48 protein-coding genes, 1 pseudogene and 1 riboswitch (2 of these 50 cut by a window edge) are annotated in these 57671 nt (G+C 43.6%); of the genes and pseudogenes, 18 read left to right on the forward strand and 31 right to left on the reverse strand.

Translation table 11 applies throughout. The features are described 5' to 3' along the window. Nucleotides 1-265 carry the final stretch of a substrate-binding periplasmic protein gene (locus EGC80_RS22040; RefSeq protein ID WP_267898651.1) on the forward strand. Its footprint begins 389 nt before the window's first position, so only the last 265 of its 654 coding nucleotides appear in the window; its start codon lies beyond the left edge, outside the window; its stop codon occupies nucleotides 263-265. A gap of 64 nt (nucleotides 266-329) precedes the next feature. Here EGC80_RS22040 and cobO read toward each other — a convergent pair whose 3' ends face one another. The 11 genes and pseudogenes from cobO to EGC80_RS22095 form a co-directional block, all read right to left on the reverse strand. Next, on the reverse strand, nucleotides 330-968 hold the full coding sequence (cobO, locus tag EGC80_RS22045; RefSeq protein WP_124013691.1) for a cob(I)yrinic acid a,c-diamide adenosyltransferase: 639 nt from the start codon (nucleotides 966-968) through the stop codon (nucleotides 330-332). Then, nucleotides 965-2536: a cobyric acid synthase gene (locus EGC80_RS22050; protein ID WP_124013690.1), complete on the reverse strand. Its 1572-nt coding sequence runs from the start codon at nucleotides 2534-2536 to the stop codon at nucleotides 965-967. Before EGC80_RS22050 ends, cobO begins: the two co-directional genes overlap by 4 nt. Next, nucleotides 2536-3066 (reverse strand): bifunctional adenosylcobinamide kinase/adenosylcobinamide-phosphate guanylyltransferase, encoded by a 531-nt coding sequence (cobU, locus tag EGC80_RS22055; RefSeq protein WP_124013689.1) that lies wholly within the window; start codon nucleotides 3064-3066, stop codon nucleotides 2536-2538. Before cobU ends, EGC80_RS22050 begins: the two co-directional genes overlap by 1 nt. After that, complete coding sequence (locus EGC80_RS22060) at nucleotides 3066-3851, reverse strand: adenosylcobinamide-GDP ribazoletransferase (RefSeq protein WP_101032618.1); 786 nt, start codon at nucleotides 3849-3851, stop codon at nucleotides 3066-3068. Before EGC80_RS22060 ends, cobU begins: the two co-directional genes overlap by 1 nt. 9 nt (nucleotides 3852-3860) lie before the next feature. Then, nucleotides 3861-4195: pseudogene (locus EGC80_RS22065) on the reverse strand (nicotinate-nucleotide--dimethylbenzimidazole phosphoribosyltransferase); the annotation flags it as partial. Between the two features lie 293 nt (nucleotides 4196-4488). After that, on the reverse strand, nucleotides 4489-4557 hold the full coding sequence (locus EGC80_RS22940) for a hypothetical protein (RefSeq protein WP_233768685.1): 69 nt from the start codon (nucleotides 4555-4557) through the stop codon (nucleotides 4489-4491). A 241-nt stretch (nucleotides 4558-4798) separates the two neighbouring features. Beyond that, entirely contained in the window at nucleotides 4799-5905 is a 1107-nt protein-coding gene (locus EGC80_RS22075) for a FecCD family ABC transporter permease (protein ID WP_124013688.1), read from the reverse strand. Then, the gene (locus EGC80_RS22080; protein WP_124013687.1) at nucleotides 5898-6707 is read right to left on the reverse strand and encodes an ABC transporter ATP-binding protein; all 810 of its coding nucleotides are present in this window, start codon (nucleotides 6705-6707) and stop codon (nucleotides 5898-5900) included. Before EGC80_RS22080 ends, EGC80_RS22075 begins: the two co-directional genes overlap by 8 nt. A gap of 79 nt (nucleotides 6708-6786) precedes the next feature. After that, a riboswitch (cobalamin riboswitch) is annotated at nucleotides 6787-6907 on the reverse strand. Between the two features lie 697 nt (nucleotides 6908-7604). Continuing rightward, a complete protein-coding gene (locus EGC80_RS22085) occupies nucleotides 7605-10712 on the reverse strand; it encodes an efflux RND transporter permease subunit (protein ID WP_124013686.1) in 3108 nt (1035 codons plus the stop codon). Next, nucleotides 10709-12058, reverse strand: coding sequence for an efflux RND transporter periplasmic adaptor subunit (locus tag EGC80_RS22090; protein WP_124013685.1), 1350 nt, complete (start codon nucleotides 12056-12058; stop codon nucleotides 10709-10711). Before EGC80_RS22090 ends, EGC80_RS22085 begins: the two co-directional genes overlap by 4 nt. Continuing rightward, on the reverse strand, nucleotides 12048-12704 hold the full coding sequence (locus EGC80_RS22095) for a TetR/AcrR family transcriptional regulator (protein WP_124013684.1): 657 nt from the start codon (nucleotides 12702-12704) through the stop codon (nucleotides 12048-12050). Before EGC80_RS22095 ends, EGC80_RS22090 begins: the two co-directional genes overlap by 11 nt. Nucleotides 12705-13565: 861 nt before the next feature. Here EGC80_RS22095 and metH point away from each other — a divergent pair. After that, entirely contained in the window at nucleotides 13566-17282 is a 3717-nt protein-coding gene (gene metH, locus EGC80_RS22100) for a methionine synthase (protein WP_124013683.1), read from the forward strand. Between the two features lie 121 nt (nucleotides 17283-17403). On the opposite strand, the gene EGC80_RS22105 is transcribed toward metH, so the two are convergent. The 4 genes from EGC80_RS22105 to EGC80_RS22120 all read right to left on the reverse strand — a co-directional run bounded on the left by EGC80_RS22105 (nucleotide 17404) and on the right by EGC80_RS22120 (nucleotide 19842). Continuing rightward, nucleotides 17404-17676 (reverse strand): lipase family protein, encoded by a 273-nt coding sequence (locus tag EGC80_RS22105; protein ID WP_164839520.1) that lies wholly within the window; start codon nucleotides 17674-17676, stop codon nucleotides 17404-17406. Between the two features lie 263 nt (nucleotides 17677-17939). Beyond that, nucleotides 17940-18320: a hypothetical protein gene (locus EGC80_RS22110; protein ID WP_124013681.1), complete on the reverse strand. Its 381-nt coding sequence runs from the start codon at nucleotides 18318-18320 to the stop codon at nucleotides 17940-17942. After that, nucleotides 18313-19422 carry an ISAs1 family transposase gene (locus tag EGC80_RS22115; RefSeq protein WP_124012320.1) on the reverse strand — a complete coding sequence of 370 codons (1110 nt, stop codon included), beginning with the start codon at nucleotides 19420-19422 and terminating at the stop codon, nucleotides 18313-18315. Before EGC80_RS22115 ends, EGC80_RS22110 begins: the two co-directional genes overlap by 8 nt. Before the next feature lie 81 nt (nucleotides 19423-19503). Beyond that, complete coding sequence (locus EGC80_RS22120) at nucleotides 19504-19842, reverse strand: DUF6795 domain-containing protein (protein WP_124013680.1); 339 nt, start codon at nucleotides 19840-19842, stop codon at nucleotides 19504-19506. 334 nt (nucleotides 19843-20176) lie between these two features. On the opposite strand from EGC80_RS22120, the gene EGC80_RS22125 reads away from it, so the two are divergent. From EGC80_RS22125 to EGC80_RS22140, 4 genes are all read left to right on the forward strand, one after another. Further along, the gene (locus tag EGC80_RS22125) at nucleotides 20177-20833 is read left to right on the forward strand and encodes a DUF6795 domain-containing protein (RefSeq protein ID WP_124013679.1); all 657 of its coding nucleotides are present in this window, start codon (nucleotides 20177-20179) and stop codon (nucleotides 20831-20833) included. A gap of 301 nt (nucleotides 20834-21134) precedes the next feature. Continuing rightward, on the forward strand, nucleotides 21135-21653 hold the full coding sequence (locus EGC80_RS22130) for a DUF6795 domain-containing protein (protein WP_124013678.1): 519 nt from the start codon (nucleotides 21135-21137) through the stop codon (nucleotides 21651-21653). Nucleotides 21654-21903: 250 nt separating this feature from the next. Then, nucleotides 21904-22401: a DUF6795 domain-containing protein gene (locus EGC80_RS22135; RefSeq protein ID WP_124013677.1), complete on the forward strand. Its 498-nt coding sequence runs from the start codon at nucleotides 21904-21906 to the stop codon at nucleotides 22399-22401. A gap of 25 nt (nucleotides 22402-22426) precedes the next feature. Continuing rightward, complete coding sequence (locus EGC80_RS22140) at nucleotides 22427-23587, forward strand: lipase family protein (protein WP_124013676.1); 1161 nt, start codon at nucleotides 22427-22429, stop codon at nucleotides 23585-23587. A 128-nt stretch (nucleotides 23588-23715) separates the two neighbouring features. On the opposite strand, the gene EGC80_RS22145 is transcribed toward EGC80_RS22140, so the two are convergent. From EGC80_RS22145 to EGC80_RS22160, 4 genes are all read right to left on the reverse strand, one after another. Continuing rightward, entirely contained in the window at nucleotides 23716-24162 is a 447-nt protein-coding gene (locus EGC80_RS22145; RefSeq protein WP_124013675.1) for a DUF3465 domain-containing protein, read from the reverse strand. A gap of 58 nt (nucleotides 24163-24220) precedes the next feature. After that, nucleotides 24221-24952, reverse strand: a complete 732-nt coding sequence (locus EGC80_RS22150) for a Clp protease/crotonase-like domain-containing protein (RefSeq protein WP_124013674.1) — start codon at nucleotides 24950-24952, stop codon at nucleotides 24221-24223. Between the two features lie 327 nt (nucleotides 24953-25279). Next, complete coding sequence (gene trxC, locus EGC80_RS22155; protein WP_124013673.1) at nucleotides 25280-25702, reverse strand: thioredoxin TrxC; 423 nt, start codon at nucleotides 25700-25702, stop codon at nucleotides 25280-25282. A 903-nt stretch (nucleotides 25703-26605) separates the two neighbouring features. After that, nucleotides 26606-27490 carry an IS1595 family transposase gene (locus tag EGC80_RS22160; protein ID WP_124013548.1) on the reverse strand — a complete coding sequence of 295 codons (885 nt, stop codon included), beginning with the start codon at nucleotides 27488-27490 and terminating at the stop codon, nucleotides 26606-26608. Nucleotides 27491-27773: 283 nt separating this feature from the next. On the opposite strand from EGC80_RS22160, the gene EGC80_RS22165 reads away from it, so the two are divergent. Both EGC80_RS22165 and EGC80_RS22170 read left to right on the forward strand, forming a co-directional pair. Then, nucleotides 27774-28784, forward strand: coding sequence for a substrate-binding domain-containing protein (locus EGC80_RS22165; protein WP_124013672.1), 1011 nt, complete (start codon nucleotides 27774-27776; stop codon nucleotides 28782-28784). 545 nt (nucleotides 28785-29329) lie between these two features. Next, complete coding sequence (locus EGC80_RS22170) at nucleotides 29330-29668, forward strand: cytosolic protein (protein ID WP_124013705.1); 339 nt, start codon at nucleotides 29330-29332, stop codon at nucleotides 29666-29668. A 728-nt stretch (nucleotides 29669-30396) separates the two neighbouring features. Here EGC80_RS22170 and EGC80_RS22175 read toward each other — a convergent pair. The 5 genes from EGC80_RS22175 to EGC80_RS22195 form a co-directional block, all read right to left on the reverse strand. Further along, nucleotides 30397-32103, reverse strand: coding sequence for an amidase (locus EGC80_RS22175; RefSeq protein ID WP_124013671.1), 1707 nt, complete (start codon nucleotides 32101-32103; stop codon nucleotides 30397-30399). A gap of 79 nt (nucleotides 32104-32182) precedes the next feature. Then, complete coding sequence (gene aguA / locus EGC80_RS22180; protein ID WP_124013670.1) at nucleotides 32183-33295, reverse strand: agmatine deiminase; 1113 nt, start codon at nucleotides 33293-33295, stop codon at nucleotides 32183-32185. A gap of 956 nt (nucleotides 33296-34251) precedes the next feature. After that, the gene (locus tag EGC80_RS22185) at nucleotides 34252-34791 is read right to left on the reverse strand and encodes a type II secretion system protein (protein WP_124013669.1); all 540 of its coding nucleotides are present in this window, start codon (nucleotides 34789-34791) and stop codon (nucleotides 34252-34254) included. Between the two features lie 359 nt (nucleotides 34792-35150). Continuing rightward, nucleotides 35151-36437 carry an acetyl-CoA hydrolase/transferase family protein gene (locus EGC80_RS22190; protein WP_124013668.1) on the reverse strand — a complete coding sequence of 429 codons (1287 nt, stop codon included), beginning with the start codon at nucleotides 36435-36437 and terminating at the stop codon, nucleotides 35151-35153. 517 nt (nucleotides 36438-36954) lie between these two features. After that, the gene (locus EGC80_RS22195) at nucleotides 36955-37596 is read right to left on the reverse strand and encodes a YitT family protein (RefSeq protein ID WP_101032633.1); all 642 of its coding nucleotides are present in this window, start codon (nucleotides 37594-37596) and stop codon (nucleotides 36955-36957) included. A 1383-nt stretch (nucleotides 37597-38979) separates the two neighbouring features. On the opposite strand from EGC80_RS22195, the gene EGC80_RS22200 reads away from it, so the two are divergent. From EGC80_RS22200 to EGC80_RS22210, 3 genes are read left to right on the forward strand one after another with little or no spacing between them, the layout of a single operon-like run. Beyond that, entirely contained in the window at nucleotides 38980-41853 is a 2874-nt protein-coding gene (locus EGC80_RS22200) for a xanthine dehydrogenase family protein molybdopterin-binding subunit (RefSeq protein WP_124013667.1), read from the forward strand. Then, a complete protein-coding gene (locus EGC80_RS22205; RefSeq protein ID WP_101032635.1) occupies nucleotides 41850-42386 on the forward strand; it encodes a (2Fe-2S)-binding protein in 537 nt (178 codons plus the stop codon). The genes EGC80_RS22200 and EGC80_RS22205 overlap by 4 nt, the downstream gene beginning before the upstream one ends. After that, nucleotides 42383-43654, forward strand: a complete 1272-nt coding sequence (locus tag EGC80_RS22210) for a c-type cytochrome (RefSeq protein ID WP_124013666.1) — start codon at nucleotides 42383-42385, stop codon at nucleotides 43652-43654. The genes EGC80_RS22205 and EGC80_RS22210 overlap by 4 nt, the downstream gene beginning before the upstream one ends. A gap of 230 nt (nucleotides 43655-43884) precedes the next feature. Here the strand turns inward: EGC80_RS22210 and EGC80_RS22215 are convergent, their stop codons facing one another. The 4 genes from EGC80_RS22215 to pbpG form a co-directional block, all read right to left on the reverse strand. Beyond that, a complete protein-coding gene (locus EGC80_RS22215) occupies nucleotides 43885-44361 on the reverse strand; it encodes a hypothetical protein (RefSeq protein WP_124013665.1) in 477 nt (158 codons plus the stop codon). Nucleotides 44362-44936: 575 nt separating this feature from the next. Then, complete coding sequence (locus tag EGC80_RS22220) at nucleotides 44937-46196, reverse strand: MFS transporter (protein ID WP_124013664.1); 1260 nt, start codon at nucleotides 46194-46196, stop codon at nucleotides 44937-44939. Between the two features lie 249 nt (nucleotides 46197-46445). Further along, the gene (locus tag EGC80_RS22225) at nucleotides 46446-47090 is read right to left on the reverse strand and encodes a cupin domain-containing protein (protein ID WP_124013663.1); all 645 of its coding nucleotides are present in this window, start codon (nucleotides 47088-47090) and stop codon (nucleotides 46446-46448) included. A gap of 184 nt (nucleotides 47091-47274) precedes the next feature. Next, complete coding sequence (gene pbpG / locus EGC80_RS22230; protein WP_124013662.1) at nucleotides 47275-48186, reverse strand: D-alanyl-D-alanine endopeptidase; 912 nt, start codon at nucleotides 48184-48186, stop codon at nucleotides 47275-47277. A 473-nt stretch (nucleotides 48187-48659) separates the two neighbouring features. On the opposite strand from pbpG, the gene EGC80_RS22805 reads away from it, so the two are divergent. The 3 genes from EGC80_RS22805 (at nucleotide 48660) to EGC80_RS22245 (ending at nucleotide 50824) form a co-directional block, all read left to right on the forward strand. Further along, a complete protein-coding gene (locus tag EGC80_RS22805; RefSeq protein ID WP_233768566.1) occupies nucleotides 48660-48899 on the forward strand; it encodes a hypothetical protein in 240 nt (79 codons plus the stop codon). 162 nt (nucleotides 48900-49061) lie between these two features. After that, on the forward strand, nucleotides 49062-49724 hold the full coding sequence (gene rpiA, locus EGC80_RS22240) for a ribose-5-phosphate isomerase RpiA (protein ID WP_101032643.1): 663 nt from the start codon (nucleotides 49062-49064) through the stop codon (nucleotides 49722-49724). 530 nt (nucleotides 49725-50254) lie between these two features. Continuing rightward, nucleotides 50255-50824 carry an RNA polymerase sigma factor gene (locus EGC80_RS22245; RefSeq protein WP_164839521.1) on the forward strand — a complete coding sequence of 190 codons (570 nt, stop codon included), beginning with the start codon at nucleotides 50255-50257 and terminating at the stop codon, nucleotides 50822-50824. Between the two features lie 283 nt (nucleotides 50825-51107). Here EGC80_RS22245 and rsuA read toward each other — a convergent pair whose 3' ends face one another. Next, complete coding sequence (rsuA, locus tag EGC80_RS22250) at nucleotides 51108-51797, reverse strand: 16S rRNA pseudouridine(516) synthase RsuA (RefSeq protein WP_101032644.1); 690 nt, start codon at nucleotides 51795-51797, stop codon at nucleotides 51108-51110. Between the two features lie 292 nt (nucleotides 51798-52089). On the opposite strand from rsuA, the gene EGC80_RS22255 reads away from it, so the two are divergent. The 4 genes from EGC80_RS22255 to EGC80_RS22270 all read left to right on the forward strand — a co-directional run bounded on the left by EGC80_RS22255 (nucleotide 52090) and on the right by EGC80_RS22270 (nucleotide 56206). Further along, the gene (locus EGC80_RS22255; RefSeq protein ID WP_124013661.1) at nucleotides 52090-54177 is read left to right on the forward strand and encodes a M13 family metallopeptidase; all 2088 of its coding nucleotides are present in this window, start codon (nucleotides 52090-52092) and stop codon (nucleotides 54175-54177) included. A gap of 147 nt (nucleotides 54178-54324) precedes the next feature. Further along, on the forward strand, nucleotides 54325-55104 hold the full coding sequence (locus EGC80_RS22260) for a nucleotidyltransferase family protein (protein WP_124013660.1): 780 nt from the start codon (nucleotides 54325-54327) through the stop codon (nucleotides 55102-55104). Nucleotides 55105-55219: 115 nt separating this feature from the next. Next, nucleotides 55220-55621 (forward strand): SMI1/KNR4 family protein, encoded by a 402-nt coding sequence (locus tag EGC80_RS22265; protein ID WP_101032647.1) that lies wholly within the window; start codon nucleotides 55220-55222, stop codon nucleotides 55619-55621. An 84-nt stretch (nucleotides 55622-55705) separates the two neighbouring features. After that, nucleotides 55706-56206: a DUF4447 family protein gene (locus EGC80_RS22270; RefSeq protein WP_101032648.1), complete on the forward strand. Its 501-nt coding sequence runs from the start codon at nucleotides 55706-55708 to the stop codon at nucleotides 56204-56206. A 60-nt stretch (nucleotides 56207-56266) separates the two neighbouring features. Here EGC80_RS22270 and EGC80_RS22275 read toward each other — a convergent pair whose 3' ends face one another. After that, complete coding sequence (locus EGC80_RS22275; RefSeq protein ID WP_124013659.1) at nucleotides 56267-56899, reverse strand: glutathione S-transferase family protein; 633 nt, start codon at nucleotides 56897-56899, stop codon at nucleotides 56267-56269. Between the two features lie 96 nt (nucleotides 56900-56995). Continuing rightward, nucleotides 56996-57671 carry the 3' portion of a TonB-dependent receptor gene (locus EGC80_RS22280; protein WP_124013658.1) on the reverse strand. The gene runs 1892 nt beyond the window's last position, so the window shows 676 of its 2568 coding nt (coding positions 1893-2568); its start codon lies beyond the right edge, outside the window; its stop codon occupies nucleotides 56996-56998.

Raw genomic sequence — 57671 nt, forward strand, 5'->3', positions numbered from 1 at the left:
TGGTTTTAATGAAGCAGTAAAAAACTTAGGATTTAATCATGCCGATTTTACTCCGGCATTTATTGTTAGCAAAATTTCATTAGGGCTAGCAACTCACAAAGACACCCGCATTGAGTTATTTAATCAAATGCAACAAGCGTTTGACACCATCAAAGAAAACGGCGAATTTAACCATGTTGTTGCCAAGTGGTTTCCTGGCTCTGATACCAAAAAAGTTAACTCAAGTGCTACAGCAAGTATGGATATCCCGCCCAATCTTAACTAAACGATGAGTGAGCGGCTAAATCAAAAGACTAATTTGAATAGCCATCAACAAACCTACATTGTTGTTAGTAATCAAAACCCAACTGAGCTTTAATCCCATCATTAAACGCGTGTTTTATCGGTTGCACTTCGCTGACGGTGTCGGCTAATTCAATGATGTCACGATGACAAGCGCGGCCAGTAATAATCACATGTTGCATCGCAGGGCGATTTTTTAATGCCGTTAATACCCGCTCAAGCTCGATATAGTGATAACTGACCATGTAAGTCAGCTCATCAAGTAATACCATGTTAATCGATTCATCTTTAAGCAATTTTTCTGCTTCTAGCCAAGCTTCCATTGCCGCTTGGGTGTCTTTTGCTTTGTCTTGGGTGTCCCAGGTGAAACCCGTGCCCATCACATGAAACGGCACCCCTGCGCCTGCTAATAAATTACGTTCGCCACAAGCCCAAGAACCTTTAATAAATTGCACTACCGCCGCTTTATGGCCATGGCCTACAGCACGAGCAACGGAGCCAAAACCTGATGTCGATTTACCTTTTCCGTTACCGGTTAGTACCAGCAAAATACCTTTTTCTTCTTGGGCTGCGGCAATTTTAGCGTCAACACCCACTTTGACTTTCTGTTGGCGGGCTTTATGACGTTCAGCTTTGCTTGCATCAATAGCGCTAGCTTGTTCGTTGTCGTGGTGATCAGTTGTCATGAGATTATTCCTTTCAATGTATTCATATCCAAATGCGCTTCTAATACATCGGCAAGACGATTTAGTTGCTGCTCGCGAATTTGGTTAATATCAATAGCATGGTGACTCGCTAAGCCTGCCCATTGCAAAATAAGTTGGCATGCAGCGGGATGATCGAATAATCCATGCACATAGGTCGCTAAAATTTGTTGGTCATTGCTCACCATGCCATCGAGCTTGGTGATCGGCATTGTCTGCTGTGCATCTTGTTCAATCGATAGCGGCTGCGTTACATCACTTTGAGTGAGTGAAGACTCACCACAATGGATCTCATACCCACTAAACTCTGCCTGCTGGTGTTGTAAGCGTAAGTGACCCCTTACTTGAGTTAAGGTTTTACTAACCGTTAATACGGTAGTAATAGGTAATAAGCCCAATCCTTTGCTGCAACCGGCAATGTCTTCAATGCCTAAAGGGTCATCAATTAGCTCACCGAGCATTTGATAACCGCCACAAATCCCGATGACTTTACCGCCGTAACGTAAATGGGTTTTGAGTTTAATATCCCAACCTTGTTGACGCATAAAAGCCAAATCTGCGCGGACATTTTTACTGCCTGGTAAAATAATGACATCGGCGTTAGGCCATACCGTCGAGCTTGCATCGCTTTGCATAGTCACATAATGAAAATCAATATGCGGGTGTAAACGCAGCGGATCAAAGTCGGTATGATTACTGATCCTTGGATACACTAACACCAATACTGACAAGCGCTGCGTAGTAGGCAATGTTGCCGATAACGGATTTTGGGGACTATCAATTAACGCATCTTCAGCGTCTAAATGTAGGTCGTGTAAATAAGGTAATACGCCTAATACGGGTTTTTGGGTATAGGCTTCAAGCCAATCAATACCCGGTTGCAATAAGCTGATGTCACCGCGAAAACGGTTAATCACAAAGCCTTTTACCCGTGCTTGTTCAGACGGACTTAACAGTGCCAACGTGCCCACCAAATGGGCAAATACGCCGCCTTTATCAATATCGGCAATAATAATCACTGGGCAGTCGGCCACTTCTGCAAAACCCATATTAGCAATATCGCCATCACGTAAATTGATTTCTGCGGGACTGCCCGCCCCTTCTATGACCACCAGCGAGTATTGTTGCTGTAAGCGTCGGTATGATTGCATCACGGCCGCTAAGGCCAAGGTTTTATAACCTCGACTCTCAGGGCCGAAAAAAGCCTTCGCTTCTAATGTGGTTAACGCTTTACCGTGAATAATCACTTGCGCGCCAGTATCAGAGCTGGGTTTTAACAGCACGGGATTAAAATCGGTATGAGGGGGTAATTGACATGCGATGGCTTGCAGTGCTTGAGCGCGACCTATTTCACCCCCATCAATGGTTACCGCACTGTTTAATGCCATATTTTGTGGCTTAAAAGGCGCAACATTGACTCCTTGGCGGGCAAATAAGCGACATAGCCCTGCAACAAGAGTGCTTTTACCGGCATCAGATGTGGTGCCTTGCACCATTAATGCCCCGGACAATAGGTCAGCGGTTGGCAGGGTAAAATGCGGCAATGACATTATGCTTTTAAGGTCAAAGGCAGGCCCGCAACCACCAAAGTGACTTGGTCTGATATTGCCGCTATCGATTGGTTAAGCCAACCGGCTTCATCAACAAAACGGCGATTTAACTCGCCCATGGGAACAATACCCGAGCCCACTTCATTGCTGACTAATACCACTTCACTTTGCAACGCGGGCAGACTGTCGATGAGTAATGATTTTTGAGAAGCCCACGAGGCACCATCATCTAACAATAAATGATTGGTTAATAATAACGTCAAACAATCAAGCAATATCACTTGCTGGGGTTTATCGATTGCCACCAAGGTTTGTGCAATATCGTAAGCTTGTTCATGCAGTGTCCAGCCATGGGCGCTAGACACTCTATATTGCTGATGTTGCTCAATACGCTGCGACATTTCATTGTCTAGCGCCGTTGCCGTGGCTAAATACACGCATTGGTAACCAATAGCAGCGTATTCGGCTACACATTGCTCTGCAAATTGACTCTTACCGCTGCGCGCACCGCCCAACACCAAATGGATCATCAGCTTAATCCCACCGCTAAAATGACAAGATAACAACACACTTCGCTAATTTGCTGTGCTGCGCCTAATGTGTCACCAGTATAGCCTCCAATCTGTTTACGGAAGAATCCGCCTAACAAAATACGCACCAGCCATAAGGTAATAAACAGTACAAATGCCACTAGGCCATTAAGCCATAACAACACAAAAATACCGCTAGCAATTAATATAAGCAAGTCATTGAGCTGCTGATTTTGTGCTACAGGCATTGACTTACTGGTCTGTTCATTTCGGACATATTGTTCACTGAAAATTAAGCTCGCCGACACGACTCGACTTAAGGTGTGACCCACGACAAGTGCGCTGACCGCCGCCAGTGGGCTGTATAAAGCTAACTCTACCAACAATTGCCATTTAAGTAGTAACACCAATCCCAGAGATAATGCCCCATAACTGCCCAAGCGCGAATCTTTCATAATCCGCAGCTTATCTTCAATCGTTCTACCACCACCAAACCCATCGGCGGTGTCGGCTAAACCGTCTTCATGAAATGCGCCAGTGACTAGCACACCCGCCACCATCGCCAGTAAAATAGCGATACTCGCGGGTAAAATGAGTTGTGCTAACCAAAACAACAGCGCACAAATTAAGCCAATCACTAAGCCGACCACACCAAAATATCGGCTGGCCTTGCTCTGCTTATCATTGTCGATAACCACCCAAGGCGGCACCGGGATCCGAGTAAAAAAACTCATTGCCACAAAAAATAGATTCAACTGCCGCAACCACTTTATCTCGCCAGACATCTTGTACCCTTAAACCGCATTATTAACACCAGCACCATAGAAACTGGCCATTTGATTGTAAAAATTCACCGTAGCTTGAATTAACGCCAATGCAGCGCCAGTACCCTCTCCAAGCCTTAATCCCAGCGACAACAATAGTGTAGCTTGTAGCTGTTGTAATAGAAGCTTATTTCCTTGCTCTTGCCACTGATGAGCAAAGACTCAATAATCTCTTGATGGTGGAAATAATGTTACCGCAACTCATGCTGCAGCAGTAGCGATAAAACCATCAATCATCACTCATATTTTTGTTCCCTAGCCACTAAAATCGCCCCAATCATTGACACGATTCTAACGCCAGCTAAAGGGCTAAAATGGCCCATGAACAGACTTACTCATGACGATGTAAGTCTAACGCTTGGTTAATTAATCGGGGGTTAGTGTCCTAGGTTGCATCATCAATTCCCGTGCATCGACCAATACACGGCTCAATACACTGCTCAACACATTACTCAATACATTGCTTAATACACTGCTCAACATATTGCTAATACACTGCTTAACACATTACTCAATACACTGCTTAACACATTACTCAATACACTGCTCAACACATTGCTCAATACACTGCTCAACATATTGTTCAACACACAGCACATTACGCAATAATGATATTCAGCATAGCTGACATTACCGCAGTTGCGGCACAAGTATTGCCTATAACCATTTTACCCAAAGCAATGACATTGCAACCAGCACCAACAAGACGTGCACCCGCTGACGAGTATGCTCTAAGCCTTAGGCGACTTTTTCAAGCCCATTGCGGCCGCTAAATGTATCGCCTGAGCACCTGCGCCTAAACGTTGAACAATAACATTGGCTTAGCCCGTTAGCGGCTATAATATCGGGCAATCAATTATCTCAAGCTCAAAACCGACTTAACGACACTTGTCAGTCAATAAGATCTGTTAACGGCGTTGACGCAAAATAAACAAGAAAAATACACTGCCCAAAGCGGCAGTGATAATACCGACAGGCAATTCTTGGTTCGATAAAATACATCGCGCTATCACGTCAATCCACACCATAAATAATCCCCCCAACATCGCGGTTAAGATCAGCGGCTGACGTCCGGAAAACAATAGCCTAACCGTGTGCGGGATCATCAACCCCACAAAACCAATGCCCCCACACGTCGCCACCAACATCGCGGTGATCAGTGAACACAGTAACAACATACTTAAACGCAATTTAGCGACATTAATGCCTAAGGTGTGAGCGGTTTCATCACCCGCTTTTAGCGCCATAATTTGCCGTCTAAACGCCAACATAATTAACAAACTAATACCAACCGTCACACTGGGTAATAGTAAATTAGACCAACTGGCTTTGGCAAAACTGCCTAAGCTCCAAAATAACACTGATGCCGCAGCCTGTGGGCTAGAGAAATACAACAGCAAACTAGTTAGTGCGCCGAACAGAAACGAGGTCGCCACACCAGACAACAACATACGTTCAACTTGACTACTTTGACCAGAAGCCGACAATATAAACACAATCAATACCGATAAACTGGCGCCAATAAATGCCCCAATCGGGATGCTTAATGTCGACCAAGACCACCAAGGTTGTGCCGTAAAGCTTGGTTTTATCGACAATGCGCCTGAAAATATCTCCGCAAACAAGCCTGTTTGGCTGAATAATGACACCACCAACACAGCACCAAATGACGCCCCAGAGCTAATGCCAAATAAGTAAGGGTCGGCTAGCGGATTACGGGTCACGGTTTGCAATACGCTGCCCGCGATAGACAAGCCAGCACCAGCCACAAAGGCTAACAAAATCCGCGGCAAGCGTAATTCAAGCACAATACGTTGGCTCAACTCGATAGCATGCCCACTGCCATCAATAGAACTCGGTATGTCACCCCCCCATAAAGTATTGAAAATGATCAATACGTCATTAAGATCAATATTGGCTGCACCAAAACTGGCCGCAAAAATAGGGGTAAGTAGCGTGGCAAATACCAACAAACTGAAACACACATAATACCGACGTTGCGATGCATCAATCATGATCAGAGCATCCTTTCTTGCTTGCCTGGTAACCATAGAAATAACTGATGAGGGGGTTACCATGTTGTGGATGATCATTGACGTGGCAGCAAACGCCAAACACCTCACTAATTTGCCGCTCGGTGAGTACTTCTGTTGGGGTACCTTTAGCAATTAACCGCCCTTGGTCGAGTAGCAGTAATTTATCGCACATCGCACTGGCTAAATTCAGGTCATGTATAGAAGCAATGACACTGATCCCTAGTGATACGACGAGTTCAAGGATTTGAATTTGATAACGAATATCTAAATGATTGGTAGGTTCATCTAATATAAGAATATGTGGCTGTTGCACAATGGCTCGGGCAATTAGTGCACGTTGTTTTTCACCACCAGATAATAGCTCATACTGTTGCTGCGCTTTTTGCTGCAATCCCACTTTGGTTAATGCACTTAAAATACGTTCTCGGTCTTGCGCTGTGTTGGGGTCAAACAAGTTTTTATGCGGTGTTAGCCCCATTGTCACTAACTGCTCAGTAGTCATATCAAAATAATGCGGGGTATCTTGTTGCACCACAGCAATACTCTGCGCTAACGATTTAGAGGAAAAACCACTGATGGGTTTGGAAAAAATTTCAATATCGCCGCTAGTTGGCTCAATATAACGATACAAGCAACGTAACAGACTCGACTTACCCGCACCATTGGGGCCAATGAGCCCTAGCATTTGGCCTCTAGGCAAACTGAAATCAATATCAGCTAGAATGGTTTTATTATCGACTTGCCAAAAGAGATGATTGACATCCAATACTGATTCAGACATGTAAATGACCTCGCCATGTCCAATTAATTAACACATACATCTATTTAAAAACTCCCCTAAGTCACCCGCTTAGGCATGGATATTGAGGCAATTCAAAGCTGGTATCTGACTTATGCACCAATGGTTAATTGGTCCATCTACAGTTGCGGGTACAGTTTGGGCTTATCCCAATTCCCAATACCTTGAAAGGCACTATGATTATGGCGCTATGGTTCTGATGAGTCGATTATAACGCTATGAATATAAAACTATGATTATAACAATATGATTATTACGCTATTAATATGACGTTATAGTAATAATTCTATGACTATCAATATGACGCGTTAAGCCTATGTAATGCTCACTTTAGCTACCTTGCTATCTATTACAACAGATTGAAAACAGTCAAGCTTATCAATATCGTCAAGCCAATAGACATCGAGCACCATAATAGCAGCATAGGGGATCGCTAGGTTAGCGAATAATCCGCTACATTGGCCAGCCTTAAGCCTATATTCCATTAAGCAGCACATTAAGCAGCGCATCATGCCACCGTGAGTCACCAATAACGCACCGGGGCAATTGCCAACGTGAGCAGCTTATTTCATCTCAAACGGGTCATTTGTTTGACTAACAAGGCGCATTGACCCGTCAATAGCGAGCCTATTGCAAGTTAATGCAACGCAGTTAGCGGGATAAAGGACTGTTGGATAAGCCGTTATCTCCTGCGCTGAGGTTAACGAGTACGGCTATGTTACCAAGACCACCACAGAAGATGGCAATCTCGTTTATGCAGGAGTAATTAACGACCTTGAACGCAGTCACTTCTCGACATGCTGGCTCCTGCATGTCGAGGTCGTTTGGGTATCTGACCACTGCCATTACAAGATAATGGCAGTAATTTACTCCCTCTCGCTAAATTTTTTGATGTTTCTTCACCAAGCCAAAGTCAGCCAAAATCGCGTAGGCACAAGGAATAATAAATAACACCATCAAGGTAGAGGCAAAGATCCCGAATACGATTGAGACAACCAAGGGCTGTACTACTTGCGCCTGAAGACTCGTTTCGAGCAATAGGGGTAACAGACCTGCGGCCGTCGTCAGCGACGTTAAAAATACCGCCCTAAATCGTTCCCGACTGGCACTTACAACGGCTTCATGAACGCTATCACCTTCATCGACATGATGACGTATATATTGCACCAGCAAGATAGAGTCATTGACGACTATGCCTGCAAGGGAGATAAAGCCCATTATCGATGGCATAGACAGGTTATAGCCAAGTAGCACATGCCCCCAAAGCACGCCTATCAAAGACAAGGGGATTGCCAACATCACCACCACAGGCTCGAGGTAACTCCTGAATTGAAAACTGAGTATGACAAAAAGTCCAAATATTCCGATAAGGAATCCCTTACCAAGAGAGGCGCCCGTCTTCGCCGTCTCTTTTGCCGAGCCTTCGAAGTCGACCTTAACCCCAGGATAATCTTCAGTGGCTTGCGGCAGCCAATCGGATTTTATCTTAGCTAATGTTTCGGTGGAATTACCCTTGCGGTTGTCAACATCGGCCATCACGGTAACCGAACGTTGGCTATTAATCCGCTGAATACGGACATAAGATCGTTGATGCTCTAATTTGGCGATCGCCGACAGAGGCAACTGCTCCCCATTGGCTAACATAATGGGAAAGTTAGCCAATGCATGAAGATCGCCTGCTTGCTCCTTATTCAGCCTGACTTCAATTTCGATATTCTCGGGCCCAATTTGGATCTCATCGGCCCGTTGGCCAAAGAAAGCACTGCGCAGTTGATTGGCGACCAACTGACCATCGATGCCGAAGACTTCCGCTCCGGGCCTCAGACTGACCTTAATTTCTTCTTTCCCCGGACGCATATCATCGAGAATACCGTTGATACCATCGAACCTGGCAAGATAAGATTGCAGCGACACCGAGGCCTGCTTTAGCATATCCAGATCATCACCTAGCAGGCGAACCTCGATATCACGACCCGCAGGCCCCATTGTTGGCTGCTTAAAGACCATAGACAAAGGGGCCGCCAGCTCAACCGTACCGTCGCGCCAATCTTCGATAAAATCTTCTATCAGCGTATTTCGAGTTTCGGCCGACAAGAGATCTAACCTAACCGTCGCCACATGAGGCCCTTTCTCGCCCGCATCGGCATTAAAATTAAACTGTGCGGTAATATCTTCAATAAGCTCAACGCCCTCTTCCACCTCTTGGGTATAGCGAGCAGCCGTCTCTTTAGCGCTGAGGATCACTTGTTCGACAACCTCCTGAGTCGAACTCAATGGGCTGCCAGGTGGCAGGATAATTCTCACTTCGGCGATATCACCATCAAGCTCCGGAAAGGGCAAGAATTTCAACACGCCACCTGCGACCAGCGCCACAGATGAGAGCAAGATACCTAAGGTTATGCCAACGCTGGCGTAGCGCCAATGCACCACAAACCTAACCGCATTGACGAGTGTCGTATTACGAAACGTTTCGAATGCGGCTAAAAAATCTCGCTTAAATTTAAGCTCAGGCCTAGGCGCTTTCTTGGGGACATGGCTTAATGAATGGTTTAAATGGTTGGGCAAAATTAAAAATGCCTCAATCAAACTGATACTGAGCACCATAATCAGCACCGTCGGGATAGCCGAGAGTACGGCGCCCATCTGACCATCTAATCCAAGTAAACTACTGAAGATTAAAATGGTGGTCAGAAATGAGGAGACCACGCCAGGGGCAACCTTTTTAACCCCTTGAACCACGGCATCATGTGGCGCTAAGCCCCGGTCGACATGGGAGGCGATAGACTCGGCGATAACGATGGCATCATCCATCATGATCCCGATGGCCATAAGCAAACCGACTAAACTCATGATGTTAATAGAGACGCCAAAGAGACTCATCAAATAGATGCCGCCTAAAAAGGCAACCGGAAGACCTGCCGATACCCAAAAAGAGTAACGCAAAGAGAAAAATAACCACATGCTAAAGAAGACTAGGATGATCCCTTGCCAGCCATTGGTTAACATCATATCCAGACGATCTTTAAGCAGCGACGAGAGATCGTTGGTCAACGTCAAATTCACGCCATCGGGCACACGTAAACGCTCTTGCTCGATAAAACGGCTTACTTTCTGTTTTATTCTTAAGGCATCATCGGCTTTGTTCTTCTTCACCTTGAGTATGGCGGCGTGCTGCCCGTTGAAAAAGATGTGCTCTTCATCGAGTTCAAATCGGTCAGTCACGGTGGCAATATCGCCGAGTCGGACCACGCTGCCGTCGCTGGTAGAGGCCACGATGGTTTGCTTTAACGCCGCTGGCGTGACTTTGCGCTCATCGAATCTGAGCAGCAGATTTTTATCTGTTAACTCAATATTACCGGCAGGGATCTTCACATTTTGCCGACCCACTTCATCGGCAATGTCGGTTGCAGTCAGGCCCAAACGGCGCATATCGATTTGATTAAGCTCAACCCGCAGTTGATGATCGGAAAAGCCAATAACGGATACCAGACTCACTCCGGCATCGATTTTCAAGCGACGTTTGAGATCCTCGGCATAATGCTTCAGATGGGGCCAGCTGGCATCGGCCGAAATAGCGATATCAACAACAGGCTCAGCCCAATCGAGCTCTTTAACGATCGGCGGTTCAATTTGTGATGGAAAGTTTTTAATCCCATTGATCTGGGTTTGCACATCCACAATAGCGCGCCCAATATCGGCTTTGCCGTCCAGCTTGATAGTCATGGACGCGACGCCTTCTTGTGCGTCACATTTTACTTCTTCGACATTGCCTAGCCCATCGACCGCATCTTCCATACGCAGACATAGACTTTCTTCCACTTCTATCGGCGACGCGCCGGGATAAACCACGGTAGCGGTAACATAGGGAGGCGCAAACTCTGGAAAAGTCTCACGTTTTATTGATCCCAAACTCAATAATCCGAGCAAGAGTAGGCTGAGCATCAACAAATTAGCTAAGGTCGGATGACGGGTGATATAAGCGATCACTGACCGGCCTCCTCTCGGTTCACCTGAGATTGCTCAGCAGCATTAACGTCGGGGTCTGATGAGATATCTCTTAAAGACATCCCCGGGATAGCGGGAATAAGATCGTTGAGCACAATGTTATCACCAACGATAACGTCTGCTTTAATCGCCACTTGATCTTGATTACGGAACAAAATGGTCACCGGTTTTATCATCAGTTTATTATCCGAGCTCATCAGATATAGCTTGTCACCGTGAAGCGCCTTCTCGGGGACGATAAAATGTGGCTTTGCCTGGCCGTATATCCGCGCTGAAACAAACATTCCCTTGGTCAGAGGAGGCCGACTGAATGGCTTAAGCTGACGAATATCCTGCTCAACCTCAAGATATAAGCCGATGGTAGCCTGATTCGGATTAACCGTTTCAGCCACCCGGGTGACTTTAGCTGGCCAAGTAAAACGATTGCTTCCTACCTGAAACTCTACATCGGCTTGTAATGCTAAGAGCTCAAAAGAAGGTAGACTATTTTGTTCAGGGATCATTTCAATACTGCTGACTAAAGTGCGCATGTCCTGCAGTGATATTTCAGCCATTATCTCCGCAGTACCGAGTTGGTGAGCGATCAACATAGTTGATCCCATGGCAACCACCTGATCTTGCTCAATGTTGATATCGGCCACTCTGGCATCGAAGGGCAGCACAACCTTGGTTTGTTTCAGTCTTCTGCGGGCATCTTTTAACTGTGCAACATCGACGCTTTGCTGTGCTTGGCTCACTTTTCTATCGTCGGGAAGGAGCTTAATTGAGTTTTGCAGATCTTCCACCAGCTTGGTTTGTACCAACAAGGACTGATGCTGACTTTCAAGTTCAGAAATCGACACCAAATTACGCTTTTTGAGGGTGAGCTTACGTTGATATTCCTGCTTAGCCAGATCCAGTTTCTGGTTCTCTATCTGCAGGCTGGTATTGAGATTTCGCTCCTGCTGATCGAGCCTTGTCAGTTGTGCCGACGTAGCATTGAGACTCGCTTGTGCCTGTGCCAGCTTCAACTCATATTCCAGAGGGTCTATCTCTAGCACCAAGGTATCCTTTGGTAACATTCGGCCCGTTTCAAGCTGAGGGTGGCGGTAGATAACTTTGCCACTCACTTCGGCGACGGCTTGCCATATATGCTTAGGTGTCACGCGACCAAACCCCTGTATTCTTGGGGCCAGCAAGGTTTTGTCCAGGGTGAGAATGTCAACCGCCCTGGCTTTATCATAACTCTGGACAACCGAGGGTGATGGTTTTAGGGCTATAGCTAAAAATAATATCAGCATTCCGCATAGGACACCGGGGAGCAGAAAACGTTTCTTATTACTGGTCATTATTTTTGTCCTTTGTCGGCATCAAGCCTCTTGCAAGCAGATTGGTATTTTGCTGTGCAAGTTTCATTAAAAATTCTGGGGTGATTTGTATACCGAGTCGACTCAAGAACCCTTCGGGCACAATAAATGGAAAGATCATCATCGAAAAAAAACTCAGTTGAGCGCAATGGATATCAACATCATCGTGCAACAGTCCCTTAGCTTCGAGTTTATCAAACATCATGATGTCATCCACATTGACAATTTCGTTAAACACCTTGGTTATCTCTTTATTTTCAGGAATACTTTGATCTAGGCCTGCCAGACGGAAAATTAATCTTGGGAAATGGGGATGCGCTGACATCACTTGATAGTAGGTCTGCATCAAGCTTGCCGGGCCATGGGCTTGTTTTTCTTTATTCACCTTGTAGAGCTCTTGTTTCACTGGAGCGGCCGTCTCTCGCAACATCGCGATAAACAGATTTTGTTTAGAGCCAAAGTAATAGCGAATAAGCCCGGGATCAGTGCCTGCAAGCGCCGCGACATCACGAACGGTAACCTGAGAGTAGTCACGTTCGACAAAAAGAGACCTTGCAGCCTGAATAAGCTTATCGCGATTTTGGGTCTCTCCACTGGGGCGTCCCACTTTATTCTTGCTATCAGGCATACAGAATTCCTCAGTTAAAGAATTATTTTAAGAGCAGAGCACATTAATTGGCAGTGAAATAATTCCACAAAATCAGCGATAACGAAGAATACAGCTATTAACAAGTTGTTAAATATGAATAAAAAACTATAACAGCATGAGTATAACCCTTTATGTTTAGCGGGGAGGTGATTTGGTTAATGCTTTAGAACCTTTGTATAACCATGTAGGGTTTTTATCTCGGTTTTTTATCTAGTACCTTCTGGCAGAAGACGGTATCTGTCATTAAACGTTTCTCCCTATGCTGCAATATTGGCTACATCCTAGGCTTTACCGCTTTTCAAGCTTGTGACAAAAATTGGCAATATGTTGCTGAAACAGCTTGAGTTCCGCCCTATAACTCAACTCGGTTTTAAAGCCATAGTATGTTGTAATTTGGATGCTCAGGTGTTCGGCCTCATTGGGCTTGTCATCCTCAACCGGTTTGACGACAAGCAGCCTGAAGTAATCGAATAAGATAATAAACATATATTGATAATAAATTTTTATTAAACAGAGGCTTAGATCAATAAAAACACCTGCTATTATGTTGATTGATTGAACATTTCTGCGGCTAACTGACGTCCCCCATCGCTTAACCCAAGTAGAAGTTAAATCAGCCTTGCTCTGGCGGTGAAAACTCGCGTAGTATAGACGTCTATACGTTTATATGTCCAAAAGGCTATCTTAAAAGGTAATCATTTAGAAGATGCGCATTGTAAGCAGCAATTGTAATCAACCGTTGTACACAGCAATGATGTTATCGCCCTATTATTGTAAAAATAAGGGTATGCTTATCTCAATCAAGGTATCAAGCAACATAGTGATAAAAAGGTAACTATTATGGCTAAATCGACTTCTTACAGTCAAACACTTGAACAACTTAATGCCTTGTTAGCGCAGCGTATTGTGATTTTAGATGGTGCCATGGGCACCATGATCCAAGACCATAAGTTGGAAGAAGAAGATTATCGTGGTGAGCGCTTTAAAGATTGGCATTGCGATGTTAAAGGCAACAATGACTTATTAGTACTCAGCCAAGCGCAAATCATTAAAGATATTCATACTCAGTACCTATTGAACGGTGCCGACATTATTGAAACCAATACCTTTAACGCTACCACGATTGCTATGGCCGACTACGACATGCAGTCACTGGCCGCCGAAATTAACTTAGCCGGTGCCAGAATTGCCCGCCAAGCTGCCGACGAAGTGGCTGCGCAAACAGGCTTGCCACGTTACGTTGCTGGCGTATTAGGGCCAACTAACCGCACCTGTTCTATCAGCCCAGACGTGAACGACCCAGGGTTTCGTAATGTCAGCTTTGATCAACTCGTCGAAGCCTATGTCGAATCGACCAGCGCCTTAATCGAAGGCGGCGCCGATATCATTATGGTTGAAACCATTTTTGATACCTTAAACGCCAAAGCCGCCCTATTTGCGATTGAAAAAGTATTTGATCAACTTGGCGATCGCTTACCCGTTATGATCTCCGGCACCATCACCGACGCATCGGGCCGCACCTTAACCGGCCAAACTACCGAAGCGTTTTATAACTCACTGCGCCACATTAAGCCGTTATCCATTGGCCTTAACTGCGCCCTTGGGCCAAAAGAGCTGCGTCCTTACGTTGAAGAATTGTCACGTATTGCCGAGTGTTATGTTTCCGCCCATCCAAATGCGGGCTTACCCAACGAGTTTGGCGGCTACGATGAAACCCCAGAAGAGATGGCTGAAGTCATCAACCAATGGGCCCAAGAAGGCATGCTCAATATTGTCGGCGGTTGTTGCGGTAGCACCCCCGCCCACATTAATGCCATTCGTGAAGCAGTACTCAGACATGAACCAAGACACATTCCAGACATTCCTGTGGCGTGTCGGTTGTCGGGGTTAGAGCCACTGACCATCGATAAAAACTCGCTATTCGTCAACGTCGGCGAGCGCGCCAACGTGACAGGCTCAGCCAAGTTTTTACGCTTAATTAAGCAAGAAAAGTTTGAAGAAGCCCTCGATGTGGTGCGCGAGCAAGTCGAAAACGGCGCCCAAATTATCGACGTCAACATGGACGAAGGCATGCTCGATGGCGTGGCTTCCATGGCGAAGTTTTTAAACTTAATTGCCTCTGAGCCAGATATCTCCCGCGTGCCGATCATGATCGACTCGTCTAAATGGGAAGTGATTGAAGCGGGCCTTAAATGCGTCCAAGGCAAGTCCATTGTTAACTCGATTTCGATGAAAGAAGGTGAAGCCAAATTTATCGAGCAAGCCACCTTAGTGAAACGCTATGGCGCCGCCGCCATTATAATGGCCTTTGACGAAGACGGCCAAGCCGACACGCGTGAACGTAAAACCCAAATCTGTACCCGTGCTTACCGTATTTTGGTTGATGTGGTCGGCTTTCCACCAGAAGATATTATTTTCGACCCCAACATCTTCGCCATTGCCACCGGTATTGATGAACACGACAACTATGCTGTCGACTTTATCGAAGCCATTAAAGACATCAAAACCACCTTGCCACATGCAATGATCTCCGGTGGTGTGTCTAACGTGTCATTCTCGTTTAGGGGTAACAACCCAGTACGTGAAGCGATTCATGCGGTATTTTTATACCATGCTATTCAAGCCGGCATGGACATGGGCATTGTCAACGCGGGTCAGTTAACCATATACGATGATATAGATCCCGAGCTTAAAAAACGGGTTGAAAACGTAGTACAAAACTTACCTTGCCCGGTTGCCGACTCAAGCAACACCGAACAGCTACTCGACATCGCCGAAACCTTTCGCGGCGATGGCTCCCAAGTGGCCAAAAAAGAAGATTTAGCCTGGCGTAGCTGGCCGGTGTCCAAGCGGTTGTCGCACGCCTTGGTCAAAGGCATTACTGAATTTATTGACCAAGACACCGAGGCTGCACGCCAAGAAGCCACCCGCCCACTTGATGTGATAGAAGGGGCATTAATGGACGGCATGAACGTAGTCGGTGACTTATTTGGCGCGGGCAAAATGTTCTTACCGCAAGTGGTTAAATCGGCTCGAGTGATGAAAAAAGCCGTTGCTTACCTTAATCCTTATATCGAACTAGAGAAGGTTGCGGGTCAGTCAAACGGACGAATTTTAATGGTCACCGTAAAAGGTGATGTGCACGACATCGGTAAAAATATCGTCGGCGTCGTGCTCGCTTGTAACGGCTACGAAGTGGTCGATCTTGGGGTGATGGTATCGGTTGATAAAATTCTCGATGCCGTTAAAGAGCATAATATCGACATCATCGGCATGTCAGGGCTCATTACCCCAAGCCTTGATGAAATGGTCCACAACGTGAAAACCTTCCACCGTGAAGGCTTAACCATTCCGGCCATTATCGGCGGGGCGACTTGCTCTAAAATTCATACGGCTGTGAAAATAGCGCCGCATTATCCACACGGCGCCATTTATATTGCCGATGCATCCCGCGCCGTGCCTATGGTGTCGAAACTGATTAACAATACCACCCGCCAAGCCACCATCGACGAAGCCTATGCTGAATACGACATGATGCGTGAAAAACGCTTATCGCAAACCAAGCGTAAAACCTTAGTGTCGATTGAAGCGGCGCGTGAAAACCGTTGCCAACATGACTGGGAAAACTACCGCCCATTTACGCCTAACGTGTTAGGTCGCCAAGTATTTGATGACTACCCGCTAGATGATTTAGTTGAACGTATTGACTGGACACCGTTCTTTAGAAGCTGGGAACTGCACGGTCATTACCCTGAAATTTTAAAAGACAAAGTGGTCGGTGAAGAAGCGGTTAAATTATTCGCCGATGGCCAAGACATGCTGAAGCAAATTATTGCTGAAAAGTGGCTTACCGCCAAAGCCGTCATCGGTTTATTCCCAGCCAATACCGTTAATCACGACGACATTGAACTGTATACCGATGACACTCGCACCACATTGGAAATGACCACCCATCATCTGCGCATGCAACTTGAACGCGTGGGTAACGACAACTTCTGTTTATCAGACTTTGTTGCCCCTAAAGACAGCGGCGTTGCCGATTACATGGGCGGGTTTGCGGTGACAACAGGTCACGGTATTGATCAACATGTAGCCCGTTTTGAAGCCAACCATGATGACTACAATGCGATTATGCTCAAATGTTTAGCCGACCGTTTAGCCGAAGCCTTGGCCGAGCGTATGCACGAGCGCGTCCGTAAAGAGTTTTGGGGGTATGCCGCCGATGAAATACTCGATAACGAAGCGTTAATTCGCGAACGTTATAAAGGTATTCGTCCAGCACCAGGTTACCCAGCGTGTCCGGATCATACTGAAAAAGGTTTGTTGTGGGATTTACTCAAACCCGATGAAACGATTGATTTAAACATTACCGAAAGCTTCGCCATGTACCCAACCGCTGCAGTGTCTGGCTGGTACTTTGCCCACCCAAAATCACGCTATTTTGGCGTGACCAATATTGGTAAAGATCAAGTTGAAGATTATGCTAAACGTAAGGGCATGACCTTAGCAGAGACAGAGCGATGGTTGTCACCGATATTGGACTATGACCCAGAATAGAGAGTGATCCTGAGCAGAGAGTGACCCAGAGTAGAGAGTGCTCCCGAATAAAGAGTAACCTTGAGTAATCGCGGTTACTCTTTTTTATGTCCAAACTTCGTTTGGATATAGGTCGAAAGGTTTATAAGTAAACTGTTTTGTTATATTTAGCTTTAACCCAATTTGCAACTAAAGTCGCTAATGCACCACCTAAACTATGACCAACACAATGGATAATACCTGTACTCTTTAACACTTCAGGTTTATCTAAATAGTCAGCTAACCCATCTCTAAAAGATTCAAATGTTGTTTGAAAACCTGTATGAACTAAGCTACCCGCATCATTACTTTTTGAATGAGCAGTAATATCGGTTACCGCATCAGCTAAAGTATTTGTACCCCGTATTGCAATCACGTGATCGCCCTTATGTTGCTGACTATGTCCTTGGCCAATGAGCAAAAAGCCTGTCGTTTCGCACCAAAAGAAACCACCAGAAGTCCCCTGTTGGACATCTTCTGCGTTGAACTTAAAGTGTTGTTTTACCTTATTATGGATAGGTAATCTTTTGGGTTTTTTTCAATTTGGTAAGATAGCAATGCGATTCTAGCTGCAACATTAGGGGATATAACACTCATTATTTCATCCTTAAAATAAACTTTTAAATATTTTTTATCTAATTAATTTTTTAAATCATTAAAATTTGTAACAACATCCATAGATTCACCGTAATAAGTCGTAATTAATTCATCTTCCCAGTAACATATTGAAATTATAGGATGATCACGTATTAAACCAAACTGCGTTAAATCAACTTCATATTGTAATTCTTTATTTTGTAAGTCTGCATTTAACTGCAGCAAAAATTTGTTTAAATAAGGAACAGAAATCCAATTCTTACTGATCAACCAAAGCCAGTAATACTTATCTTCACCATCTTTTATCTCATCAGGTTCTTTCTTAATATAAATTTCCTGCCTAAGACGTGCATCTTGCCCAAAAATATTACCGGGGGCATTTGCAGGGCTACCGCATGAGTGTTTAATTTTTAACCTAACCACTGAATCCAGCCTTTAATACTGCTTCAAGCATCGATGGATTCATCATGCATCGCTTTTGCTTTCCAACAATGCTTATCTTCGTCGGCTCTGCTCGTAACATATTCAAGCTCATATGACGCAGACATGATAGATTTTCCGCCCCGTGTGCGTTGTATATTTGACATGCATCCTCACTCATACTGACATCAAGCACCCAGTGCATCGATTCTATGCCCCAATGTTCTCGGACAGCTATCGCTGCTTGCTCAGCACTTAACTCCTTAGAACTAATGTAATAACGATACTCAAGTTCGATTGGTTTTCCTTTCTCAAGGCGACAACTTTCAACCATAACGATATTTTTTAGCCCTTTCCACTTTGAAAAGTCACCGAGTAAGTTTTTACTATCAATAACATAGCACTGTCGACACTCAGTACGTCCGTGACCGTGTTCAATTACGGATTTGTCCGTATTGTTAGCTCGCTGGAAAGCGAAGGCTTTTACTATTGCTTCGCGCAGCTTTCCCTGATTACTTTTAACGGCAAGCAGATAATCACCACCTTGGTCCACAATGGTTTTTGCTATCTTTGTTTGACAAGCCATCGCATCGATAGTCACTAACGCCCCTTTGATATCGAGCATTTTTATCAACTCAGGAATAGCTGTTATCTCATTACTTTTTTGTTCTGTTTTAAGCTGACCAAGTACTAATTTGTTTGATGAAGCATAAGCACTAATCATGTGTATGGTACTGGCTCTATCTTCACGATTGTATGACCCTCGAAGCGTTTTTCCATCGATAGCAATGACTTGGCCTTCAGTAAGGGTGTGTATCGAAGACATCCAATTGATAAAACATTGGTGAAACTGCTCAGGTTCAATGGTTGATATAATACGAGCAATCGTGTCATCAGCGGGAATGCCGTTCATGAAGAGGTTGTTGTTTTGAAACCAATCATGATGCCCAAGAATGTATTCGCGAATGTCAAACCAGCCTTTAGCGCCTGCGATAACGGCACATAGCGAACCAAACAGCACCTCAAAGAGGCAATAGGTCACTTTAGCCCCCTGGCGCTGGTCTGTTATTGTTTGGAAATGCTCTTTGAAGTGGTCAATATGCATGGTGTGCTCCCGAAAAAAGGGAGTATAAGATCATAGCGAGATGTTAACGTCAAATAGTGAGTTAAATTGTTTAAAAAACGTTCACGATCTCGCCCTGGGGGCATTTGACTTAACTTTAACTTCTTTAAATGAAAACTCACCATTTGTATCGGTTAATGCATAGTCAATAATAGGGTCACCCTTGTCATAACCACCATATGACAGTTCTCTAACAACTTCCGCCCCCGAAATTGGAATGCCATTATTGGTGATTCGCCCTTGTACAGGAGCCGATAATTCAACTTCATATCGCTTCAAAAATCCAAACACTGCATCATCTCCTTCGGGGTAAGCATATGAAAAAAAAATAATCACAAATAGAAATAATGAAACCGTAAGCAATAAAAGGTAACGATATTTATCAAGAATACTATTTAACACCCTCTCCCCCAACTCATTGATATAGATAAAAAATAAAAGCTACAGATTCATGGTTAAAAAGAGACGTAACATAGTGCTTTTAATACTCATTAACAGCCTAATTTTAGCCAAAAAAAACTCTTTATCTATAGCCCTAAAGAGTGTCAAAAAGGCACTAAAAACATTAATTGTGATAGTTTTATCTTTGCCTCTAGAACCAACAATATTGAATCCATACGCAAAAAACACTTACTTCAACGACTCTACCCATTGGTTGGATGATGAAATTAGACCAGACCAGAACACCTCAATCAAACATACACTTTTCATCATTACACCTTTAAAGTAGCTATTTATGATGATAGACCCTCTTAACAAATCACTCTACAATAACTTCAGTAAGTTAATCATATCAACATCAAAACAAGGCGTTACCTCATCAATGAGCTACATAGCATATATTAGTTTGTTTCTCGTTCTGTCTGTCACTTCGGCCAACTACTTTTTGGAGGGAGCAATATTTCGCATGTTTAAAAAAGTCGATGTCGAAGTGTTTCCTGAAGTGATTGGTAGCCTAACCAATGAGGGAGAACCTCTAGCCGATATTAAGCTAAAAAGAGGTTACCAATACTCTGGTGTTATGGAAGAAATTGAGTGGGACTACACCACTACTGATGATGAAGGCAAATTTAGCTTTCCTGAAATCATTCACAGAACAAGTCACCCTAATAAACCGTTTGCTGAAACGCGCGTTGCGCAAGCAATTAAAGTCGCAGAGGGAGTTTATACAGACACTTTTCTTTGGTCTGCTGTAACTAAAGGTGAAAAACATCTTTCCCTATTAGCTGAAAGATTGGCGCAATTACATTGCAACTTCGCCAATGAAGAGATTAGACAAGAGATAATAGAAGAAGAAATTAGCAATGGAGTTTCACGACTACAGGTGTTTAGTATTTGCCGCTGGCCAGAACTACAACTATTGGAAGTACAGAAAAGAGAAAAATACGGATGATATTCAGACTGGCCAATCTAGATGAATTTTTGCTGATGGGATATCTAGTCAATAAGCAATAACGAATGTGTACCTATTGGCCCAATCGAACATACCCTTTTCATCATTACACCATAAAAAATAGTCCTTTATAATAATATATACCCTTGAAGAATCACTCTACAATGACTTCAGTAAGTTAATCATATCAACATCAAAACAAGGCGTTACCTCATCAATGAGCTACATAGCATATATTAGTTTGTTTCTCGTTCTGTCTGTCACTACGGCCAACTACTTTTTGGAGGGAGCAATATTTCGCATGTTTAAAAAAGTCGATGTCGAAGTGTTTCCTGAAGTGATTGGTAGCCTAACCCTTCAGGGTAAACCTCTAGCCGATATTAAGCTAAAAAGAGGTTACCAATACTCTGGTGTTATGGAAGAAAAAAAATGGGACTACACCACTACTGACGATGAAGGCAAATTTAGCTTTCCTGAAATTATTCACAGAACAAGTCACCCTAATAAACCATTTGCTGGAACTCGTATATCTCAAACGATTAAAGTCGATGAAAATGAAGAGTCAGACATCATTAAAGCAGCTAAAGATGAGTATTCTGAAGTAATACTTTGGGGATCCATATCTTCAGGCGAGAAACATATATCTTATTTAGCTGAACGATTAGCACGATTAGATTGTGACCTAGCTAATGAAGCCATTAGGAATGAAATCATTGATGAAGCGTTTCCTAGTGGTGTAGTGCGCTATCAAGTATTGAGCATTTGTCGCTGGCCTGATCTGGAAAAATTAGAAATCGAGAAACGGAAAAAATTTGATTAATAAGGGCGTTAAATAATTCATCCGTATATATTCTAATAATCGACACACCCCATCTAATCATTACCCCTTAAAAAATAGTCACTTATGATAATAGATCCCCTTACTGAATCGCTCTACAATACCTAGTTAAAAATTAACCATATAAAAATTAAAGCAGGGAGTGGCTTCATCTATGGGCTACAGAGCATATATTGGAATTGTCGCATTCCTGTCTATCATCTTCGCTGTTAGTTGCTTCTCGGAGGAATCAATGTTTAGCATGTTTAAAAAAGTCGATGTCGAGGTGTTTCCTGAGGTGGTGGGCAGTTTAGCTCATGACAGCAAGCCTTTAGCCGGTATTAAGCTAAAAAGAGGGTATAAATACTCTGGTGTGATGGAAGACATAGAGTGGGATTACACCACTACTGACGATGAAGGCAAATTTAGCTTTCCTGAAATCATTTATAGAACAAATCACCCTAATAAACCTTTTGCTGAAACGCGCGTTGCGCAAGCAATTAAAGTCGCAGAGGGAGACTATACAGACACTTTTTTGTGGTCAACAGTGACTAGAGGCGAGAAACACATATCTTATCTAGTCGAGCGATTAGCACAATTAGATTGTGACCTAGCTAATGAAGCCATTAGTCAAGAAATCATTGATGAAGAGTTCCCCAGCGGAGTTGTGCGATATCAGGTATTCAGTATTTGTAGCTGGCCTGAGCTGGAAAAATTAGAAATCGAGAAGCAAAAAAAATTCGGTGAATAGCAATAATAGTTAACAAGGAATGTTTATGACTCAATTAACCCCCAAATTAGCCTCCGAGCTGGCAGCTAAAGTGTACGATGTAATCGATTTAGACTTGGCACCCAACTTTGCTAATCCATACATTAAAAAACACTTTACATTCAACAATGTCGGTATAGGCAAAACTGGCGGGTTTATTTTCAATCGCCAGTCAGGTTTTGCGGCTATGGGGTTAGGCAAAGGACAATACCAAGGTGATGCTATCATAGCGATCCGCGGTACTGAATTTAGCTCTGCTGCGGACTGGTCTACTAATGCTCAAATTGGTTTAAGTGTCGGTGATGGCAGCCAAATAGTGCACGCTGGTTTTAATAATGCTTTTACTTCATTAAGACCGCAATTTGCGACTTTTTTAGATAAGTGGCGTACTTCAAATCCCGGTAAAGCAATTCATTTTGTCGGCCACAGTTTAGGTGGTGCAATAGCTTCACTCGCTGCGGACTGGGCATCTGTTAATAACTACGCTTCAAATATTAATTTATACACTTTTGGTTCTCCAAGAGTTGGACAACAAGGTTTTGCCACGGCTAACACTCATAGACTTAATCAAATTTACCGCTGCACCCACGGCGCAGATGTAGTGCCTAAAGTGCCTTTATGGCCTTTTATTCATGCGCCTTATCAAGGCGTTGAATATCGCTTAGATAACAGCCAAGGTTTGAGGGTTAGTGCTCATGGTATGGATCCTAAAGCTGGGGCCGAACCAGGTTATTTAGTCTCTGCAAACACTGAGCATTGGGGCCATTTACATGTTAAAGCTAGCGAATATTTAAAACCGGTAAAATTACGTTATGAAAACCGCAATCAAGCAAGCTATTCAGACCAGTGGAGTGACAAACTCAGCGCAGCATTAATTACGGTCTTAAAAGAGGCTGGATATTATGGCGCAATTGTAGCACAAGCAACGGCATCTTACGGTTTGACATTCTATGACCTTGTCGCCAAAACCCTTGAAAAAATTGCTGCTGCAGCAAGTTCTTTCGCCGACGATGTCAGAGGCCTACTCGGTCATATGTTGTCTTTTGCAGGAGCAGTCGTAACAACCGTAGTTGACTTAACTTTTGCCACTATACGAGCCATTTTCAATAAAATGCTTTCACGCTTACATAGCAGTGTTAAAGATGCGATTAAATCAGTACACAAGTAATAAAGACTAACAGAAATAACTAAAGGCCCATCCGCAACTTAATACTTATGCAGCGGCAGATAAACCTTATAAGCCGCCCTTAAGGCTCAATGTAAATTGAGCCTTAATCTTTTAAACCTAATAGCTGTTTATTTATAAACGTTGCCATTGTGTTTTAGCCAGCCGCTTTGGTGTTGTCCGCGTGGGTCGTGGTGAGTCCAATGGATGACGCCGCCTTTATTATTGAATTCATAAACGCCAAAGAACTCGACCGTATCGCCGACAGTTAATCCGTCTATGCGCGGGGCTAAATCAATATTATGGGCGACGAGTAAGGTACTGCCACTGGCTATTTTCAAAATAAACCGTTGGTGGCGACTGCCTTTTAGATCGTCGGCCAGTATTTTTATTACCTCACCTGAACCACCAACTTGAACATTACTTTGTTTATTCTCAATGGCGTTTTGTAATGCATTATCACTGTCAACGACATATCCAGCGTAAACGTTTTTTACAATTTGAGTGGTTTGAACCTTTTTATCTAAAAAACCAAATAATGCCAAGCCAAGTAAACAGATGACGACTATTTTTTTCATGGTTATCAAATCCTTTGTGATATTTACTTAAGTGAGACTAAGCGATAAACGGCTCAATTTAGTGTTGCTGTAATATCTTATTATGCTGAGTTAACAAGGTTTCCAACACATCAGGCGATACGCTAAAAATTTGCACTATATACTCACCAAAGCGAGAAGTCGTAGCTTGCTCGCCTTCATAGGTAATATGTAAGCCTAACTGCTTTAAGGTTTGTTGATCATAACTAAACAGCTGCGCATCTCTTTTCTCTTCCAATCCGGGCACCATACCTAAAATCGTCACCGCTTGGTTAACCTTCACCATCTGAAAAAAGTCATGCTCGGCTTGCTGCCACTGAGTTAAGAAGTCATCTGCTTCTTTGCGCAACATCTTGTTGGCTCGTTGTTTGTTAGAAGTGATCGGGACATAAATCGGTTGTAATGCACCACCATGCCAGCCTAATAGTCCACCATTTCTGACCGTGACATCATCACTGGCTGTAACAATGTAATTAGCACAAGACGATGCACAGGCCTTGTCTACCACCACCTTTAACTTGTACTCAAATACTAGCTCACCAAATCGAATTCCGGCAAATACATCGCCGCCACCACTATTGATGATCAGAGATTCTATTTTTGTGGGACTGTTCGTAATCAGTTGTTCAAATGAAGCGACATTCTCAGGTGTAATTTCGCCGTTATAAAGAATGGTGCTAGGTAATAGTGGGTCAATAGCCACACTGAAAGGTTCTTGCTGAGCTGCACATCCCATTAACGCTAGCAGTAAAGCGACAAGTAAATAACGCATTCATATTCCATCATGATGTTGAGTTTATAATAAATTATCATGAATAACTGATGTTGCTATAAAAATTTATACACTCATCAAAATAACGCATTAGATTATCTAGATTATGACCAACGGCCACTATCCTCAAGGCGCTTAACTCACTGCAGATAACAGCGCAAGATCCCCTACTGCACAGATAAAACGACCGAAATCCCAGTAATGCTTGTAAGCCCGGAACGACTTTGTAATTTCAATGCTGAGTTGCGTTTAGACTAGCCATAAAAAAACGCGAGTCATTGCCGCGTTTGTTATTACTTGAGTTCTGGCCGATCTAATGTCCAAAATCTATTTCAGCGATTCGAGCCATTGGTTGAATGATGATGCAGGCATAGCGCCTGATTGTTGGGCGATTGTTTTGCCTTGTTTAAATACCATCAGGGTGGGGATCGAGCGGATATTAAACTGCGCGGCTAAAGCTTGTTGCTCTTCGGTGTTGAGTTTTCCGAAACGGAATTTAGGCTCCCATGTTTTGGCGGCTTGGGTAAATACCGGCGCAAAGTTTTTACAAGGGCCGCACCAACTGGCCCAAAAGTCGACCACCAGTGGTAGTTCTGATTTGGTAGCATGGTGGCTAAAATTGGCGGCTGTCAGCTCAATCGGCACACCAACAAAAAGGTTTTGTTTGCACTTACCACAGGTTGGTTGTTGCTCAAGACGATCTTCAGGGACGCGATTTAAGGTATCGCAATGGGGGCAAGCTATGATCATGGTTAGTCCTTATCCACTTCATTATTGAGACTATTCAATCATAAACCTAGTTGGTGTGTTAAACGAATAATCGTTTAATTTATTATATTATGGCCTGCGGCCACTAACGCTTAAGTTCGCAAGGTTCCACCCTGCACGGGCTAATTCATTTATGGCCTGCGGCCACCAACGTCGTGGCGCTTCCCCCACACCAGACCAAGAGGAAACCAACGGCAGTTCCCTCTTTATTCTTTATAAAAGAATTGGCCCAGCCGCCTCGCAACATTTTTCCTAATGACTTAAATAACAGCAGCGAAAAGTCGCCATGGGGATCGATCTAGCTTTTGACTTCGTTTGTAATCGGCTTCGGCCTTATTCGAAAATGCTAAGTTGAATTTATCCATTTTCAAGCAAGGAATTTATGGACACAAACGAACTAATGATTTGGTTTTTAGCTCGTAAGAGATGATTAAGAAAAGTATCGCAATCAGTTATGCGCCCCTAAAAATGGGCAATGAATCATCTTCAACAAGAACGTTTACTCTGACCCACTAAATTTATGTGGACGCAGTAATGCAGTTAATTAAGCATCTAGACGATTGTGAAAAAATAGATAAACATTTACGCCAGCAGATTCGGAACTTGTATTTATGAGGTCTTTACAAGATAAGCCTCAACAAGTGACATTTACAGTAAAACCCATCAAACGACCGTGATAATGTAACGTTTTCAAGGTAAACGGTTAACTTAGATTACGGTGCTGTTGAGCCTACGATCTATTTACAAATCACCTCGTAATGCCTGTATTTGTCCTCGCAGCCTTAATATCCCCACCCAGTTTCATTTGAATGTCTGTAAAAGCGCTTGATGCTTGGAATGAGCTAAAACAAGCAAGCAATAAAATTACATGCCTATGCACTTGGCTCAGTAAGAATGTATTGGCGTGTGAATGATTGCCAAATTTAACAATCTGTTAGGTATTTCTCTTTCCATTTGTCTACGATTGAACCGATAACAGAACTCGCTCAGGTATTCTTGTAGGTACTTTCCTGAAACACCATGGAATGTCCCAAGTAAAAATGCTTTTAAGTTACCAATGGCAATATGAACCCAAGGCAGCCATTCATCAACAAGCTCACTGGGGGTAACCCTCGCTTCATGTTGTTGAGTTTTATCTATAATGTTCAACGCAGGTAAACCGTCTGTATGCACTTTTTGCTGTCTCGTTAAGTGTTTGGCAACGAACTGTTCAACACTATCATGGCAAACGCTATTCACAGCCTGCATAGCAATAAATCCAGCTCTTTTTCCTTTGCTTTCAACGGCAACTAAAACAGGTGTTTTACCTCCAGCTCCACGTCCACGCTTGCCCTTGCTTTTGCCACCCACTAACGCATCATCAATTTCAATGACCCCTGACAGTCTATATAAGCTGTCTCTATGGCCCATAGCTGTTCTCAGCTTGCTTAATATCAAACGTGCCGTTCGCCAATTAACTTCAATGTGCTTGCTCAGTCTTAATGCTGAAATACTGCCTTTATCTGAGCCTAAAAAGTAGATAGCCCAAAACCACTTAGTGATAGGAATACGGCTACCGTGGAATAATGTGTCTGCTGTGACCGATGTTTGTTTATGACATTGACTGCATTCATATAAATTGCGGGTTGTAAGCTCATAGGCATGCTCACAAGAGCATCTAGGGCAAACAAAACCATTAGGCCATCTCATTTTCTTAATGTGATTTAAGCAATCAATTTCAGCGCTGAATTGACGTTGCCATTCAAAAAAACTCGTTTCAGGCATTTTCATAGCAAATCTCACTTCTAGTCTTGATTTATACTATAAGAATAAGCCAAAACTGACTCAGATGCATAGGCATGTAAAATTAAGACAGGCATTCTAAAATTAGAACCCATTGGTTACTTGTATGGTGTTGCGATCCTGACGCATGGGGGAGTTCAAAACACAACAATATCGATTAGCTCACACTGATATGTTCAGTAATACCGTTTCAGCTCGTATCTTTAAATGAATTTCTTTGATATGTTTTATTGTAAGCAGAGTCGCACTATGATTTATTTCAGGAGGGAGTGTGAGGAGATCACTTTTATTGTTTGTTGCCTTTAGTCTAATACCCATATCTTCTGTCTATGGAAAAGAATTAAAACTTGCCGTGGTACCTAAATTTAATAGTGTTTTTTTTGATCAAAGCAAAGCTGGCTGTATAGATGCTGCGGCTCAAATAAAAGGCGTTGAATGCATATATCGGGGACCAGATATAAGTAATGTTAGGATGCAAGATCAGGTAATAAATCAACTGATTGATGAAGGTATAGATGGTATCGCTGTAGCCGTTACACAATCTAAATATCTCGTTAAAAATAGCCTCAAGAGAGCTAAAGAAGCAGGTATCCCGATTATTACCTATGACTCTGATATTGATGCTTCAATCAACGAAGACCCTAATAGTTTACGCCTAGCCTATATAGGCACTGACAATATTGAATTGGGTAAGTCATTAGGTGAAGAGTTAAAAAAACTTCGGCCCAATGGGGGAACGCTAATAATGCAATCTGGGCGACGAGATTCTCCCAATCTGAATTTAAGACTGATGGGGGTCCGTTCCGCATTATCGGGAAAAAAATACGATGTACCTCCTGGAGAATTGCTTAATAACGATTTGGGATGGACTGAAGTTAGAGAACCTTTCTTTAATTTTGATCAACTGGCTCAATCTGTTATTCAAATGGAGTCTGTAATGAAAGGTAGGCCTGTAAAAGCAGACTCTTTTATTGCTGTTGGTGGTTGGCCGCAAAATGACCAAGCACTTTACCGTAAAATGATTGCCCCGTATCAGGCAAAAATTAATAACAACGAGGTCATCATTGTTATTACTAATACATCCTCTGAACAATTAACTATGTTGGAAGATAATCTTGTTCATATCAATATTGGTCAAGCCCCATATGAAATGGGAAGACAAGCCATTTTGACACTGTATAAAATTGTAACAGAACAAAAATATGACAGAATAATTTACACACCTATCACATTTTGCACACCAGAGAACGTTGATACATGTACCAAGGTTTCGGGATTGTAATCATATTTAAACAGCATGGTATAAAAGCTAACGAATAATTATTTATAATACTTTCCAAATATCTTTTGGACAAAAGTGAGTTTGAGGTATTAATTAACTCAGCTTACTTGGTATTGGTTTAGCTTGATTTATAACGTCGCTTCATTTGAACTTATTGCCTGCAGCATGTGAGCTACAGGACGTAGTAAATGTCGCGATCACAGGGATATGAAAGAGTGACCTTAGTGCAGATGATTAAGCGAGACGCCAGCTCTTGATTTTAAAATCAGCATCCCTGTGGGCTTAACCAAAACATCCCTGTTTTGAATACTCGCTGACTCATCTACACCTGTAATTTAACTCTCTTCGATTTAGCCGCATAGTTGTCTATAGATGAAAGCTAAATAGGAAAAGCTCAAATCTAATTAGATGACTTATTTTGGGGCAAAGACGTGTTTCAAGGTGACCTAGTGAATGACCGTAAATTGCACAGAATTACTAAATCTCTACTACGTTCTGCCCTTGATAATGTTAAAATCTCCGCATCAGAATTACCGAGAAACTCAATGTTTATCCATCATGTTAACGGCATCGACTGGCTAGTGATCACAGCTTTTGAAGAACTGAAAACTATGTTTATCGAAGAAGCCGGTACGATACCCTCTTGCTTCTCTACCGCCAGCGAATTGAACCTGGTTGATCAAGCAAAGCGAACTTATAGATATTTGCCTACTCTCAGAGGCGTAATCACCGATATCGGCACATATCAAAGACAGGGTAACGAAGAAGATTTGAACCCACAGCTTGCCTGCTTAGTTGAGGGGCTTGGTCGAGTATTTATCTATCACGGCGGCTTTGTAGCTTTTGTGGATGACGAGCAAACCTTTATTACCCGAATAGACTGAAAATTATTCAGTAAGTTGAAATCGGCGAATTGGCATCCCTAGCAAGGAATGGGGCATAAATGATTTGCATACCTTGCTGCATTGGTGTGATGCAACTCTGAACTTGAGGACGTTGAAGAAAATAGCGTGAGCCTGACATGGATGTCAGGCTAGCTTTCGTTGGCCAAGGATGGCCTATCGGAAGCGTTAGCATTTTCGAATAAGTCCGAAGCAGGCTTCAAATGAAGTTAAAAGCTGGATCAATCCCCATGGCGACCTTTTCGCTGTTCAGAAAATGTTGCGGGGCGGCTGGGAGTTCCAAGAGGGAATAGCCGTTGATTTCCTCTTGGTCTGGTGTGGGTGAAGCGCCACGACGTTAGTGGCCGCAGGCCATAGCTTAAAAACACTTTGGGGCAAAAATGAGTTAGTAATACTGTCTTAAAAGGTATTGATTCAACTCTGAACTTAAGAACGTTGAAGACTCTTTATAACAGAATGCGTGAGCCTGACAGGCCTTTCTCGCACATCTGACCTATATGGATATTGGAAAGTCGGCAACATCATTGATCATGTCCTTCAAGGCATTCAGGCATCCTGCCTATCAGAATCAGGCTAGCTTACGCGGTACAGGTCGATTGGCATCTAACCGATATGGATATGGGAAAAATGAGTTAAACAAGTATTTACGTTGGAGTTAAAACAACGGAATTGGCGTGTAAGATCCAATCCCGTTTTTCACTTCTTGGTGCTTATCTGCTAAGCGCTGGCGTGCGTGTAGGGATCAGGCGCTTGCTGCCTGTAGCCTCAAATGCACCCGCAAACCTCAGCAGGTTGTTGTCGTCATAAGCACGGCCCGCGAAAGTTAACCCTACAGGCATGCCAATATCGGCCATTGCCCCCATCGGCACAGTAACCGTTGGTACACCTAAGTGGCGAATAGCAAGGTTGCCGTTAGCGACCCAAATACCGTTGCTCCAAGCGATGTCGGCGGAGGCTGGATTAACATGCGCATCTGCTGGACCCACGTCAGCCATGGTTGGAAACAGCACTGCATCGAGTTTGAGTTCGTCCATCCAGTCTTCCAGATCCAGCTTGCGAGTCTTCTCTAAGCCGCGCAGACCATCCGGTATGCTGTCGATTTGGTTATACGACTTGAGACCTCTTTTGGCCATATTGACGTACTCATCCATGCCAGCAGCAAGATCGCCCTCACGGTTCGGCAAGGTGCCAAGATCGTGCGGGAAAATCAAATGCCCATTAACGTCAGCTAATTTGTTCAGTTTAGGGTCATTGTTGGCACGCAAGAATTCATCTAAAGCCCACCCCGATAGTGCCCATAGCTCATCATCAAGAAACTCAGGTGTGACTAAGCCACGGTTAAATACCGTCGGCGCACCAGGCCGGTCACCTTCACAGTTAGAAACCAGCGGGAAGTCCACTTCAATCACTTCGGCTCCGGCAGATTCCAGTGCTTTGCGTGCCGCTTCCCAGAGGTCGATCACCGATGATCGAGTATTGATGCGCTGACCGGTCGGGCCTCCGATACCGGGGTTTTCGCTAGTGCCAGCCAATTCATCCTTGTTAATGAACATGCGTGGCACCCCGAAACGCTTGCCTTTAAGCGTGTCAGCTTGGGCGGCAAGATCCAGATAAGAGTCTGGACGAACTGTTGATGCTTTTGGGATCTCGACCCAAGGTTGTAGACGCCATAGGTCGCCACGGGTGATAGGGTCGTCTGCCACGATAACGTCAAGAACTTCGAGCATGTCGGCAATAGTACGGGTATAAGGCACCACTACATCCATGGTCGGTGTCAACGGCCAGTTGCCGCGCACAGAAATTACCCCCCGTGACGGGGTATAGGCGCACAGACCGTTATTTGATGCAGGTCCACGACCGCTCGACCATGTCTCTTCGGCTAGACCGAAAGCAGAATAGCTTGCGGCGGTCCCAGTACCCGCGCCATTGGAAGAACCAGAGGCGAAGGGAGCTGTAAGGTAGTTAGCATTGTATGGGCTTTCGGCGCGACCGTAGTGACCACGCTGCATACCACCATTGGCCATAGGTGGCATGTTGGTTTTACCTAAACAAATGGCACCCGCTTCGCGCAGACGTTCAACGGCAAAGGCATCGTATTGAGCAATCAAATCCTTAAACGCTGGGCTGCCCGAAGCCGCAGTGAGCCCCTTAACAAGATAGCTGTCCTTGGTGGTATAGGGAATACCATCGAGTGGGCTAAGTGTTTCACATTGAGCTCGGCGTGCATCAGAAGCCTCAGCTTCCTTGATCGCATCTGGATTGTGAACCACCAGCGCATTCAGCTTGGTCTCTGTCGCTGGGCCGTCGTAAGCATCAACCCGTGCGAGATAAGACTTCACCAGTTCAACCGCTGTGGTGCGACCGGATTCGAGCGCTGTACGCAGCTCGGCAATAGAAACCTCAGTGACTTCGAACATGTTTCGACCTCTTATTGAAAGCCAATTGTGTTAAAACAACAGTGACATACATGGTCATTGTGTTCTCCTTAGTTTTTACTTACTGTCCAGAGGGGATCTGTTGGGTGATGCAATGGATGTTACCACCACCTAATAAGATCTCGCGGGCAGGTACTCCGACAATTTCATACTCGGGGAAAATCTCCTGCAATTTTTGTGCAGCGATATCGTCAGTTGCAGGGTCGAGTAGTGGAAAAACGATACGATTGTTGGTAATTAAAAAGTTCGCATAAGAACCCGCTAAGCGTTCACCCGCCGTGCGTGGAACACCAGTCCCCTCAGTTACGCCTTGCGCTTCCTCTGCTGTGCAATACAAAGGACCTGGCTGTGGTAATAAATGGATTGTTAATTTACGGCCTTGTGCATCCACAGTATTTTGTAAAATATCCAAAGCGGCTTTTGAACGAGGATACTGCGGATCGGTTTGATCATCAGTCCAGTGTAAAACCACTTCGCCTGGGCGAGCAAAACAGCAAATATTATCAATATGTCCGTCGGTCTCATCCATGTACACACCTTCTGGCAACCAGATAAACTGCTGCACATTTAAATAATCACACAGTAATGCTTCTATTTGTTCACGATTAAGATCTGGGTTGCGATTGCTGTTAAGCAAACATTCAGCCGTCGTCATGCAGGTGCCTTCACCATCGACATGAATTGAGCCACCTTCGAGGATCAACTGAGCCTGATAACGCTCAAAACCATGCTGCGTGAGCATCTGTTGTGCGACTTGCTCGTCCTTATCCCATGGAGAGTACAACCCCCCGTTATGACCGCCCCAGGCATTAAAGCCCCAATCAACACCACGGCATTCGCCTTTGGCATTCACTACTACAGTCGGCCCTGTATCGCGAGCCCAGCAATCGTTGCTATCTATTTCGACCAACGTAACGTGGGAAGGCATAACCGTCTTGGCTTGAGTCAAAAATTCCTTAGGTACCCCCATATAAACAGGGGTAGCAGCACCAATGGCATCGGCCACTTTAGCAAAGGTTGCCTGAGCATAAGCCCCTGCAGAGCGCCAGTTATCAGGACGATATGGCCAAATCATCCACACAGCTTGCTGCGGCGCCCATTCGGCGGGCATGCTAAAACCATCTTGAGATGGTTTAGTGGTTAACTGCGTGGCATCCACATTCATGTTTGTCATGAGTTTTGTCTCCGGTAATGCTGAAAAACTATAAGGGAGTGCGCCCTAACATAGGACGACAGAATAAAAATACGCCTAACATTAATCAAATGAATAAATCGAATTACCACATTCATCACGCAAATAGTTAGGCCGAAATTGCCACGTCTACACTAGGTGAGCTTTAGCTTCGATGAAATATCACTGTATATCATATCATTTAAGACTACTTGCGCTAAATACTTGTATGCAGGTGATAGATAAAAATTTATACGGTAAAAAGCTTGCAAGTTTATTGCAAGCTAGATTAAGTGCAATCACAAAATGGGCCAAAAACGAGTGAGATTTATTGACTTAAAAATGGACAAATTCAACTCTGAACTTGAGGACGTTGAAGACTCTTTATAAAAGAATGCGTGAGCCTGACAGGCCTTTCTAGGACATCTGACCTATATGGATATTGGAAATATCATAGTGATGTTGGCAACATCATTGACCATATACTCCAAGGCATCCGGCTTATCAGATGTGGGCTTAGCTTTCGAGGTACAGGTCGCTCATTGGCATCTGACCCATATGGACATGGGGAATGTCATTTGATGTCGGCAACATTATTGACCATGCCACCACGACATTCGTGAATCCATTCACATCAGATCCCCATCGGAAGCGTTAGCATTTTCACTCTTTATTATAAGATTGGCCGAGGCTGGATTCAAATGCGATTAAAAGCTGGAACAATCCCCATGGCGACTTTTCGCATCGGTTATTTAAGTAAATAAGGAAAATGTCGCGGGGCGGCTGGGCCAATTTTTTCATAAAGAGTAAAGAGTAAAGAGGGAACTGCCGTTGGTTTCCTCTTGGTCTGGTGTGGGTGAAGCGCCACCACGTTAGTCGCCGTAGGCCATAAAGGTGTTAGCCGTTAGAGGCCGCAGGCCATAAGTAAAACAGCAACTCTGTGGATGACCACTGACTAATTAACACCCTGTAATCACCGTCGTAATAACCGCTTCACCTGTAACCTTCCAATGATATTGGAAATAACAATTCGTCGCGATAACCTCTGTCGACGTTGGCTCGGCTGCAGCCAACACACCTTTTGGTGCAGCAGCTACCGCATAACTGCCACTTGATGCATAAATTCGATAAGCCCAGTCATTCACATCAAGCCCAGCGGCTTCAAATATTTCCGGTGCTAAAGTATAATTGGCAGTAAAACTGGTGTTAGCGGCATTGGACGCTGCGGCCCAAGGTTGATAATTACTGCCTTTGACACCAGAGAACTCAACCGTATCGGAAATGGCCTTGCCTGATGTGAGCGTTTTCGCTTTAAATAACGAAACGGCCGTTTTCATCGACCCTGTTACACCTTTGATAGCGGCAATATGGGCATCTTTTTTTAAATTGATAAATTTAGGTGCCGCAACAACAGCCAAAATACCTAAAATGATAATCACTACCACCAGCTCTATAAGCGTGAAACCCGATTGGCGGGAACCTGTTGTTAATGTACTCATACAACGAATGCCCTTTGACACAGTCATTGACCGCGCAGTTTGTATAAATTGAGTAAGAAGATTATGTTTCAGTGACTATTTTCAGTGTCCATATTTAAGTGTCCATATTTAAGTGTCCATATTTAACTGACTGTATTTAGCTGACTGTATTTAACTGACTGTATTTAACTGACTGTATTCCAATGATTATTTTAACCCTCTATTTAGCCGTAATTACAGAGACTTTTACGCTGATGTTAATAGTTTCGAGCCAAGTGTGTTGTTTAATCTACCAATCTAAGGCAGCGGATCAAAATAACACACTACCGTTTCGGCTCACAACTATTACAGCAATGACAAGATTAATAAATCCACAGTATTTAAACCTTCAGTCGCCACATATCAAAAGCTTCTTGGCAAAGCTGCTGTCTAAATTTTGGATGGGCGATGTCGATAAGTGCTCGAGCTCGCTCGCGCAATGACTTACCCCGCAAATAAGCCGTTCCATATTCGGTGACAATATAATGCACATGTGCACGGGTAGTCACCACGCCAGCCCCTGGGGATAATACAGTGGCAATGCGCGAAACGGTGCCATTGGAAGCGGTACTTGGCAGTGCAATAACCGATCGCCCACCTTCAGACAGTCCGGCGCCGCGGATAAAGTCCATTTGCCCGCCTACACCTGAATAAATTTGAGTGCCCAGTGAATCGGCACACACTTGGCCTGATATATCGACCTGTAACGCGGAGTTTATTGCCATTACATTAGGGTTTTTACGAATAATGGCAGTGTCATTGACCTGCTCAATATCCATAAATATCACCGACGGATTGTCATCAACATAGTCGTAAAGTCGTTGGCTGCCCAACGCAAAACCAGTGACAACTTTACCGGGATGTACTTTCTTACGGCTGTTATTGATGACTCCAAGTTCAACCAGATTAAGCACCCCATCTGAAAATAGTTCGGTGTGTACGCCCAAATCTTTGTGCTCGGTTAAGCACGACAGCACCGCATCTGGGATAGCACCTATGCCCATCTGTAAGCAAGCGCCATCAGGCACCAGTTTTGCTACATGCTGGCCGATGGCTAAACTAATGGCATCGCTTGGGGCTAATAGATGTTGTGGTAACGGCTTGCTCTGTTCATACACAGCAGCCAGCTGATTATAATGAATAAAACCATCACCATGGGTGCGAGGCATCATAGGGTTAATATGGGCAATGATCCGCCCCGCCATTTGGCACGCCGCTAAGGTTGCCTCAACCGATATGCCTAAAGAGCAGATACCGTGTTTATCGGGTGGCGACACTTGAATGATGGCGGTATCGATGTGCTGTTCGCCGGAACGAAACAACTTGGGCACCTCAGAGAGAAAAATCGGAACATAATCGGCATCACCTTGTTGTAACAGCGACCGCGTGGGTGAACCAGTAAAAAAGCAACGATGGCGAATATGTTCTTTTAAACGGGGATCACTGAGCGATTCAGCTCCCTCGGTATGCAGCTGTAATAATGTTAAGCCATGCTTAGTTAGCGCATGTTCGGCTAATGCATCGAGCAACAATGTTGGCGTAGCGCCCATGGAGTGTGTCCATAAGGTTTCACCGCTTTCAATTAAGGATACGGCCTCTAAAGCACTGCTACAAATAATTGGTTTCATTAATATTACTCAAGGTAATTAAGCTATTTGTAGTGTAAGCGGTAAATTAATCCGTTAATAGCATTGGCCTTTGTAACATTGATCTAACACAAAAGAGTAGCGTAATTGAGACATTGCAGGGCATTTTTTATTCAGCGAGCATTGAGTAGGAGTATTAAGCAAGAGTATTAAGCAAGAGTATTAAGCGGGATCATTTTGTTGGAGCAATCCCTATAACCCCCTTTGGGTTTGTGATTGTAAATGTCGCGCTGAAAAATACGCCGGAGGCCAATATGACACTGTATGGCACTGATAGGTGGGGCGGGGAAATATATGACCAAAACAGCTGAGGCCACTCATTTATAAACAATATTGCGAGGTGTCTGTTGAGCCCATTTGAGCCATGACGCAGTTGGAGGCTTGCGATATTTATTTACTGTGGCCCAAGGCCAGCCTATTAATTTAAGCAAGCTTAATGTAAACCAGGTTCGTTCAAACGAGGTTTACATTAACCAATAAACAGGATTAAGCACAGTGTTTATACGCCAACGCGGGCATGTTTAGTGTTAGCTTTCGTTTCAACATAAGCTTGGTAACGGCCAGGTTTATGATTAACCGCAATTAACACATTTAACGCAATTGCACCCATCACTGACAATAACACCAACTCAAAAGGAAACAGCAACAGCGAAGAGCTTAAAATTATCGTATCAATTAGCAAGCCAAAGTTACCGGCACGAATTGAATACTTGTTTTGTAAGTAAAGTGCCAAAATGCCTAAACCGCCTAAGCTCGACTTATGTCTGAACATAATCAACACACCGACCCCGATCAACATACCGCCGACTACCGCTGCAAATAATGGATGGACATTATCGATATGAATAAACATCGGCATATAATCCGTCATTAGCGAGACTATTGTCACCGAAATGAAGGTATTGATGGTGAAACGCTTAGAAAGCTGAGTCCAAGCGATATAGTAAAAAGGCACATTGATTAAGAAAAATAACACCCCAAAACTTAACGATGTCAGATGCATCCCAATAATCGCTAAACCTGCGGTACCACCAGTAATAAGCTGATTACTGTTAAACAGAGTCACGCCAAAAGACACCATTACACCGGCACAAAACAAAGCCATAATGTCTTCGTAAAATCGGTGTGTTGGAAATTGCATGCGATTTGCCATCCTGTAGTGAGTAGCGGTTAGTTATTAGCAACCTAGTGATTACATCATGCTGCCAATGCACTGGCCATTGTGCAGTGCTATAAAACAGCAACATATTAAGGGCGCGCAGTGTACCGAATCAACTTGGATTAAACAGTTAGCTAAATGAGACAAATGCTGCGATTTTTGCCATGAGTGTTCACTCAGATTTACGACTTTAGGCACTTTGGTAAACGAAGTGTTTATTAATTGTTACAGTATCGATTAAGCTGGGGTCTAAGAGATGCGCTTGATCAAACTTCAGCCGAATATTAGCACTGTATAAATAGACGTAAAAGTTAACCGCGGCAACGATTCTAGACAACCTTAAGTAATCAATTGCTGCCACTTAAGCATGACATGGTTTGGCCAACATAACCTCGGTTTGGGATAATAAACGGCTTTGAATCAACCCTTGTCTGTTACCAAAAAAAGGCATAAATGGCAGTATAAATAAAGCTCAGACTTAAGCCATGCCCTCCCCCAATAACATTGAGGCCATAGAAGATAATTAACTCCGAAAGTAATGCTAACGACCTGTGGGCTTAGGCGCACATTTACCCATATGCAGGGAGTAAAACCTCCATGATGCCTGGAATATCATGGACTGAGACAGCGCAACTTATCGACCAAGAAATGACAACTTATTGGCGAAGGTGTAACAGCGCGGCTAAGTCACTTCACATATGTAGTCGGGTAAATTGTCGCTGTAACCGATCAAAAATCATCACTCAGCATAATATTGACCGTGCCCATCACCGCGAAACCATTAACTTGACTAATGATTAAACGCTCAACATAACGACACAAGCAAAACAAACTGGTAACTATAGCCTTACAAATCAAACAATTAATTAAAACCTTGATCAAAAAATTCATTATCGAGCACAATTATTTTTTATACTGACTAAAATTGAATAATCAATCTTGGTAGTAAGCTGGTCATACTGAGTTAAACCGATAACGATATGCTGTCTATCTGCTTAATTAAATAGTGAAAAATGGCAATAAGCTCAATTAAACACCACACAACTAAGCGCGATAATGTTGACTAACCTGCAGATAAACATAACCCTTTTTATAACATTCTCGACTGCTAAAAAGGAATATTTGCAGATTAAATCAGCAACAAATTAAGTTGATCAACATCACAGTTCCCATTTGAGAAGTCCTATAACAATCGAGAATATGCATGTTTATATCATTATGTTACCGTGGCGCAATGCTAAATTAGCCTATACACAAGAAAATTAGTCAATAAAAATTAGTTATTACAATCAAGTAAATGAGCCTAAATCGGGCGGCAACTAACCCGGCGTCTGATTTTCCCCTTAAGACAAACTGAGGTGAAATATGGATATATCTAACACGTCGCGCCGGACCTTTATTAAGCAATGTGTGATTGGTGGAGTCGCCGTTTATTCAGCGCCTTTACTGTGGGAAATGAGTCGGGCCAATGCGTCTATCGTTTCTCCTGAACTGGCAGCCCAATGGCAAACTCAGATTAATGGTCAATCCAAACCCAAGTTTCGCAACGATGGCATAGCCAAAGTGACAGGCCAAAAAGTCTATGGCCGAGACTACCGCGCAATGGACATGGCAGGCTGGCCAAAACAGCAAGGCTACGCTTTTATCTTGCGCGCCGCCGATGCATCCCATGTTTATCAAGGATTTTCCCTCGACCACCTCCCGGCTTCGGCTAAACCCTATAAAGTGATCACTGCGGCGGATCTTATTCGCGACAAGGTTAAGCTGCCCGAGTTTTACGGTGACAATATGTTACTGCCAGAGGGACAAACCGCAGATTATCTTGGTCATGCGGTTGCGATATTATTATTCGATAGTTTTCCTGCATTTAAACAAGCTAAGTCATTGTTGCAGTTCGATAATACCTTATTGCGCTTTGGTGAAAAAACGCCCTTTGTGTCAGACACTAAAGACCCTTATGCCAGCTGGCGTCTTATTCGGGTTGAAGGCGAAAATGGTGCCCGTGAAGATACTTATAGCCCACTACACGATGGACTATTTTTCCCCAGCGTTAAGCACCACAAACCGGTATGGTCAGGTGATGCTAATGCTCAAGGCTCGGTTTCTGAGCGCGGGCTGTATTATGCTGGCGAGATAGAAAAACAGATTGCGAGTGCCAAAGCAGATCAACAGTGGCAAGTATTAGAGCGCGAATATCGCACCCAAATCATCGACCCGATGATGATGGAACCAGAAGCCTTTAACGGCTGGTTTGATGCTGCTAGCCAAACCTTCCATACGGTTATCACCTCGCAATCTCCACAAGACTTTCAAGAGATGGCCGTACACATGCTGTCATCTGGGCCACTGGCGGGCAAGGTTAAACATCTAGTGGTGCATTCGCCTTATATTGGCGGCGGTTTTGGCGCCAAAGATCATTCGATATTTCCTTATTATGGCGTGCTCGCAGCCATTTATGCCACCGGCCCTGTGCGCTTAGCCAATGACCGCTTTGAACAATTTCAATCAGGTCTTAAGCGTCACCCTTTCACGATGAAGAGTCGCTTAGCCGTCGATAAAGCGACCCTAAAAATCCAAGCATTAACCTCACAGATGACCGTCGATGGTGGCGGTCGAGTCAATTTTAGCCCGTCGGTGACCTCCGTTGGGGCGACGGCGATTCAAAGTATTTACTACACGCCACGCAATGATATTATCGCCACAGCCTATGCATCACGTAACCCAGATGCAGGCTCGATGCGCGGTTATGGCACGTTGCAATCGATGACGGCAATGGAGGGCATGATCCACGAAATGGCAGCCGAGTTAGATGTTGATCCGTTTAAACTGCGCGCGGCTAACGTGATGGAGTCTGGGCAGCGTAATACCCAAGGCGCTATCCCCAATGGCACCCTAAGATATCGTGAAATGCTCGACATGGCAGAACAAGACCCTGTGTGGCAAAACCGCGCAGCCAATAAGACTCGTTATGAGGCTAAATACCCTGGCATGCGTTATGGCGTAGGCTTTGGCATTGCCACAAAAGATTATGGTACAGGTGCGGCGGCGCCAAGTGCGGCGGTTAGATTATCTAAAGACGGTAAAATAACCCTGGATATCGGCTTTATCGAAATGGGCACTGGTACCCAAACATCTCAAGCCGTGATCGTCAGCGATGCCTTAGGCAACTTTGCCCATGAGGTAAACCTCGCCAAGATAGACATCTGGGATGCCATGCAATTAGTGCAAACCGACAATCCTTATATTATTTCACAGCAACGTCAAGATGAAATGACGGCTAATCCACGTTGGACGCCAGTAAAAGCCATGGCATCGTCGGCGTCTATGTCGGCCTATTACCAAAGCCATGTGACCCGCATTGCCGCCGAGATTATCTATCGCCACGGACTCTGGCCTGCGGCTGTGTCTATTTGGAACGAGTTGTATTTTAACACCCCAATGGGCGCAACCAATCTCAATCACGCTCGCGACGGCCGCTGGGTCGACGGTAAACTTACCGCTATGGGCTTCCCGCCACTGGCGATCGATATTCTCGCTAAACGCGCCCACGACATGGGCTTAGTGGTTGGCGTAATGGGCCATGCCTTTAATCGCTGGGCTTGGGCCGAAGCTGATTTTGAGATCCTTGGCACCAAAGAACGCATTGCACTGGATGCGTTGGCGCTGCAATACGGCCAAAGTAATCAATATCATGGCAATGCTGCTCGCCAAGCCAGTATGAATTCTAATGGTTATCACTTAATCGACCGTCAAGCTATGCGCTACCCTAAGGCCGAGCTTAATAATGCCATGGTGACTTACTATGCCCCGTGCGCAACCTTGGTTGAAGTGGCGGTAAATGAAGGCAATGGTGAAGTCACACTGCTGAGCTCTCATACTTGGTTAGAAGCCGGTAAAGTGATTGTGAATGAGTTAGTTGAAGGCCAAATTCAAGGCGGTCTTGCCATGGGGATTGGCCATGCTCTGCATGAGGAATTACCGCCATTTGAAGCAGGGGCAGGTAATGGTACTTGGAACCTCAATCGTTATAAGGTGCCGTTAGCAAGGCATGTTGGCGTTTGGAGCCAGAGACATACCATCTTAGCGCCATTATCCGAAACAGATCCGAATCGCGGCATTGCCGAGGTGGTGATGATCCCTGTCGTTTCCGCACTGGTTGAGGCCGTTTATCAGGCTACCGCAGTGCGCTTTTACGAATTACCAATAACAGCGAAAAAAATTAAGGAGGCCATGGCATGAGCCAGTCAATTGAACTAACTATTAATAACCAAGCCGTTGGCCCGATTGAAGTCGGCGATGGCGTCATGATGATTGAATTCTTGCATGAATATTTAAACCTTACCGGCACTAAGTTTGGCTGCGGCGCAGGTGTATGCCATGCCTGCACTGTGATAGTTGACGACAACCTAGGAGTGAGTGAGGTTGTACGTACTTGCATCAATGGTGTCGAGCGTTTCAATGGCAAACATATCCGCACAGTAGAAGGTCATGCCAAGCAGAACGCCCAAGGCGAGATCACCGCGCTTAGCCCTGTGCAACAAGCCTTTTTGGAACATTTCTCGTTTCAATGTGGTTGGTGTACCTCTGGCTTTGTCAATGAATCGACCGCACTGCTAGAACGACTTGAGCGTAAACCTATCGCCAAAGATCAAGTTGAACACGTAATAGAAGAGGCCTTGAGTGAACACGTATGCCGCTGCACTGGCTATGTAAAATATTATGCGGCGATGAAAGATTTGATCCTCAAGACTGAGGGGCTAACCCTGTCATGAAACCATCATATTTGAGTTATTTAGCTCGCTTTAACAAGGCTCGACATCAGCTAAGTCAGGATCTATTACTAACCTTGGGTTTGAGTTTATTGGCATTTTCCTGCAGTGCTGCCAATGACGCAGGCGAAGGCGCAATAGAACGTGGCGCTTATTTGATGAAGATAGGCGACTGTGTGGCCTGCCATACGAGTGTTGGTGGCCGTGAATTAACCGGTGGATTGCCGTTCGAAACCCCGTTTGGGGCGGTGTATTCGACCAATATCACCCCAGACAAAGATACCGGTATTGGTCAATACAGCTATGATGACTTTTTTGATGCCATGCATCATGGTGTCGGCATTAACGGCAATCTGTATCCTGCGATGCCCTACACTTCTTATAGTCTGTTAACGAATGAAGATACTAAAGCGATTTACGCCTATTTGATGAGCACTAAACCCATCAAGCAAGCTAATCTCGACAATGATGTCTCTTTCCCCTTTAACGTACGATTTGGCCTCAAGGCATGGAATTTAGTCGCCCACGATGCCGAGGTATTTGCCCCTAAGCAAGACAAGAGTGAATCTTGGAACCGCGGTAATTACTTAGTCAATGCTTTAGGCCATTGTGCTGAATGTCACACTCCAAGAGACAGCCTATTTGCCATGGAGCAAGACAAACACTTTCAAGGTGCTGTCATTGAAGGGCTAGAGGCATCGGACATTACGCCAGCCGAGCTTAATCGACAAAATTGGACTCATGACGATTTAAAGTCTTTGTTTACTGAGGGTTATTCTCGCAAGGGCACCGTCTTTGGTGGCATGTATCCCGTGGTGTATCACAGCTTTAGTCATTTAACCGATACAGACATGTTTGCCGTTAGCAGTTACCTGCTCGATACCGACGAAAAGATCGAAGCGAAAGCGCTTACCTTTAACGGCCACCAGCGTGAACTGCCAGGATATAAGCTGTACATGGGATACTGCGCCGGTTGTCATGGTCAAAAAGGTGAGGGTCGACCTAATGTTGCTCCGGCAATGGCCGGTAACGCCACATTAGGTAAAGCTAGCCCACACAATATCGTTGCTGTGATGCTAAAAGGGATAAAGAGTCAACATTACAACACCACCACCAGCTTTTATGCCATGCCAGCTTATGCTGATAAGTTAAGCGACGAGCAGCTAAGAGATTTAGCCAACTATCTGCGAGTGACATGGAGTACTCAGCCAGGGGATCTAGATATGAACACTATCAATGATTTGAAAGAAGTGATATTCGAGCATGGTTAAGCGTTTGAATTATTGGTTTTGAATCATTGGTTTTGAATCATGTGGAAAATAGGTGTTACACAAAAGCCGACATCAAGTCGGCTTTTTATTTTAATAACGCTAGCGGTAAGCAAACTCTTGAGCAGTTATCGGCAAAGGGCAAAAATTCATTTTGGCTAAAGCCATGAATCTATACTAAGCCCGATTGACCTTGTAATGGCTTTCGCCTAACAAGATATTAGCCAAAAAGATTACAACACATCGTTAAGATCTTGTATTGCATCGATCACCATACCAGTACCTATGCTAATCAACAGCAAATCAGTACCCACACGGACAATCTTCTGCCCTTCTGGTGTGCGCCCTAGCTGAAGAGTCAGTGCTGGAGGCACATCATAGTACACAACATCCGCAGGCAAATGTTGACCTTTATGCCATTGCTTAACATTACCCGGTGGTTGGCAGCCATTGTGTTTCTTGGCTAACCCTGGAGGACAATGCTTAGCATCACGGGTGGTATAATAGTAATTTTTAATCACGACTTGGCGATCATTACTAAAATAGACCTCGTAGTTACTGTCATTGTGATGTTCATGCTTTTTTTGATGTTTTTCAGATTTGTGCTTGCCGCTATTACCGTGTGACTCGTGGTCTTTAGCAACACTTTGACCTGTAGAAAACACCATTAACGTGCTAAAAATGATAAGTGGTATTACATGGCGATTCATAAAATTGATTCCTTTGCGATTAAATAGGCGCTTGTCATAATGCTTAACGAGCGATAATGCCTTACCGATAAAAAAAACCAAATACGATTAGTGATACGGTTACTATAGGTGCAAATGTAGTCGTATTCAGCGCAATTGTCGACTCTAATTTATATTATCGATATCAGTGTTAAAACCCGCATCGGCGGCAACAAAAACCACCTCTGTTTTAGCCTTATATCATCCCTTAACTCATCCAAATCATATTCCGCAAAACAATAACAAAATAGCGGCACTTACTATAGTGAATAAGCCTTAATCTAGAAGCATGAGCGCCTAAAAACAAATCAAACCGTTGATTTAAAGTTAATTCACTTGAACACAGCAAAGCTAAATATTAATGGAATAACAAAATAACGAGACGATTGCGATATTGGCTCAAAACGGCTAATGAAAAAAAGCGGCAGCGACCCCTTTGGCGACCTTATCGTTTTGATAGCGCTTAGGAAAATGATGTGCGGCTGGGTCAGTTCTTCTATAATTATGTAGCGTATATAGAGTACAGAGGCAACAGCCATAAAAGAGAACCCTAACCGTTAACTTAACTTCATTGCAGCAAAATCTGGCCTGGGTAGCTTATCCAAAATACTGTATAAATACATCACCACCAAGGACAATATAGCGCCGATAATAAATAACCAATATCCACCGAGATGATCCAAAATAATCCCGCCACCCAATGGCGCAAACGCAAAGCCAATTTCATAAAATGATGCCGCGCCAAAATACGCACCACGCAAATGCTTAGGGGCTAGCCTGTCAATGTGCACATTCATAGTCGGGAACAAAATGGTTTCGGCTAGGCTTATGACAATAACGGCGCCAATCCAGCCCCAAAATAAATCGATAGGGTTATACGCTAACCAAACTTGTGAGCACACCAATAGTATCAGTCCAAACTGAATACGATGAACCAAACTATAGCCGGCCATTAATCTTAATAGTAAAAATTGGGTTGAGATGATCACCAATGCATTAGTAAAAATCATCGCTGAAATCAATGTCAGTAAATTAGGTGCATTCGCGCGGGTGAGGTATTGGATAAGCGAACTGTCCATTTGCGCATAAATGAACATACACAAAATATTGGCAACGATAAGACATTGGAGCAATTTATCCTGCTGTAAAATCGTTATTATTTGCTGCCGACTGATGAACGCAGGAATAAGCTCATCGGGCACCTGTTCTGTTGTCGATGGGATGGTTTGACAAGCTTGGTGCCTAAAGCCCCAAAATAACAATCCCAGCAATGCGGCAAAAGCGGCGGCAGTAATGTAAAAGCTCGATTGTTTTCCGGTTAAGCCTAACCACACACCTAACATTGGGCCGACAGCGCAGCCTACGTTAACGACGAAATACAATGACTGCATCGCCAGTTCACGAGTTTTAGGGTCATCAATGATGTCACCAATAGTAGCAGACGTGAGTGGTCGCCATAACGAGGTGGCAATCGAACACAGTGTCATCACCACCACATAGCCTTTGACTGAATCAACTTGTGCCAGCAATGAAAACGAGATGATATAAAGCACACCCGTAAGATACATTAGCTTGTGGCGACCGATCCGGTCAGACAATGCACTCCCCATAAAACTGGTAAATACCGAAATAATCGCTGCACTCGACAGTACTAAGCCTACTTCAGTGGCGGTTAAGGCAAATTTTTCATACAAGATAACAGCCAAAAAGGGCCACACCATGTAATAACTGCCACGGGTAATAAATGACCCAAACAATAATATCCACATTAATCGTGGAAATTGCTTAAACCGCGCTAAAGAAACATCGCTATGCACTTTTTATCCTTAAAGAGTGATGCTGTAATTGAATGTGACAGACTGAATTGATTGAATTTTTAATAACCAATCGTATAGGTATTAAGGTTATTGGGCCACTCGTTATTTAATGATTGCTGATTTACCTTCGAGGTTAATAGGATTAATCAAAAAAGCATCAAAGTATTTGGCTACTCAGCCATCAACCTTGATGCCAATATCATCTTTGAAGCAGAGATGACTTTTAGTCAATATTGAAATTGCAGATGGTTACAAATGGCCGACTTTAACTAAAATCACCGTGTCTTGTTCCACATAGGGATTGTGCTGACTTAAATGCGGGCTGCGGATCCACGTACCAGCAGGATAACGGCCAAGCTCATCGATAAACTCTCCGCTAATCACGTAAATCTCTTCACCGCCAAAATGACGATGGGGTTGAAAATGAGTCCCTGCTGGCCACATGACTAATGCCGTAGATTCGGTGCCATGTTGATGTAGCGGCATAACCCGTAATTGGCCTTGACCCGGCAACCAATCAGCGTTGTTGGTATTAATAGCCACTTGCTCAGAGTCACTCTCTTGAAACTGGTGCAGCTTAACCAATAGCGTGCAGCCTTGTACGCTAAATGGCGCATGAACAAAACCTTCAGGATTACGCAAATACGTGCCGGCGGGATAATCACCGGTTTCATCAGAGAATACACCTTCGAGCACTAAAATCTCTTCACCTAATGGATGAGGATGTGAGTTAAATTGAGCACCTGCTTGATATTTAACAATACTGGTGGCATGTCCGCGCTCGGCTTCTTCGCGCGCTAAGCGTTTACGTAAAACCCCTGCAGCAGGACTGTTTTGCCATGCAAGTTCAGCGCTATTGATCACAACTCGCTGGCTAAAATCCATGTTTAACATATTGATACCTTTACAACCATGATTGCTAATAGCTTAGAGCGAAATCAACTCAATGAACAGCGAGTACCAAATGGTTTAATAGGTACTTTAAGGTGCTTTTTATTGATTAATAAGAAGAAATTTTCTATAAAAAAACCTGCAAATACAATTTACAGGTTTAATGATGAACGAATGCTTGAATTGGTTAACTTGCTGAATTATTGGCTGCCATTTGGCGTTGTTTTTTATACGCTTTAGCCGAGGCAGGAATGGGCGTCGTTCTGCCAGTTTCCAACCATTTCTTAAGTCGATTAGCATCGGCCATATGCGTATATTTGCCAAACGAATCTAACACCACAACCGCCACTTTACGTTTATCCATTTCCGTTAACATCACTAAGCAATGCCCTGCTTTGCTGGTATAACCGGTTTTGGTTAACGCAATGTTCCAATTATCTTTAAAGACCAGTTTATTGGTATTTTGAAAATCCAGTGCATAGCGTGGGCGTTTAAAAATAACGTGTTTTTTATTGGTTGAACTGAGCTTACCTAAAAGCGGATATTGCTGGCTGGCTTTAAGTAATAAAATAAGGTCATTCGCACTCGATACGTTTTCAGGTGATAAGCCGGTAGGTTCGACATAATGCGTTTGGGTCATTCCTAATGCGATTGCTTTATCGTTCATCGCTCGAACAAATGCCTTAAACCCTCCAGGATGATGATGAGCAAGCGAGGTTGCAGCACGATTTTCAGAAGACATGAGTGTCATTAACAACATGGTTTCACGGCTAACTTCACTGCCTAATCGTACACGTGAATAGACATTACGCATCACGGGTGAGTCAGTAATTTTAACCGATATTTTTTCATTTAACGATAATTTGGCGTCAAGGGTCACCATGGCGGTCATGAGCTTAGTCACTGAAGCAATGGGGACCGCTTGGTGTGGATTACTGGAATACAGCACTTCATTGGTTGTTAAGTCGACTAACATCGCACTGCTTGATGCTAACTCTTGTAATGATTGTTTTTGAGACACGGGTTCAGCAACTACCGAGGAGCTAATAACGGTATTTGAACATAATAAAGCGCAGGCAAAAAAGAAACGGAGTTTCATTATTCTCACTTGAAAAATAAACCTAATAAGTCCCTTGAGTATACGATAAAGGATTAGTCCGACAATAGATAAATAATCACTATTAGTGGGTTTGTAGTGAATGTTAGTCGGTTTTTAGTGAATGTTAGTGCATTTGTTGCCGCTCCAGCAAAAAACATAAATAATAGCGAGTACTGAGTTATGTTCACACAAGCCAAGATACACACTATCGAGCAATACTGTACTCGCCAGATGAGGTATATCAACAATATACTAGTTAAGCATTTGTCATCGTTTCGCGGTACGTGAACGACCCCGCGACATCGCTTCGCTCGGATTTCGCTCAAGACCATAGCAAACCAATATCCGCTTAAAGCTTGTCGAGACCCTATGACTTAAGTGACATTATCTGGCTATTATGGTGAAGTCATTAAACTGGAATGGAGCGTGACGTGGCTGCGCACCTTTGACGATAATTCCGCGATAATAATTCCGTGATGGTGCCCAATGCCGAGGCATTAAAAACCGCAATATGTAACGCTAATAGCGGTGCTTTAGATGAAATGGTTGTCGTGAGTTTTACGATTCCGATAAATGCAGATCACCAAAAAACCATTGCTTTGGCCAGGGAAGCCACTCAATGCTCACCTTATACCTTTTTAAATAAACCTATTGTCGTCAATTTGGGTAACGAGCACGGCTTTGGGCAGTTTTTTACACACCATTACCGTTAAAGCGTATGTGATGGACGTGAGGTTAGAAAAAAAGTTTATGAGTGTCATCAATATACGAGTACTTTCAGCGTTTAAAAATGCTAAATTTTATGATACATAACAAACGGTTCTTCAGTGATTTACGCTATAATAGACCCAATTGTTAAAATGGAGAATATGACTATGACACAAGATGAAATGAAAAAAGCAGCAGGTTGGGCTGCACTACAGTATGTCAAAAAAGACACCATCGTAGGCGTCGGAACTGGTTCAACGGTTAATCACTTCATTGATGCATTGGCAACAATGAAAGATGATATTGAAGGTGCAGTATCAAGCTCTGAAGCATCGACTAAAAAACTCATCGGACTTGGCATTGAAGTGTTTGACTTAAACAGTGTTGATTTGATTGATGTCTATGTTGATGGCGCGGATGAAATTAACGACCGCATGGACATGATTAAAGGTGGTGGAGCCGCATTAACGCGCGAGAAGATTGTCGCAGCGGTAGCAAAACGGTTTATTTGTATTGTGGATAATACCAAGCAAGTACCTATTTTAGGTGAGTTTCCATTGCCGGTTGAAGTGATCCCAATGGCACGATCTTATGTGGCACGAGAATTAGTCAAATTAGGTGGCGATCCGGTTTACCGTCAAGGCGTGGTGACCGATAACGGCAATGTGATTTTAGATGTGTACAACATGAAAATTTTAGACCCTAAAGTGATGGAAACTAAAATTAACGCGATTGTAGGCGTGGTAACCAACGGCTTATTTGCTAACCGCGGCGCCGATGTATTGCTAGTTGGCACCCCTGATGGCGTTAACACAGTAACCTTGTCATAACCGACAGTGGTGACTTTTTGTGTTGCCACTTAAGCAATACCAATCCTATTGAATATGTGATCGTTCAGCGGGAGTTCAAAGTGCTGTAAGCAAGGCAGATGATTGAAGCGAATAGTGATTCCATTTCGAAAGCATCTAACGAAGCATAACGTACTTTGAAACCCGCCAGAATAGAGTCACTCAGTCGTTCCATTTCCGCGTTGCATTGATTTAAATGGGATAATCATTTCGGCATCAATGCGCCTTAAATCAAACCCCTTAGCGACCCCGAACTGATCAGATATTTAATCAGCTTGGTATAGCACAATAGTCAAAACATAAAACGGCCTAACTTCAATGCTAGGCCGTTTTATGTTATTGGTTCACCCGTTCAAACCCTACAGACTAATCAAAAACAACCTCATTGTTTAACTCATTGTTTAACATCAACGCGACTGGCATAAACTTATTTAAAAGCCAATATACACCTTTTGCCTACTTGAGAATGTCAAATATTAGTCAATTATATTGTATGTGTTGTGACAATAAGGATGCTCCCCATTAAGCCGCTAATCACAGGGCCGTTAACCCAGCTAGCCGCCGCAGCCCTTGACGATAATCAGTTAGTCGCCATGGCAAAAACCGGTTGCGAACAGGCCTTCGCACAACTGTTTCGGCGCCATCACCAGCGGGTGTATGCCATCTGTTTTCGATTAAGCGGACAAGCTAGATTGGCAGATGATATGACGCAAGCGTGTTTTATTCGTTTATGGTTCAAACTGGATCAATTTAGAGGCGACAGTCGATTCACTACCTGGTTGCATCGCTTATGTGTCCGCCAAGCCATTAACGAATTAAAAGTGCAACAATCATGGTGGCAACGGTTTTTACCCATGGAACAACTTGACCCACTTGACGCACCTACGGTGGATTTTGATGACTATCATCAGCTCGATAAGTACATAGCTAAGTTGCCCCAACGCACTCGCATTGTCTTTGTTCTTTGTGCCATCGAAGGCTATCAGCATAATGAAGTCGCCGCATTGCTCAATATTGCCGAAGGCACGAGTAAAGCGCAGTACCATAATGCTAAACAATTATTACAAGAGATGCTTGAATAAGTCATTCACAGCAAGACCTTGAAAGCTTAGTCAAATCGATGTCATCACAGATGAAGCCTGTAAAAGATTGATAGCCAGGTATTGCATCGCAATTAAGCGCTAAACCTCAACAACAAAAATTATCTCTTGGGCTTTGGCTTATAGCGGCAAGTATTGCAACCCTGACTCTGATGGCCGTGTGATTGTCGCAACAACCGCAAATACGGCATTAATGCAGCAAACTGGCGCAATAAAGACAAACGGCATTTTTATAGATATAAACTAATAGATTCAAAAAATACCGCTACACGGATTTTACTTCGGCTGCGGTTAAATGACGCCATTCACCTGCCGCTAAGTCAGCGTTTAACTCGATACTACCCACAGCTTCACGGTGTAAATTAACCACGTTATTACCGACAGCGGCAAACATGCGTTTAACTTGATGGTACTTACCTTCGCTAATCGTCAATCTCACATGGGTGGGATCAATAATATCGAGCAAGGCAGGCTTAGTGAGTCCATCTTCATTGCGCAGCTCAACACCATCGGCAAATATTTTTATCAAACTGTCATCAATGGGATCGGCTAATTCCACTAAATAGCGTTTGCCACAATCTTTCTTTGGAGAGGTAATTTTATGTGACCACTGACCATCGCTGGTTATTAATACTAACCCGGTAGTATCAACATCTAATCGACCTGCAATGTGTAACGTGTCCATTTTTTCAATATCAATCAAACTCAATACCGATGGATATTGTTCATCAATGGTTGAACAAATGGTGTCTATTGGTTTGTTTAACATGATGTAACGCTCGCCAATCACGCTAATTAAGGTACCGTCTAAATGCACCGCCATTTGCGGAAGTACCTTAAAACCAGAATTTTTCACCACCACACCATCGCAGGTAACATCACCACGATGCAGGGCTCTCTTGGCGAGCGACCGAGTCAGTTCGGTACTTTCACAGATAAATTTGTCTAAACGCACAATGATTACTCAATCAAAAAATATTGACACTATTATGCTGCTTACGCACTTAAATAGAAATCAATCGCCGATATTTTTCACCTCCACGGTAATTTTTAGTTACACATACTCACAAAAAACCCTGTAAAAATCACTTTGTTTGGCTTGTTTTATAGACGGTTAAGGCCTTAACATACAATTCACAATAAAAGTAATAGCTTTTCCCTTTGGATAAAGGGGTTATTACTCAATTATGCAACACAGTCTGCAATACCCCATTGAAGGGTTCTTTAAATAAAGCAAAGGAAACAACATGAGAAAACTGGTTATTGGAGGTCTATGTGCCTCGTTAATTGCAGGCTTAAGCGCTTGTAATAATGAAAAGGCAATAGTTGCACCTGCAGCAGACGTGGCTAAAACAGCCACTGCCACTGCGGTAGCACAAGCCCTCACTTCAGGCATCAACTTTGACAATATCGACAAGTCTGTTCGCCCTCAAGACGATTTCTACATGTATGTTAACGGCGCGTGGTTGAACAAATCTGACATTCCAAGTGACCGTACCAGCATCGGCGCTTTTTACGACTTACGCGAAAACGCCCGTGATGACGTTAAAGCGATTATCGAAGACTTGAGTGCAACACCTAACTTAGTCGATGGTACTGACGAGCAAAAAGTAGCTGATTTATATCGCTCATTTATGGACGTTGACACCCTAAATAAATTGGGTATTGCACCAATTCAAGCTGAATTAGATCACATCGCCGCCCTGAAAGACAAACAAGAATTAACCGCTTTTTTTGGTGAAAACCAAGCTAAGGGTGGTGGTACACCTTTAGCCTTTTATGTTGACATCGATGCTAAAGATTCAAGCCGTTATGCCACACACATTTATCAGTATGGCTTAAGCCTGCCTGAGAAAGATTATTACTTTAACGACTCAGAGCGTTTCGTTAATATCCGTAAAGCTTTTGTTGAGCATGTGGAAAAAATGTACAGCTTAGCTGGCTTGCCAGACGCAAAAGCCAATGCTGAAGCTATTTTAGCGCTAGAAACCCAAATTGCAGAAAAGCATTGGGACGTCGTTGAAAATCGCGACAGCACCAAAACCTACAACCTATACCAAGTGAGCAATCTGCCAGAATTGGCCTCAGAAATTAACTGGGATGGCTATTTAGCAGCGTTAGGCGGCGACAAGCAAACTGATATCATTATCAACCAACCAAGCTATATCCAAGGCTTAAACGAGGTCCTTAAAAACAACGACCTTGCGACTTGGAAAAACTACATGACTTGGATGACATTGACTCACAATGCCAACAATTTATCTGAAGCATTAGATAACGAAAACTTTACGTTTTTCTCTAAGACTCTAAACGGTCAAGAAGAGCAAGAACCGCGTTGGAAGCGTGGCGTTAGCACTGTTAGCGACACGTTAGGCGAAGTTGTCGGTAAAGTGTATGTGAAACGTCATTTTGCGCCAGAAGCCAAAACCCGTATGGAAAAGTTAGTTAGCAACCTAAGCGGCGCTTATAGCTCAAGCATTGATTCATTAGATTGGATGAGTGCAGGCACTAAAGTAGCAGCAAAAGAAAAACTGGCTAAATTTAATCCTAAAATTGGTTATCCAAATAAATGGGCTGATTACACTAAATTAACCATTCAAGCAGACGATTTAATCGGTAATGCTAAGCGTGCCGCAGTGGTTCAGCATAACAAAGACATCGCCAAGCTAGGTCAACCAATCGATAAAGACGAGTGGCACATGACCCCACAAACGGTTAATGCTTACTACAACCCAACCATGAACGAAATCGTTTTTCCAGCGGCAATTTTACAGCCTCCGTTCTTCAATCTTGAAGCCGATGACGCGGTAAACTATGGTGGTATTGGTGCGGTTATCGGCCACGAAATGGGCCATGGTTTTGATGATCAAGGTGCGAAATTTGACGGTGAAGGTAACATGCGTGACTGGTGGACCGAAGCTGACTTAACAGCATTTGAGTCAAAAGGTAATGCGTTAATCGCTCAGTATAATGGCTATCAAGTATTTGACGACCTAAACGTCAATGGTAGCCTAACATTAGGTGAAAACATTGGCGATTTATCAGGTGTCACTATCGCCTATAAAGCTTACAAAATGTCACTTAATGGCAAAGAAGCACCGGTCATTGATGGCTTAACCGGCGATCAACGTTTCTTCATGGGCTTCACCCAAATTTGGCGGGTAAAGATGAAAGAAGAATCACTGCGTAACCGCGTTGCAACTGATCCGCATTCACCTGGCCACTTCCGTGCTCTTGGTTCGCTATCGAACATGCCTGAGTTCTACAGCACTTATGACCTGAAAGAAGGCGACAAGATGTATATTGAACCTGCTAAACGTGTAAAAATTTGGTAATTCAGACGCAGTGAAAACTGATTAACGTCACAATTCCTCATAAAAGGGCATCATTTGATGCCCTTCTTTATTAAACCTTGTTCATTCAGCCCCTATTCAGCCAAAAAGCGGTACATTGAGTTACAGACATTACGCTGGAGCTATTCAATGAATAAGTTATTTCGTACCTTTTTTATCTTCTTAATTTTACTGTCTACCCGTGGTGCTATTGCTCAACCTAACGAGGTTAAATATAACAAGTTAGCCCAGCCTTCAGACTTCAGCCAAAAATCAACTAATGATATTGAGCAGCTATTGGCGCTATATGAGCACGACGCTGACATTGTCGTACAAGATAGCGATAACTTACATGCTCTGATGACACGAGCACCATTAGCGCAGCAAGAACTCATTGACCTACTGCACGTTATTAGCCAGTCAAGCAACACTACAACCATTATTCCTGCCATTAAAAGTTATCAGCGTGCGGCTCAAAAAGTGCAAGCAAAATTCAATGGCGACGCCAGTCAGCTGACCGATATAGCGCGAGCCAGTGTGGTGGCCAATGACGTTAAAAGCTTATTATCAAGTTACCATCAACTGCGTCAACACACCGAAATAGTGCAATTAAAAAACCGCTTTTCTCGCCCCAAAATGTCAGGCTATCGTGACTTAAATGTATTAGTAAAATTGCCCGCAAGCCAAATGGTGGTTGAAGTACAGTTTCATTTAAATGATATTGCCGACATTAAAAGTGGTCCAGATCATCATATTTATGAGCATATTCAACAGATAGAGTCACAAGCCAAAGCAACCTCTAGACGGTTAAATGATATAGAACAAGCCATGATAGCCAAGCTTCGTCAAGACTCGCACAAGCAATATCATAAAGCGTGGTTAAGTTATAAACGTCAAAGTTTATATGCTTCACACAGACAAGTTGCCTAATATTAAGACCCTCCTTAAGCGCTCATATGAGCGCTTTTTTTTTGCCAAATAAGATCCACTACAATCACATCTGCTATACTCGCGCCCATTACGATACGATCTGCTGGACAATACTATGAATGACATTATCGAACTGCTACAAGAGTTAAGTGAAACTGTACCCGTGCCACTCGAATTGCCCACCTTTGAGCAACTTGTAGAGGTTGAAGAACAGATCTTAATTGGTTTGCCCAACGATCTAAAAGAATTCTTATTGTATGGCAGTGATGTTATTTATGGCACGCTTGAACCCGTTACCGCTGCGGATCCTTACTCGCACACTTATCTACCAGAAGTCGCCTGTTATGCTTGGTCTATTGGATTGCCCCGTGAACAAATTGCCATTTGCCAAATCGGCGATAGCTTTTATTGTATTGATGAAGAAGGCCAAGTGAAGTTTTGGAAAAAAGGCCGATTTAGCGACAAAGTCTGGGAATCATTTTGGCATTGGGCCGAAGATGTGTGGCTTAATCGATAAGCTAATCTGTTAACCCTATCTGTTAACCTTAAGTTACGGTTAAATAAACAAATAAATAAATAAACACTAATGATGAGAACGATCATGTCGAAAAATACCGGTTTAAATGCGATTGAAATCCAATGTTTGCGTCAGTCTTTAAGCCTAACAACAGAACAAGTTGCTAGCATCACTAAGACCAGTAATGAAGATGTGATGTCATGGGAGTCTGGTGAGAAAGAAGCGCCTATTCCCGCTCAGAAAAAGTTGTTAGACATCGATGATATTATCGAAATGCAAGTGCTCAATACCTCTGATGGCATTGAAGAGCTATTTAAAAAAGAGCCTAAACGTCGTTTAGCGTTTGTGGTCTATCCAACTCAGGCTCTCTATACCCAATACAATCCTGAATTTTTAAGCTCTTTGCCATTAACTGAACTGTACAATGCAGCAGCTTGGCGTATTAAAAAAGAATGTAAACTCGTACTTGAAGTGGATGTAAGCTTAGTCGCACTCGATGCCGAAGCCTATAAAGCTTATCGTGCTGATAACGGCATGAGCGAAAGCCGAGAAAGCCGAGCTAAATGGGCGGCGACTCAGTTATAAAAACCTCCATTTTGACGGTCAATAACTAAAAGGAAGCTTCGGCTTCCTTTTTGATAACGCTTATTTAGCGACATCGGCAAGTGCTACTGTTTTGGCTAGCGCAGCGGCCAAAGCAGGACGTTGCTTTAGTCGATCGCGATAGGCGGACAACTTTGGCGACAGATGTTGCTCGAATCCCAAAGCCCAACCTAAGGTTTGTGCGAGTAAAATATCGGCAACCATAGGCTCGCTGCCACATACAAACCCAGACTCTGGTATCCAAGTTTCAGCAACCGCAGCCGCTTGATCAAACTCCCATTTGGCCACAGCAAACATCGCGTCTACGCGCAGTTCTTTTGGTAACGCAAAACGATGCTTACCCATACTCCACAGCGGTTGTTCAAGCTCACTAATCACAAAACTCACCCAGCGTTCATGAATACCAGACTCTTGAGTACCTGGTTTTGGCAACCATTTACCTTGGCCGTACTTTTCCGCTAAATAACGCATAATGGCCGCAGATTCGCTTAACACGAAATCACCCTCTGTGAGTACTGGCATTTTGCCACTAGGGTTAAGGGCTAAAAATGCGTCACCTTTATGTTCACCATTAGCAAAATCGATAGCATGAAACTGCCATGCAATACCTAACTCTTCTAAAAGCCAAGATACCCGTAGCGCACGACTTTTTTGGGTTCCGTATAACGTAATCATTTAGGTTCCATATTATATAGTGAGGTTAATGAGGATAAAAAAAGCCACATTGCACCATGAGTGAATGTGGCTGTAATTTATCTTATGACGTTGTGATTAGAAGTTCATTGTAACTTTAGTATAAATATAACGGCCTAATGGGTTATGAACGCCCATTGCATAACCATAAAGGTCGGCATCACCGTCACCAATGGCAAATGATGGATCTTCATCAAACACGTTATTAACCCCTACAGATAACTTGACCGTGTCATTAAAACGATATGAACCAGACATATCCACTAACAACTGGGCATCAACGGTACGGGTTTTATTGAAGTCTTCAAATTCGCCGATATAACTTAAGTTAACGTTGGCAGCAAAGTCATCCATGTTCCAGTTAGTTGTTGCTAACCAACGGTGCTGTGGATACTCATACTCACCAGTGTAATCAACAATATCGCCATCAATTTCTTTTTCAAAGCTGATTAAGTAGCTGTACTCTACACCAAACTTAACCGTACCGTAGCCGTCTAATTCAAGGCCATAATGAGTCGATAAATCCACACCTTGTACTTCTTGCGAACCAATATTGACGAATCCAGATTTAATCACATCAAGCGGACCAAATGTCTGACCTGCTTGCGGTGCATTTCGCAAACAGACCGTACTGTTTTGATCATTACAATTTTCATCATAAAGAACCTGGTTTTGCAGTGAGTCAATCTTGTTATCTTGGAGAATATTGTATATATCAACACCAATATCAAACTGCTGATCTGGGGCCCAAATC

This window comes from Shewanella psychromarinicola, from assembly GCF_003855155.1.
GTDB lineage: Bacteria > Pseudomonadota > Gammaproteobacteria > Enterobacterales > Shewanellaceae > Shewanella > Shewanella psychromarinicola.

Bases quoted from the DNA above. Each gene is read 5' to 3' on its own strand.
- EGC80_RS22095 (WP_124013684.1), bottom strand. From the start codon at position 12,704: ATGCCTGATAGCAAGAATAAAGTGGGACGCCCCAGTGGAGAGACCCAA.
- EGC80_RS22185 (WP_124013669.1), bottom strand. From the start codon at position 34,791: ATGAGTACATTAACAACAGGTTCCCGCCAATCGGGTTTCACGCTTATA.
- pbpG (WP_124013662.1), bottom strand. From the start codon at position 48,186: ATGAAACTCCGTTTCTTTTTTGCCTGCGCTTTATTATGTTCAAATACC.
- EGC80_RS22050 (WP_124013690.1), bottom strand. From the start codon at position 2,536: ATGTCATTGCCGCATTTTACCCTGCCAACCGCTGACCTATTGTCCGGG.
- cobO (WP_124013691.1), bottom strand. From the start codon at position 968: ATGACAACTGATCACCACGACAACGAACAAGCTAGCGCTATTGATGCA.
- EGC80_RS22215 (WP_124013665.1), bottom strand. From the start codon at position 44,361: ATGAATCGCCATGTAATACCACTTATCATTTTTAGCACGTTAATGGTG.
- EGC80_RS22210 (WP_124013666.1), top strand. From the start codon at position 42,383: ATGAAACCATCATATTTGAGTTATTTAGCTCGCTTTAACAAGGCTCGA.
- EGC80_RS22175 (WP_124013671.1), bottom strand. From the start codon at position 32,103: ATGTTCGAAGTCACTGAGGTTTCTATTGCCGAGCTGCGTACAGCGCTC.
- EGC80_RS22265 (WP_101032647.1), top strand. From the start codon at position 55,220: ATGAATGACATTATCGAACTGCTACAAGAGTTAAGTGAAACTGTACCC.
- EGC80_RS22160 (WP_124013548.1), bottom strand. From the start codon at position 27,490: ATGAAAATGCCTGAAACGAGTTTTTTTGAATGGCAACGTCAATTCAGC.
- EGC80_RS22270 (WP_101032648.1), top strand. From the start codon at position 55,706: ATGTCGAAAAATACCGGTTTAAATGCGATTGAAATCCAATGTTTGCGT.
- EGC80_RS22195 (WP_101032633.1), bottom strand. From the start codon at position 37,596: ATGCAATTTCCAACACACCGATTTTACGAAGACATTATGGCTTTGTTT.
- EGC80_RS22140 (WP_124013676.1), top strand. From the start codon at position 22,427: ATGACTCAATTAACCCCCAAATTAGCCTCCGAGCTGGCAGCTAAAGTG.
- EGC80_RS22125 (WP_124013679.1), top strand. From the start codon at position 20,177: ATGATGATAGACCCTCTTAACAAATCACTCTACAATAACTTCAGTAAG.
- EGC80_RS22150 (WP_124013674.1), bottom strand. From the start codon at position 24,952: ATGCGTTATTTACTTGTCGCTTTACTGCTAGCGTTAATGGGATGTGCA.
- EGC80_RS22170 (WP_124013705.1), top strand. From the start codon at position 29,330: ATGTTTATCCATCATGTTAACGGCATCGACTGGCTAGTGATCACAGCT.
- metH (WP_124013683.1), top strand. From the start codon at position 13,566: ATGGCTAAATCGACTTCTTACAGTCAAACACTTGAACAACTTAATGCC.
- EGC80_RS22275 (WP_124013659.1), bottom strand. From the start codon at position 56,899: ATGATTACGTTATACGGAACCCAAAAAAGTCGTGCGCTACGGGTATCT.
- EGC80_RS22090 (WP_124013685.1), bottom strand. From the start codon at position 12,058: ATGACCAGTAATAAGAAACGTTTTCTGCTCCCCGGTGTCCTATGCGGA.
- aguA (WP_124013670.1), bottom strand. From the start codon at position 33,295: ATGACAAACATGAATGTGGATGCCACGCAGTTAACCACTAAACCATCT.
- rpiA (WP_101032643.1), top strand. From the start codon at position 49,062: ATGACACAAGATGAAATGAAAAAAGCAGCAGGTTGGGCTGCACTACAG.
- EGC80_RS22260 (WP_124013660.1), top strand. From the start codon at position 54,325: ATGAATAAGTTATTTCGTACCTTTTTTATCTTCTTAATTTTACTGTCT.
- EGC80_RS22245 (WP_164839521.1), top strand. From the start codon at position 50,255: ATGCTCCCCATTAAGCCGCTAATCACAGGGCCGTTAACCCAGCTAGCC.
- EGC80_RS22205 (WP_101032635.1), top strand. From the start codon at position 41,850: ATGAGCCAGTCAATTGAACTAACTATTAATAACCAAGCCGTTGGCCCG.
- trxC (WP_124013673.1), bottom strand. From the start codon at position 25,702: ATGATCATAGCTTGCCCCCATTGCGATACCTTAAATCGCGTCCCTGAA.
- EGC80_RS22200 (WP_124013667.1), top strand. From the start codon at position 38,980: ATGGATATATCTAACACGTCGCGCCGGACCTTTATTAAGCAATGTGTG.
- EGC80_RS22075 (WP_124013688.1), bottom strand. From the start codon at position 5,905: ATGATTGATGCATCGCAACGTCGGTATTATGTGTGTTTCAGTTTGTTG.
- EGC80_RS22145 (WP_124013675.1), bottom strand. From the start codon at position 24,162: ATGAAAAAAATAGTCGTCATCTGTTTACTTGGCTTGGCATTATTTGGT.
- EGC80_RS22255 (WP_124013661.1), top strand. From the start codon at position 52,090: ATGAGAAAACTGGTTATTGGAGGTCTATGTGCCTCGTTAATTGCAGGC.
- EGC80_RS22060 (WP_101032618.1), bottom strand. From the start codon at position 3,851: ATGTCTGGCGAGATAAAGTGGTTGCGGCAGTTGAATCTATTTTTTGTG.
- cobU (WP_124013689.1), bottom strand. From the start codon at position 3,066: ATGATCCATTTGGTGTTGGGCGGTGCGCGCAGCGGTAAGAGTCAATTT.
- EGC80_RS22080 (WP_124013687.1), bottom strand. From the start codon at position 6,707: ATGTCTGAATCAGTATTGGATGTCAATCATCTCTTTTGGCAAGTCGAT.
- EGC80_RS22190 (WP_124013668.1), bottom strand. From the start codon at position 36,437: ATGAAACCAATTATTTGTAGCAGTGCTTTAGAGGCCGTATCCTTAATT.
- EGC80_RS22115 (WP_124012320.1), bottom strand. From the start codon at position 19,422: ATGCATATTGACCACTTCAAAGAGCATTTCCAAACAATAACAGACCAG.
- EGC80_RS22135 (WP_124013677.1), top strand. From the start codon at position 21,904: ATGTTTAGCATGTTTAAAAAAGTCGATGTCGAGGTGTTTCCTGAGGTG.
- EGC80_RS22225 (WP_124013663.1), bottom strand. From the start codon at position 47,090: ATGTTAAACATGGATTTTAGCCAGCGAGTTGTGATCAATAGCGCTGAA.
- EGC80_RS22130 (WP_124013678.1), top strand. From the start codon at position 21,135: ATGTTTAAAAAAGTCGATGTCGAAGTGTTTCCTGAAGTGATTGGTAGC.